Source organism: Ciceribacter ferrooxidans, from assembly GCF_004137355.1.
Classification (GTDB): Bacteria; Pseudomonadota; Alphaproteobacteria; order Rhizobiales; family Rhizobiaceae; genus Allorhizobium; species Allorhizobium ferrooxidans.
On record NZ_SDVB01000425.1, the window covers coordinates 1 to 54240 of the forward strand.

Sequence of the window (54240 nt, forward strand, 5' to 3'; positions counted from 1 at the left end):
GCCGCCGGTCTTCCGGGGCGCGCCCCGGAAGACCGGCGGCCGCAGCACCTGGGGAAGATTCAAACGGCACTATTGGGGAGTATTGCTCCGGTACTGACAGAGTTGGCCAAAAACCCTACTGACGGTGGTCACCTTCAGGGAGGTGTCAAACAAGACCGAGATGCGTCTCGAATGGACGCCGCATGACGTAAGTACAGCGGAGATCACCTACTTTGAAAATGCGATGGAGAACATGAGCAAGGGTCGGGGCGCTGGTATGGAACTGCTGGTCGAAATGGCGGTGGTCTGATTTTCTCCATTGGAAGCCCCTCCGCGCCGCATCATGCGGTCGGAGGGGCCAGTCTATTGCGGAGCCCCGCAATTTTCCGTGCCAGATAGTCGGCCTCTTGGCTTGTGGGTGAGCAGTCAAGCGCCGCTTCGAGTGCATCAATCGCTGCTCTTGCGGCCCCTATCTCCTCCAGGAGTGCGGCCCGTACGGCGTGATAAGGCCGGTAGCGGCCAGCCGTTTCATTAATTCCCGGACGGTATCACGGGATCGACTTTCGACCGCCTGGTTGACGTCAGCGGCTATTGATTTCGTCGTTTTGGGTCGCGGTCAAGAGCGTCCGTGCTTTTGGCTTTCGCATGCTGTCGCCTTCGAGGGCAACTCGATGGGCGTTGTGAATGATGCGATCTAGAATGGCGTCGGCGATCGTCGGCTCGCCGATCATCTCATGCCATCGAGCGACCGGCAGTTGCGCGGTGATGAGGGTCGATTTCCTGCGTTAGCGCACTTCGAAGATTTCGAGGAGATCAAGCCTCTGCTGATCGGAGGGGCATGAGTGCCCCAATCGTCGAGGATCAGCAGTTGGACACGGGCGAGCTTCTCGACCAGTCGCGGGAAGTGGCCGTCAAGACGGGCGAGCGCCAGATCCTCGAAGAGCCTGGGCATACGGACATAGAGAACGGAATAGTCGAGACGCGCGGCCTGTCGTCCGATAGCGCAGGCGAGCCAGGTTTCGCCTGTTCCGTTTGTCCGCTGAGGATCAGATGTTCATAGGCTTTGGCCGAACTGAACACACCGACAATCGAGGAGGAAAAACCACTTCAAATTACACCGAAAGCCGCCTGATCATGACGGCCCGGTTCCACACCCGAAATTACACCATCTTGCCGGACGCTATCCTGAAAGCTGCAGGTGGCCACCTGTCGATCTCGACCAGAGAGGTACTGACTTCGGCCAGATTGATCTCTCCTCCGTCTCGGCCATGCTGACCAACTCATCACCTCAGAAATTTAAAATTTCCACAGGCGTCCCACGCGATGGGCAGGCAAACTCCGTCGTTCACGCCAGCGGTGCATCGTGTCTCTTGCGACCCAAGGTGATGCGCCACCTGCTCGGCGGAAACCCACGGGTCTGGCCCTATCAGGGCAGATTCAACCGGTCGCCGCAACACCTTCGATCATATCCGGTTTAAGCAGGCCGTCGAGCGCTTCTGCTGGTGTGCGATAACCCAGCGTCCTGCGAGGCCTGCTATTAAGGGCATGCGCCACAGCGCTGAGTTCATCGGCTCCGTGCTGGCTCAGATCTGTACCCTTGGGAAAGTACTGACGTAGCAAACCGTTGGTGTTTTCGTTGCTTCCGCGCTGCCACGGGCATTGAGGGTCACAGAAGTAGATATCCAGGCCAGTGTCGATCCTAAGCTGTGCGTGCTGAGACATTTCTGTGCCCTGGTCCCAGGTCAGGGATCGGCGTAGATGCGCCGGAAGTTCCATGATCGTCTCAGCGATCGCATCACGAACCGCTTCAGCGCCGTGTCCAGCGAGTGCAGGACCGTTCTTGACGGATTTTTTGATTCCGTGACCTTCCATGCGTGGCAGGTGCAGGAGCATTGTGAATCGTGTCGTGCGTTCGACCAGAGTGCCGATCGCGGAGCTGCCGAGACCGAGGATGAGATCACCTTCCCAGTGACCGGGCACCGCTCTATCGCCTATCTCCGCGGGACGGTCGCTGATCATCAGTGCATCACCAAGAAAGGACTTACCACGGCTACGAGCCCGTTCGCGAGGCAACCTAAGCGCTCGACCGGAACGCAAGCAGGCCGATAGTTCACGCTTCAGAGCGCCCCGACCTTGAATATATAGCGCCTGATAGATGGCTTCGTGGCTGATGCGCATGGTCGCGTCCTCGGGGAAGTCCAGTCTCAGACGCCGCGCAATCTGTTCCGGGCTCCAGGCTTTGGACCAGCGTCGGCTTTGCCGATGAACGGCCCGGCGTCCTTTCCATACCACGATCGGGCCATCGAAGGCGATGCCGTCGGGTGTGGCAATGAGGCCCGCGAGTCGGTCCTGGACGTAGTCACGAAGGGCAATATTAGCTGCAAGTTTCGCCACCTTCGGCCGTCGAGCCGATCGATCAGCATGCCACTGTGCAGTGATCGCACGATAGTCGAAGTCGCCGCCGCGTGTCGCTGAATTGCGCCTAATCTCGCGCGAGATTGTGCTCGGTGATCTTCCCAGTTTACGTGCGATAGCACGGATTCCTGTACCTCGGGCGCTTTCCAAAGCAATTTCTTCTCGCTCGCGGAACGTCAGGCTGCGATTCCTGAGTGGTATTGCCGAGGGTGAAAGATGTGTGGGAGGCATACCGCCTGAACTCCGAAACCACCGGTTCCCAACGGGGGCAGAGACGCCGGCTTCCACAGCGGCATCCTCGCTGGACAAGCCTGCCGCTATTTCTCGCCAGAACCGGCACAGGTTCTCACGCTGCCATACCGGTGGTCGCCCCCTGGCGAGGATAATTTCTGCCGCGTTGACCGCTCCGATTTCCGTCTTCCCGTCACGATAAACACCTCCATGTTGGGGGTGTTGCGGCGACCGGTTGAATCTGCCCAGTACGCCTCTACACGATTGAAATCGACGCGAATCATTCACCTACGCTCATAGTGGGAACAAGTTCACTTGCTCGCGCAAGTGTCGGCAGGCAAGCTCCGGATACGCGCTCTTGACGTTGTGGAAGAAAGAAACCTCTCGCGCGCCAACCGGTGGAGACTGAAAACCCCGCCGAATTTCTCCGGCGGGGTCGTCATTCCCTCAAGCCTCAAGCCTCAAGCCCTCAATCGGCTCAGAACTCCACGGCCCTATCACCATCCTCGTCCTGAATCCGCGTCGGCAGGCCGATCTTGTTCAGGAGGTTGATGAAGGGCTTGGGCGGCAGTTCTTCGACGTTCGCCATCTGCTTCACGTCCCATTCGCCGGTCGCAACCAGCATCGCGGCGGCGACGGGCGGGACGCCCGCGGTGTAGCTGATGCCCTGCGAGCCCACTTCGTTATAGGCTTCCTTGTGGTCGGCGACGTTGTAGATGAAGACGGTCTTTTCCTTGCCGTCCTTGAAGCCCTTCACATAGTCGCCGATGCAGGTCTTGCCTTCGTAGTCGGCTGCGAGCGAGGCCGGGTCGGGAAGGCAGGCCTTGACCACCTTCAGCGGGACGACCTCGGAACCGTCGGCGAGCTTGACCGGCTGTTCGGAGAGGAGGCCGATCGACTTCAGCACGGTGAAGACGTTGATATAGTGGTCACCGAAGCCCATCCAGAAGCGAACGTCGGCGCCGTCCATGTTCTTCGCCAGCGAGTGCACCTCGTCATGGCCGCAGAGATAGGCGCGGCGCGTGCCGACGACCGGCAGGTCGTAGTCCTTGCCGATCTCGAACATCTTGTTGACCTTCCATTCGCCGCCCTGCCAGGAATAGACGACGCCGGTGAACTCACGGAAGTTGATTTCCGGGTCGAAGTTGGTGGCGAAATACTTGCCGTGGCTGCCGGCATTGATGTCGACGATGTCGACATCGGTCACCTTGTCGAGATACTCGTCCTTGGCGAGCCGCGCATAGGCGTTGACGACGCCCGGATCGAAGCCGGCGCCGAGGATGGCGGTGACGCCCTTTTCCTTGCACTCGTCCGCGCGCTTCCACTCGTAGTTCCCGTACCACGGCGGGGTTTCGCAGATCTTGTTCGGCTCTTCGTGGATCGCAGTGTCGATATAGGCCACACCGGTGTCCATGCAGGCGCGCAGAACCGACATGTTGAGGAAGGCCGTGCCGACATTGATGACGATCTCGGACTTGGTCGAGCGGATGAGCGCCCTGGTGGCCTCGATATCGAGCGCGTCGAGCGCATGGGCTTCCAGAACGCCCGGCTGTTTCATCGCCTTCTTCTCGTGAACCGAGGCGATGATCGCGTCGCACTTCGCCTTGGTGCGCGAGGCAATGTGGATGTCGCCGAGCACGTCGTTGTTCTGGGCGCATTTGTGCGCGACCACCTGGGCGACGCCGCCGGCGCCGATGATGAGCACGTTCTTCTTCATAATGGGACCAACTCCTATGTCCAATCGTCAGAACCCGTTCCTGAGGGAGTTCAGGACAGGCTTTGTTCGTAGTCCGTGTAGGAAAACTCGCGGACCGTTCTGATGCTGCCATCCAGTTCCCGGATGGCGATTGCCGGCATTTTCACGCCGTTAAACCAGTTCTTCTTGACCATCGTGTAACCGGCTGCGTCCTGGATCGAAATCCGGTCACCGACCTTCAGTTCGTCCGGGAAATCGAACTCGCCGAAAATATCGCCGGCGAGGCACGACTTGCCGCAGACCATGTACCGATGTGGTCCCTGGTTGGGGGAGACCTTTGCGCTTTCACGATAGATCAGAAGATCCAGCATGTGCGCTTCGATGGACGAATCCACCACGACTAGGTCCTTGCCGTTGTAGAGCTTGTCGAGCACGGTCACTTCGAGCGTGGTCGATTTCGTGATGGAGGCTTCGCCGGGCTCCAGGTAGACCTGGACGTCGTACTCGCCGGAAAAGCGCTTCAGCCGTTCGGCGAAACGGTCGATCGGATAGTCCTCGCCGGTGAAATGAATGCCGCCGCCGAGGCTCACCCAGTCGGCCTTCTTCAGCAGCGGACCGAACTTCTCTTCGATGTCGCCGAGCATCCGGTCGAAGAGGTCGAAATCTTTGTTCTCGCAGTTGTTGTGGATCATGAAGCCGGAGATGAGGTCCATGACCGGCTCGACCTTGGCGAGGTCCCATTCACCCAGCCGCGAGAAGGGACGGGCCGGGTCGGCGAGATCGAAGGAAGAAGAGGAGACGCCGGGATTGAGGCGAAGCCCGCGGATGATGCCGGCCGACGGCTTCTCGAAGCGCCGCAACTGGCCGATCGTGTTGAAGATGATCTTGTCGGCGTGGGAAACGACTTCGTCGATTTCGTAGTCGGCATAGGCGACGGAATAGGCGTGCGTCTCCTTGCCGAAACGCTCATGGCCGAGGCGCGCTTCGTTGAGCGATGACGAGGTGGTGCCGTCCATGTAGTCCCGCATGAGGTCGAACACCGACCAGGTCGCGAAGCACTTGAGCGCCAGAAGAGCCTTCGCACCGGATGTCTCGCGCAGATACGCAATCTTCTCCATGTTGCGGAGGAGCTTCGTCTTGTCGATCAGGTAGTACGGAGTCTGGATCAAGGTTTGCCACGCCTCTCTGGTGAAAACGGGTGCGGTCCTTCGAAGCCTCGTCCGTGCAGGCGCCGTGACGGCGCCCGATGGGAAGAACGATCCACCGCGCTAGCTGGGGTCCTAGGGAATTTGGGGCAAATAGGCAAGCCAAGTCCGACATATCGGGCGTTTTTGGCGGAGATGCGGAGCGGGCAGGCGGGTAGCGGGGCCGGAGAAAACGCGCGCGCCGCGCCGACGCTTGAAGCAAGCGATCGGCGCGGCGCTCTCTCGGGAGCCTTCGTCGAGGGTCAGGCGGTGAGTGCCGCCTGCTTGATCCGCCTTTTGGCGCGGCGTGACAGATACCACGGAAGGATCGCGACCGCGGCGGCCATGACCCAGAGGACGATCGAGATTGTGCTCTGGAAGAGGATCGACGGATCGCCGCCGCTGATCGCCAGTGCGTTGCGAAGGTTCACTTCCATCACGCGGCCGAGCACGAAGCCCAGGATCAGCGGCGCCATGTCGAAGCCCGCCTTGCGCAGCAGCCAGCCGATCAGGCCGATGCCGAGCATCAGGAAGATCGAGAAGACCGAGGCGTGGGTCGAATAGACGCCGACGATCGACAGCACGAGGATGCCGGGAACGAGCAGCCAGTTCGGCACCGTCAGCACGCGGGCGAAGATGTTGACGAGCGGCAGGTTGAGGGCAAGCAGGATGAAGTTGCCGACGAAGAGCGAGGCGACGAGACCGCCGACGATCTCCGGTCGTTCGACGAGCAGCATCGGACCCGGCTGGATATTGTAGAGCATCAGCGCACCGAGCATGACGGCGGTGGTGCCTGAACCGGGAACACCGAGGGTGAGCATCGGAACGAAGGCGCCGCAGGCGGTCGCATTGTTGGCCGCTTCCGGGGCCGCAAGCCCGCGGACGTCACCCTTGCCGAAGGTTCCTTCGGTGTCGGAAAAGCGCTTTTCGGTGGTATAGGAGATTGCACTCGACACCGAGGCGCCGGTTCCCGGCAGGACGCCGACGATGAAGCCGATGAGCGAGCTTCTGAGCGTTGCGCCGGTGCACTTGACGATGTCGGCCCAGCGGGCGGTCATCCGGCCGAGATCGCGGATCATGGTGAATCCGCGGCCCTGGTGTTCGAGGATGATGAGGGCTTCGGAGATCGAGAAGAGACCGATGACCAGCACGACGAACTCGATGCCGTCGCCGAGTTCCGGCTCGTCGAAGGTGAAGCGGTAGGCGCCGGAGGTCGCGTCGATGCCGACAGTCGCGAGCATCAGGCCGAGGGTGCAGCCGATCAGCGTCTTGACAGGCTGGTCGCCGACCATAGAGCCGAGGGTGGCGAAGGCGAAGACCATCAGAACGAAATATTCCGCCGGACCGAAGCCGATAGCAAGGCCGGAAAGGAGGGGTGCGAAAAGGGCAAGCCCGATCGAGCCGAGAATGCCGCCGACGAAGGAGGAGAGGCCGGAAAGTGCCAGCGCCTCGCCGGCGCGGCCCTGCTTGGCCATCGGGTAGCCGTCCATCGCCGTCATCACGGCGCCGGCGTCGCCGGGGACGTTGAGGAGGATCGAGGAGATGCGGCCGCCGTACTCGGCACCGCAATAGACGGCGGCCAGCAGGATCATCGTGCTTTCGGGCGGCAGCCCCATGGTGTAGGCGATCGGCAGCAGGAGCGCGATGCCGTTGATCGGGCCGATGGCGGGCAGCGCACCGACCATGGTGCCGATGAAGCAGCCGACGAAGCCGATCAGCAGGTTCTGCCAGGTCAGCGCGACGGCGAAGCCGTGGGCGAGATATTCGAAGTTCATGACTATGACCTTTCCCGGTTAGGGGAGATGTGTTCCGTGGTGCCGTCGGTTCAGCTGAAGAGGGCGCCGACCGGCAGGTAGACCTCGAGCAACCAGGCGAAGATGACCCACCAGAGTGCAGCGTGACCGGCCGCGCCGATCAGGGCCTTTACCGGTGGAGCGCCGAAGATCAGGCCGGTGCCGAAGGTCAGGAGGAAGATCGAGGCGGCAAAGCCTGCGGGTTCGAAGACCGCAACGCAGGCGATCAGGATCACGGGTACGGCCAGTACGCGCAGCAGCAGCGCACCGGAGGGAAAGCCCTCGGCACTTCCCGGCGAACGCATGTAGAAGAGCGCGAGCACGCCGAGGATGCCGGCAAGCATCAGGGGCACGACTCTCGGGCCGAGCGGATCGGAGGAGAAGGAATAGTCGATGCGGCTCGCGCCGATGCCGTAGACGACGGCGAAGGCGAGCACGCAGATCGCACCGATGCGTCCGGTGAGGAGGGATGTTCTGCTATGGTCTGACATGGTCTGGTCTCCACCCTTCGAGAGGGAACTTTGCACGAGCGGTCAGCATATGCGGGCGACGGCTCTGCTGCGCGGCACGGGCGGGACCTCCGGGGTCGCGGGCATGTCGAGCGCGAGGCTCGTGCGGCGACCGGGATGCGGCCCGGAACCGACCTTCCGGGATGTCTCCCGGAAGGTCCCGTCGTGCGGGTTCAGGCGGCAATTACATGCCGGCTTCCTTGGCGAGGATCTTGAAGCGGGCGACGTCGTCCTTCACACGCTTGTCGAAATCCTTGCCGAGCAGGGTGAATTCGAACAGGCCGCGGGCCTCGCGCTCCTTGGCGAATTCCGGCGTCTTGCTCATCTTTTCGAAGGCGGAGACCCACCAGTCGTAATCGGCATCGGAAACGTCCTTGCCGACATAGTAGCCACGCCAGACCGGCCAGTCGATATCGAAGCCCTGTTCGCGGGCAGTCGGGACGCCGGAGAGCTCGCCGGACAAGCGTTCCGGCGCCATGACGGCGAGGATACGGACCTTGCCGGCGACATGGTGCTTGCCCATTTCGGCGGCGTCACCGGAGCCGACCTTGATGTGGCCGCCTTCGAGCGCCGTCAGAACCGCACCGCCGCCTTCGAGCGCGACGTAGCGCATGCTCTTCGGCTCCTGGCCGGCAGCCTTGGCGAGCAGCGAACCCTTCATCCAGTCCTGCGAGCCGACGGCACCGCCGCCGCCGATGGCGAAGCTGTTCGGGTCGGCCTTGTAGGCTTCGACGAGTTCGCCGAGCGTCTTGTACGGGGACTCGGCGGAGACGACGAGGACGCCGTAGTCGGCGCCCAGCGCGCCGAGCCAGCGGACGGCGTTTTCGTCATACTTGCCGAACTTGCCCTGCGCGATGAGCAATGCCGAACCGGAGGACGCGGCGGTGATCAGGTTGCCGTCGGTCCCGCGCTTGCCGATCACGTGGTTGTAGGCGACCGCACCGACGCCACCTTCCATGTAGGTCACGGCCATCGGTGTGGAAATCTCTTTGGTTTCGAGCAGCGCATTGGCGGCCAGCCGGCAGGTGAGGTCGAAACCGCCGCCCGGCTTGGCGCCGGCGAGGCATTCCGGCTTCGCCGGTTCGGCGAAAGCGGCCGTACCGGCGGCGAGCGTCACCAGCGCGGCTCCCGCCAGGGTCTTGGTCAGAAAACGGATCATCATCTCTCTCCCATGTGATCTTCGGCGCCCGGCGATCCCGTTCTTGTCTCTCGGGACCGTCTTGCGCGGTTCGTCTTGCGGCGCGTCCCTCGTCGCGTGAAGAAGGGGCTCCATGATCGGGGAAGAGAGACCATTTGCCTTTGGCCGGCCCGCCCAAAGGGCGTCGCCGCGACGTGGCTCCGCCACAGTCGCATTCGGCAGTCGATCTTTTGAGTGCTCCTCCCCACGCCTGTCCGACACTCTCTCCCGGATCAGGCAAGTCTGTTTTAGGACGCAAACCTGTCACAATGCTGTCACGGGCGTTAAGAAGCGTTAGGCATGTGGCCGCGCAACCCCGTGCTTGATCGCCGGGGCCATCCGTGCCACGCTCAACTCATGCGCATTCTGCTGGTGGAAGATACTCACGATGTCGGTGAAGCGATTGTCCGTCGCTTCGAGACGATCGGGCATACGGTCGACTGGGAGACCGACGGGCGGGCCGCGTCCGACATCCTCGATTTCACCGAATACGACCTGGTCATCCTCGACGTGATGCTGCCGGGCCTGGACGGGTTCGCGATTCTGAAGCGGTTGCGCCAGAGCCGCAACGCCGTTCCCGTCCTGGTGCTGACGGCGCGCTCGGAGATCGACGACCGGGTGAGTGCACTCGACCTCGGCGCCGACGACTATCTCGTCAAGCCCTTCGACTTCCGCGAACTCGAGGCGCGCGCCCGCGTGCTGATGCGCCGGCGCGGCGGCGGCGAGGCGACCAACATCATCGCCTGCGGCGACATCGTACTCGATCGTGCCAACAGAAGCGTGCGCGTCGGCAAGCGGGAGGTGCAGCTGAAGCGCCGGGAGATGACGCTGCTCGAAATCCTGGCGACGCGGCCGGGGCGGGTCTTCAGCAAGGACCAGCTTCTCGACCAGCTCTTCGGCTTCGACGAGCCGGCCGGCCCCAACGCGATCGAGCTTTACGTCGGTCGGCTGCGCAAGAAGCTCGAAGGTGCCCAGGCGCGGATCGTCACGGTCCGCGGCCTCGGTTATCAACTGGTTGCCGATGTACAGGCCTGAATCCTCGCTCTTCTCCCGTCTTCTCCTGCGCGTCGCGATCGTTCTGGCGGTCGGCGCGGCGATCCTGATGAGCGCGGCCTGGCTCTATGTGCGAGCCGCCGCGGATGAGGCCTACGACCGTCTCCTGCAGGGCGCCGCCCTGCAGATGCTCGAAGGGCTGACCGTCGAGGACGGCAAGCTCGTCGTCAACCTGCCGTCGTCCGCCTTCGAGCTGCTCGGGCTCGCCGGTCGCGATCGCATCTTCTACCGGGTGATCGACCCCGGCGGGCAGACGATGACCGGCTACGAGGACCTGACCCCAGATGTCGATTTGTCACGCACGAGGCCCGGTCCGGTCCTCCTCAACATGCGCTATCGCGGCGAGCCGTTGCGGGTCATCGTGGCGGGCAAGGCGATTTCCGATCCCACCACCTCTGGCTGGGCGCACGTCGTGATCGCCCAGACGATCCAGGCACGCCGGGCGCTCGCCTCCGAGCTCAGCGCGCGCGCGCTCGCACTCGTGGCGGCAATGAGCGGGCTTGCGCTCGCCGGTACGGCGCTCGCGATCCGCTATTCGCTGCGGCCGGTTTCCGCACTCGGCGAGACCCTCGTCGCCCGCGATCCTCAGGACCTGACGCCGCTCACCGTCGACGTGCCGCGGGAGCTCTCGCCGTTCGTCTCTTCGATCAACCACTTCGTGCGGCGGCTCGACGAGCGCGTGAAGCTCCTCCAGCGGTTCATCGCCGACAGTGCCCACCAGATCCGCACGCCGCTCACCGCGCTTTCGGCGCAGGTCAGCCTGATCGACGAGAGCAACCTGCCCGAAAGCGACCGCCGGCATCTCGAGCGGGTCCGCGACCGCGCCGGTGAGCTCGCCCGCTTCACCAACCAGCTCTTGAACCACGCGATGGTCATTCATCGGTTCGATTCCGCCCAGCTCGTGCCGCTCGACCTGACGCGGGTGGCGCGCAAGGCGTTCCGGGCCGCCATCCCGATCACGATCGATCCCGATATCGTCGTCTCCTTCGAGGCGCCGGACGAGGATGTCGTGGTACTCGGAGACGAACTCAGCCTGCGGGAAGCGATCGTCAACGTGATCGACAACTCGCTTCGCCACGGCACGGTCTCGCGGCTCGAGGTGCGGGTGGTCCATACGCCGGACTTCGGGCTGGTCGAGGTCGAGGACGACGGTCCCGGCATTCCGGAAGCGGACTGGGGTCAGGTGACGCAGCGGTTCGTCACCTCGAAATCGGGCGAGGGGAGTGCAGGTCTCGGCTTTGCCATTTCCTCGGAGGTGGCCGCAGCCCTCGGCGGCGAGCTCACCTTCCGGTCGCGGAACGAGGAGCACGGTTTCACCGTGGTGTTGAAATTGCCGCTGCGCGGCCAGGGGAAGTCATGAACCGTTTCGCCGCCGCCTTCATGGCCGCAATCCTCGCCTGCCTCCCGAATGCCGCGGCCTTCGCCATCGAAGGCGAGCGCGCCGTCTTTCCCGCACCCAATGGCGAATGGGCGAAGCTCGTCATCCATGGCGCAACCGACCTCAACGCGATCCGCCCGCTGATCCTCGATTTCCAGGAGACGATGCCGGAGGTCACCGTCGAATTCACCGATTATGTGACGAACGACCTGTTCCGCGAGGCGGAAGAGGCCTGCCGCGACGGACGCGTCCACGGTGACCTCTGGCTTTCCTCGTCGGTCGACCAGCTGGTCAAGCTTGCCAATGACGGCTGCGCCCGGCCGCACCGCTCCTTCGTGACGGCGCAGGCTCCCGACTGGGCGAACTGGCGGGAGGAAGTTTACGGTTTCACCTTCGAGCCTGCGGTCATCGTTTACGACAGCTCACGCGTGCCGACGGAGGATGTCCCGCACACCCACGAAGAGCTCTCCGACCTCCTGCGGCGCAAGCCGGATCTCTATCGCGGCCGTATCGGCACCTACGATGTGCAGGCCTCCGGCATCGGCTATCTTCTCGCCGTCAACGACGCCCGTCAGGCGCCGACCGTCTACGGTCGCCTGCTGGAGAGCTTCAGTCGTGCGGAGGCCGTCACCCGCTGCTGCAACAACGAGGTGCTCGGCGAAATCGCGAGCGGCAGGATCCGCATTGCCTACAACATTCTCGGGTCCTATGCCTATGCGGCCTATCTGCAGAACCCGAACCTCCGGATCGTCGTGCCGCGTGACTACGCGCTGGTGCTGTCGCGCGGCGTGATGATCCCGCAGAAGTCTGCCCGTCCTGATCTTGCCGCCCGCTTCCTCGACTATCTGCTGTCCGGCCGGGGCCAGCGCGTTGCCCGCGACAAGGCCTTCTTCTTTTCCGAGAAGGGGCCTTTGCCCGATGGCGTCGAAGGGCCGCCCGCCCTGATGGAATCGGGCATCGGGCGGCCGATCCGCATAGGACCGGCGCTTCTCGCCGCGCAGGACAAGGCGCAGCGCGAACGCTTCATCGCCGGCTGGACGAACCTCTTCACCCGACCGGTACACTGAGCTTGTCTCTGAAAGGAAGATGCCGGCAGGGCGCCGGCATCATCTATCGTATGTCGGCAAGAACCCGCGTCAGAGCTCGACGCGCACCACCTTGTTTTCTTTCGCCGACTTCAGCGCCGCGTCGGCGAGCGCCAGCGCGATCAGCCCGTCTTCGGCCGACGGCGAGGGGGCGGTGCCCTTTTCGAGGCTGTCGATGAAGGCGGAGATTTCCGCCGCATAGGCAGCCGTGTAGCGGGTCATGAAGAAGTCGTGCAGCGGCGGGCGGGTATAGCCGTCCTTGGTCGCGACCTCGATCGACACCGGACGCTGGTTCTCCGCCGAGACGGCGCCGAGCGAGCCGTGAACCTCGATGCGCTGGTCGTAACCGTAGGATGCGCGGCGGGAATTGGAGATGACCGCCTGGCGGCCGCTCTTCGTGGTCAGGATCAGCGAGGCGCTGTCGTAGTCGCCGAGTTCGCCGATCTTCGGATCGACCAGGACCGAGCCGGTCGCGACCACCGTCTCGATCTCTTCGCCGAGCAGGAAGCGGGCCATGTCGAAGTCGTGGATCGTCATGTCGCGGAAGATGCCGCCAGACACCTTGATGTATTCGGCCGGCGGGGCGCCCGGATCGCGGCTGGTGATCGTCACCATCTCGACCTTGCCGATCGTGCCGGCGTCGATCTCCCGGCGCACCGCCTGGAAATGCGGGTCGAAGCGGCGGTTGAAGCCGAGCATCACCTTGGCGCCGGTCTGCCGCACGGTTTCGAGGCATGCCCGGGCGCGGGCGACGTCGAGATCGATCGGCTTTTCGCAGAAGATCGCCTTGCCGGCCTTCGCGAAGCGCTCGATGAGGTCGGCATGGGTGTTCGTCGGCGTGCAGATGACGACCGCGTCGATGTCCTTGTCGGCCTCGATCTCGTCGATCGTCCTGACGGCGCAGCCGGCAGCGGAGGCGATGGCATTCGCCGCTTCGGGGAAGGCATCGGCGACAGCCACCAGCTTCGCCCGCTTGTCCTCGGCGATCGCCTTTGCGTGCACCTTGCCGATTCGTCCCGCGCCAAGAAGCGCCAGTCTCGTTACCATCTTGCTTTCCTCCCTGCGCCGCGTCCTATAGGCGGGCGGCATCGCTGACCTGCGGAGAGATTCCGGGGCGTTCGGGTGCCGCCGAAATCTTCATTTGGAATATACGTTCCATTTTGCTAGATTGCGACATCGTTTATGTCAATAGGCTTATGGGAAGGATGACGATGGCAGAGATCGGCGCGCCGACGAGCATCAAGGGCTTCGAGGAGAGGCTCCTGCAGGTCTCCGAAAAATTGCCGAAGCGGTTGCGGCAATGTGCCGATTACGTCGCCTCCAACAAGGACCGCATCGCCGTTTCGACGGTTGCCGAGATGGCAGAAGGCGCCGGCGTGCAGCCGTCGGCCTTCATGCGCTTCTGCCAGATCCTCGGCTTTTCCGGCTTCTCCGAGATGCAGAAGCTCTTCCGCGAGTCCTATGTCGGCGGCTGGCCGGACTATTCGACCAGGCTTCACCACCTGCGTGAGAAGGCCGAAGGCAGCCCCTCGGCGCTGCTCGCCGAATTCGTCGAGGCGGGCCGCACCTCGCTCGAAGGCCTGCTGAAGACGGTCGATCCTGTGGCCCTCGAAGAGGCGGTGAAGACGCTCGCCGCCGCCGAGATGGTTCATATCATCGGCATGCGCCGCTCCTTCCCGGTCGCGAGCTACATGGCCTATGCCTTCGAGAAGATGGGCGTCCCGGCCATGCTCCACAGCGCCGTCGGCAAACTCGACAACCGCCACGCGGTCCGCCCTGGCGACGCCCTGCTCGCCGTGACCTTCGCACCTTATTCCGCCGAAACGCTAGACATTGTCGAAGCGGTTTCGGCGCGGGGCATTCCGGTGGTGGCGATCACCGACACTATCGTCAGCCCACTGCGGAAATTCAATGCCCAGACCCTGCTCGTCTCCGAAGTCGACTTCGGCGCCTTCCGCTCGCTTTCGGCCACGCTCTGCCTTGCCATCACGCTCTCGGTCGCGGTTGGAACGGCTCGGCAAGAAAATTGAATATCTGTGTTGAAATTTCCAAAAATGGAATATAAAGTTCAAAACCTGTAAGGCAGCGGACTGGCGGGGAGCGCTGCGAGAACGACAGGCGATCCGCATCGCCTGCAAACAGGGAGGCAGGCTTTTGACATCACTCGATCTGATCACGATCGGCCGTTCGTCGGTCGATCTCTACGGGGTGCAGGTCGGCGGCCGGCTCGAGGACATGGCCTCCTTCAACAAGTATATCGGTGGCTCGCCGACCAACATCGCCGCCGGTACGGCAAGGCTCGGCCTCAAGTCGGCGCTTCTGACCCGCGTCGGCGACGAGCACATGGGCCGCTTCATCCGCGAGCAACTGGTCCGCGAAGGCGTCGACGTGCGCGGCGTGAAGACCGATCCCGAGCGTCTCACGGCGCTCGTCATCCTCGGCATCCGCGACCAGGACCAGTTTCCGCTGATCTTCTACCGCGAGAACTGCGCCGACATGGCGCTTTGCGAGGACGACGTCGACCCGGCCTTCATCGCCGACGCGCGCTGCGTCTGCGCGACCGGCACGCATCTCTCCCATCCGAACACCGAGAAGGCGGTCCTCAAGGCGCTCGGGCTCGCACGCGAGAACGGCGCGAGGACCGCGATCGATATCGACTACCGGCCGAACCTGTGGGGCCTTGCCGGCCACGGCGCCGGCGAGAGCCGCTACATCGAATCGGGAGCCGTCACCGCCAAGCTGCAGTCGACGCTGCCGCTCTTCGACCTGATCGTCGGCACGGAAGAGGAATTCCATATCGCCGGCGGCTCGACCGACACACTGGAGGCTCTGCGGGCCGTGCGTCGCATCACGCCGGCGACGCTCGTCTGCAAGCGCGGCCCGATGGGGGCGGTGGTTTTCGAGGGCGAGATTCCCGACAGTCTCGACGCCGGCCAGAAGGGGCCCGGCTTCCCGATCGAGGTCTTCAACGTGCTCGGCGCCGGCGACGGCTTCATGTCGGGCCTCCTGAAGGGCTGGCTGACCGGCGAGGACTGGCCGACGAGCCTCAAATACGCCAATGCCTGCGGCGCCTTCGCCGTCTCCCGCCACGGCTGCACGCCGGCCTATCCGAGCTGGGAGGAACTCCAGTATTTCTTCGAGCAGGGCATCCGCAACAAAGCGCTGCGCAAGGATGCCGCCCTCGAGCAGGTGCACTGGTCGACGAACCGCAAGACGGACTGGCCGGTCATGCGCGTCTTCGCCTTCGACCACCGCATGCAGCTCGAAGCCATGGCCGAAGAAGCGAGTGCGGCGCCGGAACGCATCGGCGCCTTCAAGGAACTCTGCCTGAAGGCGGCTCAGCAGGTTGCGGGAGGCGGCAGCGGCTACGGCATTCTCTGCGACGGCCGGCTCGGTCGCGACACGCTCTACCGCGCCGCCGGCTCTGGCCTCTGGATCGGCCGCCCCGTCGAATGGCCGGGCTCCCGGCCCCTGACGCTGGAGCCGGAGATCGGTCCCGATTTCGGCGGCCTTTGCGAATGGCCGGTCGAGCACGTCGTCAAGGTGCTCTGTTTCTACCATCCCGACGACCCACCGGAGCTCAGGGCGAACCAGGAAGAGACGGTGGCAAGGCTCTTCGCCGCGGCCCGACGCAACCGGCTCGAAATGCTGCTCGAGGTCATCCCCTCCAAGGTCGGCCCGACGGATGACGATACGGTCGCCAAGATCATCGATCGCTTCTATGAGATCGGCATCTATCCCGACTGGTGGAAGCTGGAGCCGATGAAGACCGAAGCCTCCTGGGCCAATGCCTGCGAGGCGGTGCGGCGCAACGACCCCTATGCCCGCGGCATCGTGGTGCTTGGGCTCGATGCTCCGGCCGCCGAGCTGGAGGAGAGCTTCGCGCTTGCCGCCGGCTTCGATCTGGTCAAGGGTTTTGCCGTCGGGCGTACGATCTTCGGCGATGCCGCCCGCAACTGGCTTTCCGGCGCGATCACCGACGCCGAAGCGGTCGAGGAGATGGCGGGACGTTACAGCAGTCTTTGCGCGGTCTGGGACAAGGCGCGCGCCAAGGGAGGAAAGGCATGAAAACGGTGAGACTGACGGCCGCACAGGCTATGGTGCGCTACCTCGCCAATCAGATGAACGAGCATGGCGAGACCTATATCGCCGGTGTGTGGGCGATCTTCGGCCACGGCAACGTCGCCGGCATCGGGGAAGCGCTCTACGGGGTCCGCGACCAGCTTCCGACCTATCGCGGCCAGAACGAGCAGTCGATGGCCCATGCGGCGATCGCCTATTCGAAGCAACTTCGTCGCCGTCGCGCGATGGCGGTCACCTCCTCGATCGGACCGGGTGCGGCGAACATGGTGACGGCCGCGGCGCTCGCCCACGTCAACCGGCTGCCGGTCCTCTTGATCCCAGGCGACGTCTTCGCCAATCGCGGTCCCGATCCGGTTCTCCAGCAGCTCGAGGATTTCGGCGACGGCACGATGTCGGTCAACGACTGCTTCAAGCCGGTGAGCCGCTATTTCGATCGCATCACCCGGCCGGAACAATTGCTGACCGCCCTGCCGCGCGCGATGCGCACGATGACCGATCCGGCCGATTGCGGCCCGGTGACGCTCGCCTTCTGTCAGGACGTCCAGGCAGAAGCCTATGACTATCCCGAAAGCTTCTTCGAAAAGCGGGTCTGGCGCCAGCGTCGCCCGGAACCGGATGCGGCGGAATTCGAAGCGGCGATCGCGGCGCTGAAGGCGGCGAAAAACCCGGTCATCGTCGCCGGCGGCGGCGTGCACTTCTCCGGCGCGACGGAAACGCTGAAGGCCTTCTCGGAAAAGCACGGCATCCCCGTCGTCGAGACGCAGGCCGGCAAGTCTGTGCTCGCCTGGGACCACCCCCTCAATTTCGGTGCCGTCGGCGTGACCGGAACGGGCTGCGCCAACATCGTCGCCGAGAATGCCGATCTCGTCTTCGGCGTCGGCACGCGCTTCCAGGACTTCACCACCGGCTCCTGGGCGCTCTTCAAGAACCCGGCGCGCAAGATCCTCGCCCTCAACGTCCAGCCCTACGACAGCGCCAAGCATGACGCGATCGCACTGACCGCGGACGCGAAGGTCGGGCTCGAACGCCTGTCGGCGGCACTCGGCGACACGGTTTTCCCCGCACCCGACACCGACCTCAAGAACGCCTGGTTCGCCAGGGCGGATGCCGTCACCGCCGCGCCGAAGGACGGCAATGCGCTGCCGACGGACATGCAGGTGATCGGCGCCGTCCAGCGCGCCTCGCGCGACAACACGGTCGTCATGTGCGCGGCCGGCACCATGCCGGGCGAACTGCACCAGCTGTGGAAAGCGAAGCTGCCGCTCTCCTATCACATGGAATACGGCTTCTCCTGCATGGGCTACGAGATTGCAGGCGGCCTCGGCATCAAGATGGCCGAACCGGACCGCGACGTCGTCGTCATGGTCGGCGACGGCTCCTACATGATGATGAATTCGGAGCTGGCGACCGCCGTCGCGATGGGGGTCAAGATCACCGTCGTGATCACCGACAATCGCGGCTACGGCTGCATCAACCGGCTGCAGATGGGAACCGGCGGCGCGGAGTTCAACAATCTCTATGCGCATACCAACGTAAACCCGATCGCCATCGATTTTGCCGCGCACGCGGCGTCGATGGGCGCCGACGCCCGCAAGGTCTCGTCGATCGCCGAGCTCGAAGAAGCGCTGGAGGCCGCGCGCGAGGCCACGGCGCCGACCGTCATCGTGATCGATACCGATCCCTATCCCACGCCGGAGGCCGGCGGCTTCTGGTGGGACGTCGCGGTCCCCGAAGTCTCCGCCCGCCGGGAAGTCAACGAAGCCCGCACCCGTTATGAAGCAGCGCTGAAGGAAAGACGCTAGACATGATCCTCTACGGAACCAATCCGATCGCATGGTCGAACGACGACGACCGCACGCTCGGCGCCCATATCAGCCTCGACCAGTGCCTGGACGAGACGGCGAAGATCGGCTTCGACGGCATCGAGAAAGGCCACAAGTTCCCGACGGACCCGGCAGGTCTCAAGGCGGTGCTCGAGCCGCGCGGTCTGCGCTTCGTCTCCGGCTGGCATTCGCTGAACCTGCTGACCAACTCTGTCGAGGACGAAAAGGCGGCGATGCAGCCGGCGCTCGACCTTCTGAAGGCGATGGGCTCTAAGGTCATCATCGTCTGCGAGACCTCGAACGCCATCCACGGCAATGACGCGGTGGCCGTCAATGCCCGGCCGAAGCTCTCCGACGCCGACTGGAAGACCTTCGGCTCCGGGGTCGAGGCACTCGCGGAATATGCCGCGGGGCTGGGCATCACCCTCGTCTACCACCATCACATGGGGACGATCGTCGAGAGCGAGGAAGAGATCGACCGGCTGATGGAGAACACCGGGCCGCACGCCCATCTCCTCCTCGACACCGGTCACTGCCTGTTCGGCGGCGGCAACCCGGAACGGGTCGCGAAGAAGTACATGCACCGCGTCGGCCACATCCACGCGAAGAACGTCCGTCCGGTCGTTGCGAAAGCGGTCCGTGACGAGAACCTCTCCTTTCTCGAAGGCGTGCGCCGCGGCGTCTTCACCGTCCCGGGCGATGCCGAAGGCGGCGTCGACTTCCCGCCGGTCTTGCGGATTGCGGCCGAGCATGGTTACGACGGATGGCTGGTCATCGAAGCCGAGCAGGACCCGGACGTCCGCAATCCCTTCGAATACCAGAGCCTCGGACTGAAATCGCTGAAGGCCATGGCGAAGGACGCCGGCCTGGACAAGGAGACGGCGTGAAATTTCTCGACCCGCAGCATCCCTTCTTCCGGCCGCTCTGGCTGCGCATCCTGACGGTCGTCCTTCCGGCGATCTGGGCCGTGGTCGAATGGTCGAACGGAGCGACGGGCTGGGCGATCATCTTTCTGGCCGCGGCCGGCTATGCCGGCTGGCAGCTGTTCCTGTCGCCGGACGCAAAGGCCCCGTCGACTGACGAAAAGCCTGCCGAAAGCCGGGAAACCGACAAGGGAGACGAGGCATGAGCGATCTTCTGCGCAAGCCGCAGGGCACGAGCGGCAAGGTTCACGACATCACGCCGGAAAGTGCGGGCTGGGGCTATGTCGGTTTCGGGCTCTATCGCCTGAAGCCCGGCGAAAAGGCAGCCGAGAAGACCGGCGAGACGGAAGTGATCCTCGTCCTCGTCGAGGGCAAGGCGGAGATTTCGGGCGGCAGCAAGGATTTCGGCGAACTCGGCGATCGCATGAACGTCTTTGAACGCAAGCCACCGCATTGCGTCTACGTGCCGGCCGGCAGCGACTGGTCGGCGACCGCGACGACGGACTGCACGCTCGCCGTCTGCACCGCACCCGCCATGCCGGGCCGCGCGGCACAGGTGATCGGGCCGGAAGGCATCGCGCTCACCGAACGCGGCAAGGGCACGAACACCCGCTATATCTATCCGATCGCCATGGAAGATCGGGACGTCGCCGACAGCCTGCTCGTCACCGAGGTCTTTACGCCGTCCGGCAACTGGTCGTCCTATCCGCCGCACCGGCACGACGAGGACAACTATCCCGAGATGACCTATCTCGAGGAGACCTATTATCACCGCCTGAACCCGGCCCAGGGCTTCGGCTTCCAGCGCGTCTTCACCGAGGACGGCTCGCTCGACGAAACGATGGCGGTCTCCGACGGCGATGTCGTCCTGGTGCCGAAGGGGCACCACCCTTGCGGTTCGCCCTATGGCTACGAGATGTATTACCTGAACGTCATGGCGGGACCGCTCCGCAAGTGGCGGTTCAAGAACCATCCGGACCACGACTGGATCTTCAGGCGGGACAACCCGCAAGCCTGACTTGCATTCACTGAAATCCTGCTTCTGGGAGGAAGGCATGAGAGGTCTCGGAATCGGTCTCATCGGCACCGGTTACATGGGCAAATGCCACGCGCTCGCGTGGAACAATGTCGCGAGCGTCTTCGGCGACGTGGCCCGGCCGCGGCTGGTCGCGCTCGCCGAGGTGAACGCCGAGCTTGCCGCGAAAAAGGCCGCCGAGTTCGGGTTCGAGACCGCGACCGGCAACTGGCGCGACCTGCTTGCCAATCCGGAAATCGACGTGATCTCGGTGACGACGCCCAACGCCTTCCACCCGGAAATGGCGATCGCCGCCCTCGACGCCGGCAAGCATGTCTGGTGCGAGAAGCCGATGGCGCCCGCCTATGCCGACGCGGTCCGCATGAAGGACGCGGCGGCGAGGAGCGGCCGCACCGCCGTCATGGGCTACAACTACATCCAGAACCCGATGATCCGCCATATTCGCCGGCTGATCGACGAGGGCGCGATCGGCACCGTCAACCACGTCCGCGTCGAGATGGATGAGGATTTCATGGCCGATCCCTTCGTGCCCTTCTACTGGAAGAGCGAGGCCGCCTCCGGCTACGGCGCCCTCGACGATTTCGCCGTCCATCCGCTTTCGCTGCTCTTCACGCTCTTCGGCCATGTCGGGACGGTCGTCGCCGATCTCGTGAAACCCTATGCGGAGCGGCCCCTGAAGGAGGGCGGAAACCGGGCGGTGGAGAACCACGACGTCGCAAGCGTCCTGATGACGCTCGAGGGCGGCATCTCGGCGGTTCTGATGGCGAACCGTTCCGCCTGGGGCCGCAAGGGGCGCATAGCCCTTCAGATCTTCGGCTCGGCGGGCACGATCCTCTTCGACCAGGAACGGATGAACGAGTTCCAGATCTACGAGGCGGGCGGCCGGGCGGAGGAGCAGGGGTTCCGCACAGTGCTCGCCGCACCCCACCATCCGCCCTACGACCGCTTCATTCCCGCGCCCGGCCACGGCCTCGGCTTCAACGATTTGAAGGTGATCGAATGCCGCGAACTGATCGCCGCGATCGGCGGCGACAAGGCCCATGTCATCGACTTCGAGGACGGGCTGAGGATCGAGCAGTCCGTCCATGCCATGGCACGCTCCTTCGCCGAGCGGCGATGGGTCGCCGTCTGACGGCCGCAGCAGAAAGACATCCTCGAGCGCAGGTTCACCCCTTGATGCAGACGAGCGGGGAAAGCTTCGCCACCCGGCGGGCAAGTCCCGCCTTCTCGGCGGCCACCACCACGGCGCCCACGTCCTTGTAGGCGCCGGGCGCTTCTTCCGCGACCCCGCGCATCGACGGGCTGCAAATGATGATGCCGCGGCGGGCCAGTTCTTCGACCACCTGGCGGCCACCCCACTGTTTGGCCGCCGCATGGCGCGACAAGGCCCGACCGGCACCATGGCAGGCGGAGGAGAAGGACTTCTCCTCGCTCGTCGCAAGGCCGGCCAGCACGTAGGAATTGGTCCCCATGCTGCCGCCGATCAGCACCGGCTGACCCACCGCCTTCAGCGCATCGGGCAGATCGGGATGGCCCGGGCCGAGGGCGCGTGTCGCCCCCTTGCGGTGGACATGCAGGCTGCGGAGCCTGCCGTCGACCTCGTGCTCTTCCACCTTGCAGGTGTTGTGCGACACGTCGAAAAGCAGCATGAGTTCGTTGCCGGGGAAGAAGTGCCGGAAAATCCGCCGCGTGAAATGGCCGAGGATCTCGCGATTGGCGAGCGCGCAGTTGATGCCGGCGCGCATGGCCCCGATGTAGCGCCGACCCGCGTCGGAGTTGATCGGCGCGCAGGCGAGCTCCTTGTCCGGCAGGATAATGCCGGCCTCCTTCGCCGCGCCGACCATTTCGAGCAGGAAGTCGCTGCCGATCTGATGACCGAGGCCGCGCGAACCGCAATGGATCGTGACGACGACCTCACCGACCTGCAGTCCGAAGATGCGTGCCGCTTCCGGGTCGTAGATCTCGTCGATCGCCTGCACTTCGAGATAGTGGTTGCCGGAGCCCAGCGTTCCCATCTCGCGGCGCTGTCGTTCCTTGGCACGGTTGGAGACGAATTCCGGCCGCGCGCCGGCCATGCGGCCGTTTTCCTCGATACGTTCGAGATCGCGTTCCTCGCCCCAGCCCCTGTCGACCGCCCAGCGCGCACCGCCCCGCAGCATGTCGTCCATCTCGATGTCGTCGAGGCTGATCGTGCTTTCACTGCCGACACCGGCCGGGATGTCGCGGTAGAGCGCCTGGGCAAGGCCATGCGCGACCCGTTTCAGGTCTTCGACGGGAATGCCGGTCAGCATGGTGCGCACGCCGCAGGAGATATCGAACCCGACGCCGCCCGCCGAAACGATGCCGCCGTGATCGGCGTCGAAGGCGGCGACCCCGCCGATCGGGAAGCCGTAGCCCCAATGGGCATCCGGCATGGCGTAGGAGGCTCCGACGATGCCCGGCAGCGATGCGACGTTGGAGGCTTGCAGATGGACCTTCTCGTCCATCCCCTGGATCAGCGCCTCGTCGGCATAGATGATCGCCGGAACGCGCATGGCGCCCGTCGGCTCGATGCGCCATGTGAACGGGTCAACTTGGGTGAAACGTGCCGGATCCATTGCCACCTCCCTCAGACGTCGACAATGCAGGCGGCGGACCAGCTGCCGTCAGCGGCCTGTTCCACCTGTAACTCGCCATAGGTCGCCCCCTTGGGTTCCGCCGCCGGCGCATGCCGCAGCACGTCAACCGGTTCGCCCCAGAGCGTGCCGTTCAGGAGGTCTCCGTCGATCCTGACCTCGAAGCGGCTGAAGAGCATTCGACGGACCGCCATTTCGTAGATGACGGCGTTGAGCCACTCCACCAAGAGCAGGTCGAGGGCCGGCGCCCTGCATTCGACCTCAACCGAGGTTCTGGCTTCGACCGGTTCGTCTGTCACCGCCGCCGTCAGCGCAAGGGCGGCCTGTTCGAAGGCGTCTGCCGGGGTCGTGCCGAAGCCGCGCACGCCGACATCCGCGTCATGCGGGAAGAGCTCCCACATGCGGGCCGGCCCGGTCTTCTGCCCATGCCCTTCCATCGCCGCCTCCGGGCCGGATCGACACCCGACCCCGTGTCCTGCACATTCCTTCTATTAGCTCTATCAAAAATAGACGACGGTTCCTACCTTCGCGCATTGATGTCCGTCAAACGTCGACCTCTGCCAAACGCACGCAAAAACAAAAGGCGGCGCCGGGGCGCCGCCAGTCGGTCTGACGGGGAGGAGAGCGTCAGACCTTACGCTTCTTCTGGCGATAAACGTCGGCGACGACGGCGGCAACGATGATCATGCCCTTGATGATTTCCTGGTAATAGGCGTCGACGCGCAGGAAGGTGAAGCCGGAGGTCATCACCCCGAGGATGATCGTGCCGATCACCGTTCCGGTGATGCGGCCGGCGCCGCCCGAGAGCGAGGTGCCGCCGATGACGGCCGCCGCGATCGCGTCGAGCTCGTACATCACGCCCATGCCGGCCTGCGCGGTCTGGGCGCGTGCCGCGGTGACGACGCCCGCGAGACCCGCCAGCATGCCGGCGATCGCATAGACCTTGATCAGGTGCTTTTCGACGTTGATACCGGAGACGCGGGCGGCCTGCACGTTGGCGCCGATCGCATAGGTGAACTTGCCGTAGCGGGTGTAGCGCAGCGCGATGTGGAAGATCAGCGCGACGACGAGGAAGACGATCACCGGCCAGACACCCGTACCGATGAAGTTGAACTGGTCGGTGAGGCCCGAAACCGGCTGGCCCTTGGTGTACCACTTCGAAATGCCGCGCGCCGTCACCATCATGCCGAGGGTGGCGATGAAGGGCGGGATCTTCGTCCTTGCGATCAGTTGTCCGTTGATGAAGCCGGCGAGGAGGCCGATCAGGATGCCGGCGCCGATCGGAATGAAGAAGGGCAGGTCGGTGAGGTTCGGATAGAGCGCCCGCGACCAGGTCGATGCCTGGGCAAGGCTCGCGGTGAACATCGCCGTCATGCCGACGACGGAGCCCGACGACAGATCGATGCCGCCGGTGATGATGACCTGCGTCACGCCGACGGAGATGATGCCGATCACCGATACCTGCAGGATCATGATGGTCAGGCGCTGCGGATTCATCAGGAAGCTCTGGCCGACGAACAGCCAGCCGAGCAGTTCGAACACGAGCGCGATGCCGATCAGCACGAGGAAGATATTCGCCTCGGGCGGCATACGGCGCGTGCGCGGCTGCCCCGTCTTCAGGTCCACATCGCCCTTGGTCGCGGTCTGTTGGTTCATTCTAACCTCCCTGTCGGTCCCGAACGGCGTCAGCGCGACGCCAGGTCCATGACCTTGATCTGTGTGGCTTCCGCCCGGTCGAGGAAGCCGGTGACGCGTCCCTCGTGCATCACCATGATGCGGTCGCTCATGCCGAGAACCTCGGGCATTTCCGATGAAATCATGATGACCGCGACGCCCTTCCGGGTCATCTCGGTGACCAAGCGATGGATCTCGGCCTTGGCGCCGACGTCGATCCCGCGGGTCGGCTCGTCGAGGATCAGGATGCGTGGATCGGTCAGCATCCAGCGGCCGATCAGCACTTTCTGTTGGTTGCCGCCTGAAAGATTTTCGATGCGCTCATCGAGGCTCGGGGTCTTGACTCTGAGCTTGCGGCACATCTCTTCGCAATCGGCCGAAAGCTCGGCCTGCTGGACAAAGCCGTTCCGGACATAGCGGTCCTGGAGGACCGCGAGCTGCATGTTTTCGAGCACGCTGAGGATCAGCAGGCAGCCGGTATCCTTGCGGTCTTCGGTCAGGAACGCCATGCGGTGGCGGATTGCTTCCGTAGGGCTGTCGATCGCGACGTGCTTGCCGTCGATCGCGATCTCGCCGGAGGAGGCGGGCGTCACGCCGAAGAGCGTCTCGGCGACATTCGACCGGCCCGAGCCGACGAGGCCGGCGACGCCGAGAATCTCGCCGGCGCGCACGTCGAAGGAAACGTCCTTGAACACGCCGTCGAGCGTCAGGTTCTTGACCGACAGCACGACCTCGCCGAGCGGAACGTCTTCCTTCGGGAACATCTGGGTGATCTCGCGGCCGACCATCATGCGGATGATGTCGTCGCGGGTGACGTCGGTCGATGCGTGCGTGCCGATATACTTGCCGTCACGGAAGACGGAGAACTCGTCGGCGATCTCGAAGAGCTCGTTCATCTTGTGGGTGATGTAGACGATGCCGATGCCTTGCGCGCGCAGGTCGCGGATGATCCGGAAGAGGTGCTCCACTTCGCGCTCGGTCAGCGCGGAGGTCGGCTCGTCCATGATGAGGACGTCGGATTCATAGGAGACCGCCTTGGCGATCTCGACCATCTGGCGGTTGGCGACGGAAAGCTCGCCGACCGGCGTCTCCGGATGGATCGATATGTTGAGGCGGTCGAAGAGTGCCGCCGTCCGGCGGTGCATCTCGGCATGGTCGATGAAGCCGAAGCGGTTCAGCGGCTCGCGGCGGATCCAGATATTCTCCGCAACCGTCATGTAGGACATCAGGTTCAGTTCCTGATGGATCATGGCGATGCCGTTTTCCAGTGCGTCGAGCGGCGAATTGAGCTCGATTTCGGCACCTTTCAGCCGCACCGTTCCCTGGTCGGGCTGGTAGATGCCGGCGAGGATCTTCATGAGCGTCGACTTGCCGGCGCCGTTTTCGCCCATCAGCGCATGCACGCTGCCGCGTTTCAGGCGGAAGGACACGTCGTCCAGGGCGACGACACCCGGGAATTCCTTGCGCACACCTTCGGCGACCAGAAGATATTCGGCGTTCGGAACGGCACCGCTCTTGCGGACGGCGGCCATGGTGGACGGACTGACCATCGCGACTTCTCCTCCCAAAGTATCGGGAATGCGGGCGAACCCGCATTCCCGGAGTCTCGCTGGCGAGATCAGTTCTTCGCCTGATAGTCCTTGAGGTTTTCCGGGGTGACGAGCTCGAAGGGAATATAGACCTTCTTCTCGACTGCTTCACCCTTGGCGAGCTTGAGGGCGGCATCGACCGAGCCCTTGCCCTGGCCGGCGGCGTTCTGGAATACGGTGACGTCGAGGTCGCCGGCTTCCATGGCTGCGAGCGCGTCCTGCGTGGCGTCGACACCGGCGACCACGTAGTCCTTCATGTCCTTGCCGGCGGCCTTGAGCGCCTGGATCGCGCCGATCGCCATTTCGTCGTTATTGGCGATGACGGCATTGAACTCGAGACCGGCGGAAAGCCAGTTGGTCACGAGGTCGGCGCCCTGGGTACGCGACCAGTTGGCCGTCTGCTCTTCGACGATCTCGATTCCCTTGCACTCGTCGGTCGCGACGACGTCCTTCACGTCCTGGGTCCGCATGCGGGCGGCCTGGTTGGAGAGCTCGCCCATCATCACCACGGCCTTGCCCTTGCCGCCGAGCAGACGGCAGACTTCCTTGGTTTCGAGCGTGCCGGACTCGGCTTCGTTCGAGGCGACGAAGGCCTGCTTTTCCGGGAGTTCGTTGACGTTGACCGGCTCGCGGTTGACGTAGACGAGCGCAACACCGGCATCGGCGGCGATCTTCGACATCGCGGCGGTGGCGTCGGTATCGACCGGGTTGACGATGATCGCGTCGACGCCGGCGGCGATGAAGTTCTGGATCTGGCTCTGCTGCTTGGCGACGTCGTTCTGGGCGTCTTCGATCTGCAGGGTCACGCCGTCGAGCGTCTTGGCGTAGTCGGACATGCCGTTGCGCAGGACGGTCAGGAAGTTGTCGTCGAACAGCGCCATGGAGACGCCGATGGTTTCCGCGTGGGCGGCCGTACCCATCAGGACGGACAGCGCAGCGCCAAGAATGTACTTCTTCATTTCTTTCCTCCTCAGTGGTGCCCGGCTGCACCTTGTTCCTGCCGGAAGCCGGATTTTCCGGCCCTGTGCATTCGGCCCGCGCTCCCCACGCGATGTGCAAAACGGAATAAACAGACCGTGCGCGTCAAAATGCAGATAATTTATTCCATTTTTTGCGGAGGCCGTCAACGGGCGAATGGGGGACTGCGGCAAAGAATCCGGAGAATCGTGGAAAGGAGCGTGATGGGTGCCGGGAGTGCCTGGAATTCCTGTTCCATTTTCAGGGGATGACACCGCGGGGAAGGTAGCCGCCGCAGCGGTCCCACGCGATCAGGCACGGCAAAAAGCCCCGCGACCGGGTCGCGGGGCTGTATCATTCTTCGGCGTCGGCCGGGCTTCGGGCCGCGATCAGCCCTGATGGAGTGCCAGCAGTTCAGAATAGGCGGAGAGATTGCTCGCCAGGACCGGATGCCCCCCCAGCAGGGCTTCGCCTTCGACGGGGAAGGGCAGATAGTCGCCGCCGGCTTCCTTCACGAGGCAGTAGCCCGCCATGCAGTCCCAGGCGCGCATGAAGGGCTCGTAGTAGCCGACGAGGCGGCCCGCGGCGACATAGGCGAGCATGAGGGCGCCGGATCCGTTGCGGATGAAGTTGCCGCCGATGCCGAGCAGGCCGGCGATGATCTGTCCGACCCGTTCGGGAGCCACATAGGTATTACAGCCGATGCCGGTCATCGCGTTCTGGATCGTGCGGGTGGGATCGAGCGTGAGCGGCTTGCCGTTGAGGCTTGCTCCGCGGCCGGCCGCTGCGGCATAGAGTTCGTCGTCGCAGGGTACGTGCACGACGCCGACGACCGGGACGCCACCGCGAAGGACGGCGATCGAGACGCACCAGGTCGGCATGCCGTTGACGAAAGGCGCCGTTCCGTCGATCGGGTCGACGACCCAGGTGAAGCCGGAGGACCCTTCGACGTGGCCGAATTCCTCACCGAGGAAGCCATCCCGTGGGAAGGTCGCCGCCACCCGGTCCCGGATCAGCGTCTCGACATTGCGGTCGGCGATGGAGACGACGTCCTGGAGATCGCGCTTCGTCTCGATCACGAGACTACCGCGGTTCTCGAAATAGTCGAGGGCAAGCCTGCCGGCCTCCTCAGCTATGGACCGCGCCAGCGAAAACCGTTGATCGATATCGGTATCTTGCATGCTCATGCTTCTTTCCTTCGGGTGGAGATGTCAGGCCGTGATCAGTGCAATGCCACGGTTCTTGAAAGCCAGTGTGACGTCGGCGGCAGGAGCGAAACTGCGCTCGACGGAATGGTCGACGACGAAGAAGGCGCCGACGTCTGTTTCGATCTCATATTCGATGTGGTCGCCGAGATAGGCCGAGTGCAGCACCCGGCCCTTCAGCCCGGGCTCGTCACCATCGCCGAGACGGATCGCACCCGGCCGGACCGCGAGCTTCGCGGCTCCGGGCCTCGCACTGTTTCCCGGCAGGTGGTGTTCGAGTCCGCCGACCTTCACGAGTGCGCGGCCGGCATCGACGGAGAGAACCTCGCAGGCAACGACGTTCGCTTCGCCCATGAAATCCGCGATGAAGGGCGAGGCGGGCGCCTCGTAGAGCTCGCGTGGTGCGCCGGACTGGGCGATCTCCCCATCCTTCATGACGATGATCCGGTCAGACACGGCGAGCGCCTCGTCCTGGTCGTGGGTCACGTAGACGGCGGTAAAGCCCAGCCGCTGCTGAAGGTCGCGGATATCGGTGCGCACCTTGCGGCGCAGGCGCGCGTCGAGGTTGGAAAGCGGCTCGTCGAGAAGCAGCACCTGCGGCTCCAGCACCAGTGCGCGCGCGACGGCGACGCGTTGCTGCTGGCCGCCGGAGAGTTCGGCCGGCAGGCGCCCGCCCATTCCGGCAAGTCCGACGAGCTCCAGTCCGTGCTCCGCCTTCTCCCGCGCGACCTTCTTGCCGAGGCGGGAGGACTCGAGACCATAGGCGACGTTGTCGAGGGCGGTCATGTGCGGAAAGAGGGCATAGGACTGGAACACCATCGACACGTCGCGGGCGTTCGCCGGCAGCATGGTGACGTCCTTGCCGCCGATCAGGATGCGGCCGGAGGTCGGGTGCTCGAGGCCGGCCAGCATGCGCAAAGTCGTCGTCTTGCCGCAGCCGGAAGGGCCGAGCAGGGTCACCAGCGTACCGGGCTCGATGGTGAGCGAAAGATCGGGAACTGCGGTAAAGGCGCCGAAGCACTTGCGAACGTTTTCGAAGACGACGGAGCCGGGCTTGTGGCTGGTCATGCGGTTTTCTCCTGACCGATGGCGACAGAGGGAGTGCGGGGGCCGCCCGCGACACGATTTTCGCGGCGCAGGCGGCGCTCTCCGACGAGGAACTGGAAACCTGTGATGACGGCGAGCATCACGACGATCAGCATCGAGGAATAGGCGATGGCCACACCGTATTCGCCGTTTTCAACGAGGCCGACGATGTAGGACGTCGCCATGTTGTACTGGGCGCTGACGAGAAAGATGACGGCGCTGATCGAGGTGATTGCCCGCACGAACGAATAGACGAGCGCGGCGTTGATCGCCGGCCTCATCAGCGGCAGGATCACCTTGCGGATGGTGCGGAAGCTGTCTGCTCTCAGTGTCAGCGACGCCTCATCCAGGCTCTTGTCGAGCTGGCTCATTGCCGCGATGCCGCCGCGCACGCCGACCGGCATGTTGCGGAAGACGAAACAGGCGATCAGGATGAGCGCCGTACCCGTCATTTCCACCGGCGGGAGGTTGAAGGCCATGATGTAGCTGACGCCGATCACCGTGCCCGGAATCGCGAAGCTCATCATCAGCGCAAATTCGAAGAGGTTCCGGCCGGCGAATTTTTGTCGAACGATGATATAGGCCGTGAGCAGCCCGACCGCGGCGGTGAGCGGCGCCGAGACGAGCGCGATCTCCATCGTCGTCCAGAAGGAGTTCCACGCGACGCCGGTCCAGGCGATTCCGCCGTTCTCGAAGCCGATCGAGAAGGCCCGCGCGTAGTGGTCGAAGGTCAGCGAATTGTCGAGGCCCCAGGTCTTCACGAAACCGCCGAACAGGATCATGCCGTAGACGACCACCGTAAAGATCATCCACGGGATCGCCACCGCGTGCACGGCGACGGAGAGGCCGCGCGGCAGGGCGATGTGAACGCCGTTGTCGCCCTTGCCGGTGACGGTCGCGAAATTCTTGCCGGAGAGCCAAAGGCGCTGCGCGAGGAATGCGGAAAGCGTGAAGCAGAGGAGTACGATTGCGAGCACGGCGGCGCGGGATGGATCGTTTTGTGATCCGACGACCGCGAAGAAGATCTCCGTCGACAGTACGCCATGGCTTCCCCCCAGCACTAGCGGGTTGCCGAAATCGGCCATGCTCTCGATGAAGCCGATCAGGAAGGCGTTGGCGAGGCCGGGTTTCATCAGCGGCAGCGACACGCGAACGAACGTCCGCCAGCGGTCGGCGCGCAAGGTTTGCGAGGCTTCCTCCATCGAAGGGCTGACGCCTTCGACGACGCCGATCAGTACCAGGAAGGAGATCGGCGTGAACGAGAGAACCTGTGCGATCCAGATGCCGGTCAGACCGTAGAGCCACCGGCCGGGCTCAAGACCGATGAGGCCGGATATTGCTTCGGTGACGACGCCGGCGCGTCCGAAGAGCAGCGTCAGGGCCAGCCCGATGACGAAAGGCGGTGTGATGATCGGCAGGACGGTCAGCAGCCTCAATCCCTTCTTGTAGGGAAAGCGCGTGCGGGTCGACAGAAGCGCGAAGGCGAGCCCGAGCAGGGTCGAGCCGAGCGCCGTCATGATCGCGAGGAGTAGGGTGCGCCAGGCGACACCGCAACGTTCGCCGCCGGACACGCAGCCGAGGCTCCAGATACCCGGATCCTGGGCGTTGCGAATGAAACTGTCGGGATTGAAGGAGCCGTCGAAATCCTGCACCGCGCCGACAAACATGCTGCCGATCGGATAGAAGACGAAGACGGTCACCAGAAAGACGAGCATGGCGATGGAGCCGACGATGAAGGCGTCGCCCTTCATCGCCCCCCGTTCGGCGAGGCCGAAGGCGACAAGAAGCACGAAGACCATCGACATCAGGATGGCGCCGGCACCCATGGAGGGCTGGCCGTCTGCAAGCATGCCGAACAGGTTCTCGCTGATCGTCCAGGTCCAGCCGGTGAAGCCGATCGCAAGGCCCTGAAGCGAGAGAAACAGGAGCCCGAGGGCCCCGGCGAGAACCAAGCCGCGGCCACGCAGTGCCGGATCGCGGAGGCTGCGGCCGAGGCCTGCGAGGGCGAGGAACAGCACCACGCCGATGAGCCAGATCTTGCCGTGGTTCGTTATCTGCAGCAGCCCCGGAGCCGTCGCGGCGGTGGAGGGAAAGTCGGCGATCCAGCCGAAGCCGAAGAAGCCGCCTTCGATCCGGTACCAGGGCACGAGCGTCAGCGCCGCTGCCCCCAGCGCAAGGACGATGTCCAGTTTGCGATTGCCATTCGTCACGGCGAACCTCGCTCTCGTCACGTTGGATAATTTCGGGAATGGGCCGCATCCGGGCGAGTGTTCTTCCGGATGCGGCAAGTCGTCTCGTCAGTTGGCGACCGCGCCGATCTCGCGATCCCAGCGCTCCAGCAGCGCTTTGCGCTTGGCCGAGTCGCCATAGGTCTTGAAGTCGTAGTCGATGAGCTTGATGTTCTCGAACTTCGGCGCCTGCTCAGGGACCTCGGCGGTCTTGTTGGACGGCAGCTGGAAGGACTTCGCATCCTTCATCCGCGACTGGACTTCAGGCGAAAGAGCCCAGTCGTACCAGACCTTGGCGTTGTCGAGATTGCGCGCGCCCTTGACGATCGACATCGAGCCGATCTCGTAGCCGGTGCCCTCACATGGGGCCGTGACCTTGACCGGGAAGCCTTCCACCGCCTGGGCGACCGCATCATGCATGAAGACGATGCCGATGCCGGTTTCTCCGCGCGCGGCGGCCTTGACCGGTGCCGAGCCGGACTTGGTGTACTGCGAGACGTTGGCGTTGAGCTTCTTCAGGTAGTCGAAGGCCTGGTCCTCGCCCATGATCTGCACGAGGGTGGCGAGCGCCGTGTAGGCGGTGCCGGACGAGTTCGGATTGGCGATCTGGATTTCGCCCTTCATCTCCGGCGCGAGCAGATCGGCCCAGCAGGCCGGTTCCTTGTAGCCCTTCGTCTTGAAGATCTCGGAATTATAGCCCCAGCCGAGCGCGCCGGCATAGACGCCGACGGTGCGGTAGCCCGAGCTTTCCGCCTGCTTCTGCGCCCAGTCCTGCAGCTGGTCGAGCGCCGGGGACCTGTATTCGAGCGTCAGGTTCTCGGAAGCCGCCTGCAGGTGCGGGTCACCCGTGCCGGCCCACCAGATGTCGGTCTTCGGGTTGCGGGCCTCGGCGCGGATCTTGGCATAGGTTTCGCCCGACGACAGGCGGACCATGTTCACCTTGATGTCGTGGCTCTTTTCGAAGTCACCCTTCATCTGTTCGCAGATGACGACATCGGCCGAGCAGATGAGATTGAGTTCGCCTGCAGCACGGGCCTCGACGGCACCGAGTGCGGTGCCGGCGAAGAGCAGGATCGAGAGGGATTTCAGTCGCATGGCTTTCCTCCTGTTGCGTTGCGTCTGACTTATGTTCGGGACGGAGCCGTGATCCTTGCGGGCACGGCCGGGCCCATCGGTGCCGCGCTGTCGCGGTCCGTTTCTTGGAACTTGGATCGGGTCTGGGTTTCTGCGGGCCGTCAGTGGACGGCGAGTATGTCCGTGTCGAAGCGTCTCAATAGCCGACTTCGCTCGTCCGGGGAGCCGAAGGTGGCGAAGTCGTAGTCCACCATCTTGATCATCGAGATATCGGGTGCCGTCGCGGGCAGGGCCGCCTTCGCGTTCGACGGAACCTGGTTCTGGCCGGCCGCAATCCCCGTCGCTTGACCCTCGGGACTGAGGGCGAAATCGACGAAGGCGCGCGCCGCGTCGAGGTTGTGGGCGCCTTTGACGATGCTGACGGCGCCGATCTCGTAGCCCGTTCCCTCGCAGGGTGCGACGATCACCAGCGGCGACCCGGCTTCCTTGAGCGTCACCGCATCATGCATGAACGATATCCCGATCAGGGTCTCGCCGCGGGCGGCCGCCTTGACCGGCGCCGCGCCGGCCTTGGTGTAGTCGGCGACATTGCGGTCGAGCGTCGCCATGAAGCGGAATGCTTCCTCCTCGCCGAAGAGCTGAACGAAGGTCGCAAGGGTCGTGAACGCCGTTCCCGAAGAGTTCGGATTGCCCGACTGAATCAGTCCGCGATAGGCCTCGTTCGTGAGGTCTCTCCAGCAGGTCGGGGCCGGCATCTTGTACCGGGCCAGAAGCTCGGAATTGTAGGCAAAACCCAGCGCCCCGGCATAGACGCCGGCCGAGCGGCCGCCGGACATGGCATTGAAATTCTGCGCCCATGGCAGGAGATCCCGCTCCTCGGACGAAGTGTAGGCAAGAAGAAGGTCTTCGGACGCGGCCTGCAAATGTGTGTCGCCGGTGCCGCCCCACCAGACGTCCACCGTCGGCCGGTCGCGTTCGGCGCGGACCTGGTCGAGGATTTCGCCGGTGCTCTTGCGCACCATCGTGATCTCGGTGCCGGTCTTCGCCTGGAAGGCAGCCTTCATCACCGAACACCAGCTCTCGTCGACGCCGCAGAGGACGTTGAGGGTCGCCGCCGCGCCCGGCTGCATGGAGCAGAGCCAAAGGGCCATTCCCAGACTGATGACGGCGATTGTTTGCACCTTGACGTTCCTCCCCGGAACCTCCCCGTTCCGATCCTGGAAGACAGCATGCCAGATCCGGCGCAAGCTGCAATTTGAGAATGGTTACCGATGTTTCGCCGCAGTGCCGAAGGGTGTTGCAGGCATTACAAAAATTACAAATGTGACGGGCGACCATAACCAGCGATCCTTTGAACATTGCTCTCCGTCCGCCTATGATGGCGCCGGGAGGACTGACGCATGCTACAGGAGAAGGTGAGGATTCTGATCGTCGAGGACGATCCGGACATGGCGGAGCTCATCTCCGATCTCGTCGAGGCCGAAGGCTGGCAGCCGGTCACCGCAGGCTCGGCGGAGGAGGCGGCCAGGCTGCTGGAGCACGGGACCGTTCATCTCGTTCTGGTCGATCACAATCTGCCGGGCACCTCCGGGCGCGCCTTCGCCCAGCGCCTGCGCGCGCAGACCAGCATGGGCATCGTTATGGTGACGGCCGCGGGAAGTGCGACCGACCGCGTGCTCGGGCTCGAAACCGCCGCGGACGACTACGTCGTCAAGCCTTTCGAGCCGATCGAACTCACCGCCCGCATCAAGGCGGTGCTTCGACGGACCGTCCCGTCGCTGAAACAGGAAAGGGAAGGCGACCGCGAGCAGCAGCCGTCATCGTCGCTCCGCCTCGGCGACTGGGCGGTCGACCTCAAGGGCCGCCACGCGGTCTGCCTCGTCGACCGCAGCCGCACGCTGACGACGGCGGAATTTGCGCTGCTCGAGATCCTGGCGGAGCGTCCGAACGTGCCGGTGAGCCGCGCCCAGATCCTCGATCGCCTCGGGGCGGAGAGCGATCGCTACATCGACCGCAACGTCGACGTGCTGATCCTGCGGCTGCGGCGCAAGATCGAACGCAACCCGGATCTGCCGCGTCATATCCAGACGCGCCGGGGCAAGGGCTATGTCCTCCACACCGACGATGCCGAGCCGGTGCTGTGATCAGTCGTCCGTTCCTGTCCTCCATCGCATTCCGACTGCCCTTTGCCATTCTGTTCATCTGCTGCCTGGCGCTCAGCCTGGCGGTTACGGCGATCTACGGCCTTCAGAAGGCACGCGACGAGATGGCGGCCTACGGGCTTCAGGCATTTTCCGGTCTCGCCAAGGCTTCCCTCGTCTCGCGGCAGGTGTCCGACCTCGTCTCAAGCGCGCCGTTCCTCATGAATGCGACATCGCCGTATCGCGTCTCCAGCGAGAGCCGCGCTGTGGTGATCCAGGTCGACAATCTGTTGAGGACCATAGAGAGCCAGTCGCGCGAGAACGCGCAGAAGAGTTTCGCGAGCCGGGAGGTCCTGGTGCTTCTGCAGACGATCCGCACGCAGACCGTGCACCTGGTGGACGACGCCGAAGCCGCCCAGAGGCACAAGGCAGATGCGGCGGCAGCACTCGGGGAAATCGCAACCGGACAAATCATCGTCGACCCTGGCCTGCGGCGACGCCTCAACGGGATCGTTCAGGCGGCATCCAATTCGGACAGCCTCTTCCAGCTGGGGGAGCTACTGCGCCGCTACGTCGCGGAAACCGCAGCACCTCCGGTCGCCGTCGCGGCCAGGGATCTCGCCCCCTACGAGCGCGTGTTCGACGCGCAGACACGCTATCTGCTCGAAATGTTCGCGATCCGGGGAGCTGTGACCCGCCTCCATTCCGTCTCCCGCCAGCTCTCCCACGCGACGGAAACCCAGAGCGAGGCGATAACCCGCAGCCTCAACGAGGATCTGGCGGCGACGTCGGCGGCGCTGAGCCGCCTGCTGGTGATCGTCGCCGTGGCCTCGCTCCTGGTTCTCGTCGTCGCGGTGGTTTCGATCCGCTCCGTCATGCGCGTCTCGCGCGGCATCGTCGCGCTCTCGCACGGCATGAACGCCCTCGCCAAGGGTGAAAGCGATGTCGGGCTGCCGGACTATGACGGCGACGAGACGGAGCTGGTGCGGTTGCTGGTCGCCTTCCGGGCCTTCAAGGAGAGCGTCGATCGCGTTTCGCGCTTGCGGCGCACCGCCGAGGCCGCCGCGCGAACCATCCGATCGACGTTCCGCAACATGAACGAAGGCATCGCGCTCTTCGATGCGGCGGGGCGGCCGATCACGATGAACCGCCGCGTGATCGAACTCGTCGGGCAATCGGGCTCCGCGCGCAAGTTTCCATTGCGCCGGTTCGTCGAACATATCCCGGAGGTCGACCCCGCTCTTCTGCCGCAGGCGGACGATGCCGGCACACTCGCGGAGCGCGCCGTGCTGCGTCATCGTCCGGTCGCGGGGCGGGTCATCGAGATCTCGTTGTCTCGCCAGCCGGACGGCGGCATTGTGCTGCTGGCCCGCGACGTGACCGAAACGGACCGCCAGGAGGCGGAAGCCGCCAAGGCCCAGCGCCTCGACGGGATCATGCGCATGACCCATCAGGTGAGCCACGAAGTCGGCAACATGATCGGAATCATTACCGGCAGTCTCGGACTCCTGGAACGGGAGCAGGGGTTCAACGACCGCCAGAAACGTCACATTGCCCGGATCCGGAAGGCGGCCGATCGTGGCCGGGCACTTGCCGCGAGCATGCTGTCGGTCGGCAGCCAGCATCCGATCAGCCCGAGCGCGGTCGATCTTTCGGCTCTTCTGCGCGGCATGGCCGACATCCTGGAGATCGCCGTCGGCCCGAAATGTCATATCCGGCTCGACCTGGCGAGCGACCTTCCGACGATCGACGTCGACCCGGCGCTCTTCGAGCAGTCGGTCCTCAATCTCTGCCTGAATGCCGCTGCGGCGATGCCGGAAGGCGGCACCATCGAGGTCGGGGCGCGGACGGATGGCGACGTCGTTTCCGTATCGGTGAAGGACACCGGCGTCGGCATGTCGCCGGAAGCCGTCGACAAGGCCTTCGAACCGTATTTCACCACGCGAAGCGAAGACGGCGGAGCCGGTCTGGGACTCGCCATGGTCTACGGCTTCGTCCGCCAGAGCGGCGGCGACGCGAAGATCGAGTCCAGGGTGGGCGTGGGGACCACCGTGACGCTGGAACTTCCGACCGGCCTTACCGCCGGTCAGCCGAGTTCGAGCGTCGTCGTCCCATAGATGCCGTCCATCGCAAGCCTCGGCGCGGGACCCCGGTACATCCGCTTGGTGGCGAACCCTTCCGAAAAACCGAGTGCCCAGAGATGTTCGGCAAAGGCTTCCTGGCCGACGGGGACGTCGATATGGAGCGTGCCGCCGCCCGACGCCGCCGCGCAAGCCGCGACCAGCGCCTTGGCGTCTTCGAGGCCGTCGGCGAAGAGCGGCCCGATCTTGAAACCCTCGTGACACTCCCGGACGACAGCGTAGCCGTGTACGCTTCCGTCCCTTAGCACCGCGCGGGCGTGGCGGGGCTCATCCAGCCATGCTCGCAAGAAGCCGTCCCGTTCGGCTGGAAAGTGGGGGCGGTCATAGGCGAGGATCTGGGGAACAAGCTCCGGCGTCACGGCGACGATATTCCCGCCCGCTTGCGGATGCGTGGGGCGCCCGCTCCAGCGCAGCGTGTCATAGGTCGCGACGAAGCCCATGCGGGCATAGTTCGCCTGCTGTGCCGGGACCCCGTCGAGCCCGATCGTGCGGTCGCCGAGTCGGGTCAAGCCGGCATCCCAGACCAGCTTGCCGTAGCCTCTGCCGCGATGATCGGGGTGGCAGATGTAGAGCCCGATGAAACCGAAGTCCTGGCCGTAGGCGACGGCAGATATGCCGGCGATGAGTTCGTCGCCGAGAAAGCAGCCGAGGAAGCCGTCGGGGTCGGCCACGCGGAAGGCCGCGGCGTCGGCAAGTCCGGGGTTCCAGCCTTCGTCTTTCGCCCAGCCGATGAGGCGTTCGACCCCGGTTCCGTCGAGTACGCGGATTTCCGGCTTCGGCTGCTCCATCACACCCCCATGGCTGACGGCGCGAAGGCCTCCATCGCCCCGTCATATCGCTTGTCGACCGGCCGAGCATAAGCGCTTCGCTTGGCCGTGGACAAGCCCATGGCCACCAGCGCCTCGGCCTGCTTGACGGCGGCGGCGACGCCGTCGACCACGGGTACGGAAAATTCGCGCCGGAGATCGAGGGCGAGATCGGCCATGCCGGCACAGCCGAGCACGATCGCCTCCGCCCGGTCGTCCTTCAGCGCCGCAGCGATTTCGCTGCGCAGACGGTCGCGGGCGTTCGATTGCGGGTCTTCGAGCGAGAGGACGGGAATGTCAGCAGCGCGCACCGTGCAGCGCCCCGCCATGCCGTAGCGACGCACGAGGTGCTCGACCGGCAGGCGCGAGCGTTCCATGGTCGTGACGACGGAGAAGCGCTGGGCGATGAAGCTGGTGGCCGCCAACGCCGCCTCGCAGATCCCGATGACCGGAATGGAAGCGAGCGCGCGGGCGGCGTCGAGGCCGGTATCGTCGAAACAGGCGATGATCGCAGCCGCGGCGCCCTGTTTCTCCGCCCTGGCGATTTCGACGAGCAGCCCCGGCACCGCGAGCGCCTCGTCATAATAGCCCTCGATCGAGGCCGGCCCCATCGATGACGTGATCGCATCGATGACGGTCGAGGGATTGGCGACCCGACGGGCGGCATCGCCGATGGTCGCGGTCATGCTGGCGGTGGTGTTCGGATTGATGACGGCGATGCGCATGAACGGGCAACCTCAACCGTCGCGACGACGGCGATTGATGAAGGAGATCAGCGCCAGCGTCCCGCCGATCACGAGGAACGAGAAGAGGGTGGTCACCGTGCCGAGCGCGTAGAGGACAGGCGTGGTGACGTTGGTGGTCATGCCGTAGATCTCGAGCGGCAGCGTGTTGTAGGTGCCGGACGTCATCAGAGAGCGAGCGAACTCGTCATAGGAAAGGCTGAAACCGAAGAGGCCGATGCCGACGAGGGAGGGCGCGATCATCGGCAGCACGACATGGCGGAAGGTCTGCCAGGCGTTTGCCCCGAGGTCGCGGGCGGCCTCCTCGTAAGCGGGCGAGAAGCGGTTGAAGACGGCGAACATGATCAGGACGCCGAAGGGAAGCGTCCAGGTGAGGTGCGCGCCGAAGGCGGACGAATACCAGGCCGGCTGCAATCCGAGCTGGCTGAAGAGCACGCCGATCCCGAGCGAGATGATGATCGAGGGGACGACGAGGCTTGCGACGGAAAGATAGAAGAGCGCCGACGCCCCGACGAAGCGGCGGCGGAAGGCGAGCCCCGCAAGCAGCGACACGAGGACGGTGACCACCATCACCATCAGGCCGAGCGCGAAGGAGCGGCGGAAGGAACCGCCGAAATCGCCGACGGCCTGCTGCTCGAAGAGATTGGCGAACCAGTGCAGCGACACGCCGTTCAGCGGGAAGGTGAGGCCGCCGTTCGGACCCTGGAACGAGAGGATGAGGATCGCCGAGAGCGGACCGTAGAGGAACAGCACGAAGAGCCCGAAGAAGGCGGCGAGGAGGTAGAATTCGCGCGAACGCTTTTCCCGGTACATGTCAGAGCTCCTTGCGGATGTCGACGACGCGCAGGATGGCTGCGACCATCAGGAGGACGAGGACGAGCAGCACGACGGCGTTCGCCGCCGCCGCCGGATACTGCAGCAGCGACATCTGGTTCTTCATCATCAGCGCGACCGAGGCGCTCTGGCCGCCGGACATCACCTGCACCGTCGAGAAATCGGCCATCACCAGCGTGACGACGAAGATCGTGCCGATCGCCATGCCGGGTTTCGCGAGCGGGATGACCACGTTTGCCAGCGTCTGCCAGCCGGATGCGCCGGCGTCACGCGCCGCCTCCAGGAGGGAGCGGTCGATACGCATCATGGTGTTGAAGATCGGCGTCACCATGAACAGCGTGTACAGATGGACCATGGCGAGCACGACCGCGAAGTCGGAATAGAGAAGCCATTCCACCGGTTCGGCCACGATTCCGGAGGAAACGAGGGCACTGTTGATGAGGCCGTTGCGTCCGAGAACCGGGATCCACGAGATCATGCGGATGATGTTCGAGGTGAGGAACGGTACCGTGCAGACAAGGAAGAGCACGGTCTGCATTGCGGCGCTGCGGATGTGGAAGGCGAGGAAATAGGCGACCCAGAATCCGATGAAGAGCGTGATCGCCCAGACGATCGCCGCGAACTTGATCGTGTTGAGATAGGTCTTCCAGGTCACCCAGGAACCGAGCGTTTCCGAATAATTGAAGGTGACGAAATCCGGATACATCTGGGCGAAGTCGTAGTCCCAGAAGCTGACGACGCCGATCATGACGATCGGAACGAGAAGGAAGGCGCCGAGGATGAGCGCGAGCGGCGCGGCCTGCAGATAGGAGGCGAGCCAGCCCGGCAAGCGGATGGAGCGCTTGGGTCGGTCCTCGCCGACGCCCAGGAATCGCACTGTGGTCATGGTTCTCGCACCCTCGGTTAGCCGCATTGAATGCCCCCTCTGGCCTGCCGGCCATCTCCCCCACAAGGGGGGAGAGACCGTGCTGAGACCTTTCGCCTGCTCCTCAACGGGGCGGCGGAGGTCAAAGCCCCTCCCCCTTGTGGGGAGGGGTTGGGGAGGGGTGTTCCCTTTAGGCCGCGATGAACTCGTTCCAGCGGCGGACCATGTAGCGGTCCTCGTCCATCACCGAGTTCCAGCAGGCGACCTTGCCCATGCGTTCCTCGAAGGAACCGCCGTCGCGCACAGCGCCGGCCTTTTCCATGACCTTGCCTTCAGGGGAGAGAATGTCGCCTGCCGCCGGCTTGCCCTCGATCCAGTAGCCCCATTCGTCGGCCGACATGAATTCCTTGGCGGTCTCCATGCAGGCGGAATAGTAGCCCTGGCGGTTGAGATAGCCGCCGACCCAGCCGGACGTGTACCAGTTGATGTATTCGTAGGCCGCGTCGAGCTGCGCGCCCGAAAGGTGCGAGGCGAGGCCGAGACCGCCGCCCCACGAGCGGTAGCCTTCCTTGAGCGGCTGATACTTGCAGGCGATGCCCTTCGAGCGGACGGCGGCCACGGCCGGCGACCACATCGACTGGATGACGACTTCGCCCGATGCCATCAGGTTGACGGACTCGTCGAACGATTTCCAGAAGGCGCGGAACTGGCCCGCCTGCTTGGCTTCGATCAGGAAGTCGATCGTCTTGTCGATCTCTTCCTTGGTCATGTTGCCCTTGTCGACATACTTGATCTTGCCCATGGCTTCGCAGATCATCGCCGCGTCCATGATGCCGATCGACGGGATGTTGAGGATCGAGGTCTTGCCCTTGAAGGCCGGGTCCATGATGTCGGCCCAGGTGGTGATCTCGCGGCCGACGAGGTCCGGACGGATGCCGAGCGTATCGGCATTGTAGATCGTCGGCATCATCGTGAAGAATTCGGTTTCGCCCTTGGCAAAGGTCTTGGCGTCCTTGCTTTCGACATAGCCGACGGTGTGCGGCGCGGTTCCTTGCGCGATCACGCTGTCGGGCAGGAGCTTGCCGGTTTTGAAGAGCGGCACGACCTTGTCGTAGTATTTGAGCTTCTTCGTCTCCATCGGCTGGATCACGCCGGTCGGGTAGACCTTCTTCAGGATCCAGTATTCGATGTCGGCGATGTCGTAGGAGTTCGGCTGGGTGACGGCGCGCTGGGCGGCGGCGTCGCTGTCAGTCGCCGTCATTTCGAGCGTGATGCCGAGGTCGGCCTTGCACTTCTCGGCGATGGCATTGATGTTCGACACGCCCGTGCCGAACTGGCGCAGCGTGATCGGGTTCTGTGCCCAGATCGTCGGGAAGCCGGTGATGGCGCCGGAGCCGGCGGCGAGGCCGGCAGCCGCGGAGGCGGTCTTGAGCAGGTTGCGGCGGGTGATGCCCGTCTTCTTCGTATTGGTCTCGGTCATGCGCAGTTCTCCTCTGTGGTTCTTCTTGGTTGCTCAGGGATTGCGGTGTTGCGGGCGGCCGAGGACGATCACGTCGCCCGGGTCCCAGGAGAGCGGAACGGCCTCGCCGATCTTCGGCTGGCGGGTGAAGAAATCGGTATCCCGCGCCACCACGGTGAATTCGTCGAGGCCGGCCCCGGTGATCGAAAGCCGTACGGTCGCGCCGAGATATTCGATGTTGCCGACGATCCCCTGGAAGCCGTAGCCCTCCGCGATCGGATCGCCGAGGCGGATACGGTCGGTGCGGACAGCGATGTCGGCCGGCGCGCCGGTGTCTGCCGCCGGTCCATTTGCGTGGAAGCGGCCGCCGTTCGGTACCTCGATCGTCTGCCCCGACGCATCCGATGCGAGGACGCGGCCGGAAATCACGTTGTGATCGCCCATGAAGCGGGCGACGAAGGCAGTCGCGGGCTGCTCGAAGACGGTGCGCGGCGGCGCGGCCTGCTCGATCCTGCCTTCGTTCATCACCACGATCAGGTCGGCGAGCGCCATCGCCTCCTCCTGGCTGTGGGTGACGTGGACGAAGGTGATGCCGAGCGAGGTCTGCAGCTTCTTCAGTTCCGCGCGCATGCGCACCTTGAGGAAGGGGTCCAGCGCCGAGAGCGGCTCATCGAGGAGCAGCACCGCCGGATCGGTAATCAGCGCGCGGGCAAGCGCCACGCGCTGCTGCTGGCCGCCCGAGAGCTGCGCCGGCCGTCGCGTCGCATAGGGTTCGAGCTGCATGAGCGTCAGCATCTCGAGCGCCTTGGCACGACGCTCCTCCCGCCCCATGCCCTTCATCTTGAGGCTGAAGGCGACGTTGTCGACGAGATCGAGATGGGGAAAGAGCGCATAAGACTGGAACATCATCGCCGTCCCGCGCCGGGCGGGCGGCAGGTCGGTCACCATCGTGGTCCCGAGCAGGATGTCGCCGCTGCTGACCGTCTCGTGGCCGGCGATCATCCTGAGCGTCGAAGTCTTGCCGCAGCCCGACGGGCCGAGGAGGCAGCAATAGGTGCCGGCGCGGATCTTCAGGCTGACGGCATCTACGGCGGTCGTGGTGCCGTAGATCTTGGTGATCGATGCGATGTCTATGTCTGCGGCTTTGCTCATGCGCGCCCTCTCCAGGTCCGCAGAAGAGCATGCATCGCCCGTGCCAGTTCCGGTCATTAGGCATCAACCGATTGAAACGGAATGACTATTCCGCGACGACTGTCGCGCTTCGAACCGCGGCAGGTCCGCCGTGCACAGATTCTGGACGGCTGGTGGCGATCTTATGGGCAGATTGTACACAATCTCGCACCGTCTTTGCATTCATCACGGGATCGGCTAGTCTGGGGCGAAATGCGAAGTGGGGCACAGGTCATGGATGCGACGGAAAAGGCGGGCACGACGGAGAGTGCCCCGGACGACCGGTCGGCGGCGATCCGGGAGTCGCTGAGGAGCGCCATCGTCGACAGGCGCCTCGCCCCCGGCACCAAGCTGACCGAGAGCGAGGTCGGCGCATTGTTCGACGCGAGCCGGACGGTCGCACGGGCCGCGTTGCAGATGCTCGCGTTCGAGGGGCTGGTGAAGATGGAGCGTAACCGCGGCGCTTTCGTCTCCAGCCCGTCGCCGGAAGAGGCCCGGCAGGTCTTCGCCTCGCGCCGGCTCATCGAACCGGGGATCGCAATCGCCGCCGCAGCGCGCATTACGCCCGCGGATGTCGAGCATTTCCGCCGGCATCTTGAGAACGAAACCGCCCATATGAACGAGCGTGGCCCCGCCGCCCGCCGGGCGGAGATCAAGGCCTCCGGAGACTTCCATCTGATGGTCGCGTCGATTTCCGGCAACCAGATCCTCAGGCGCTTCATGGAGGAACTGATCGCGCGCTCCTCTCTGGTCATCGCCCTTTACGGACGCACCGGCGTTTCGAGCTGTGGGCACAACGAACATGCGGACATCCTCGATGCCCTGGAACGGCGCGACGGGGAGAAGGCGGCGCATCTGATGCTGCACCACATCGACCATATCGAGGCCGACATCGACTTCCGCACACCCGAAGGGCTCGCCCTGCGCGACGCGCTCGGCATATGACCGCACCGATATTTCCGTTGTCGCCCCTCATTTTTTCGGAATGACGCTGATCCAGCCGCTCGCCTCGAGGATCGCGAAGCGGATCTGGTCGAGGCTGGTGATGCCCTGCTGCTGGCCTGGGGAACCCTTGCCCGTTCCAGCCGTTGTCGCCCTGAGGAGACACGCCAATGCAGCGTTTGATCCCATTCGTCCTCGTCAATCTTGCAACCGGCTTCCTGATCGGCGTCGCCGTGGGTGTGTTCGTTGTCTTGCGGGCAGGTATGTTGCCCGGCGGCGACTTCACGACCGATCCCCTCGGCGTCGTTCTGTTGCTTTACGCCTTCGGAGCACCGTTCAGCCTCGGCTATCTTTCGACGGCGCTCTTTCTCGGCGACCGCGATTGACGCGGCGGGAACAAAAGCGAAGGCCGGAGAATTGAGGTGCGGTCTCGATCCGCACAAGGGGATATCCATGGACAATCGCAGCGCCGGCCTCGAGATCGTCGCCGGCTACGGGCACGCCCTCGGCGCCACCTCCGACGGCGAGGGGACGAACTTCGCGCTCTTCTCGTCCCATGCGGAGAAAGTGGAGCTCTGCCTCTTCGACGAAACCGGCCAGCTGGAGGTCGCCCGGCTACCGCTCCCGGAATACACCAACGAAGTCTGGCACGGCTATGTGCCCGGCATTAAGCCGGGCGCACTCTACGGCTTCCGGGTGCACGGGCCCTATGATCCGGAGAACGGTCACCGGTTCAATCCGAACAAGCTGCTTCTCGATCCCTATGCCCGCGAACTCGTGGGCGAGATCAGGCCCTCGAAGGCCAATTTCGGCTATGACATCGACAGTCCGGAGAAGGACCTTTCTTTCAGCACCCTCGACAATGCCGCCTTCGTGCCGAAATGCCGGGTGCTCGGTCGGGGTCGGAAGGGAGAGGCCGGGCGCCGGGATTTCCGGGTGCCGTGGGCCGATACCATCGTCTACGAGACCCATGTCCGCGGCTTCACCAAGCTCAATCCGGCCATTCCGGAGGAGTTACGGGGCACGTTCGACGGACTCGGGCACCCTGCGTCGGTCGATTATATCCGCAGCCTCGGCGTGACATCCGTCGAACTGATGCCGATCCAGGCCTTCTTCGACGACAACCACCTGCTCGACAAGGGGCTGCACAACTACTGGGGCTACAACACCATAGGGTTCTTCGCGCCCGCCGCCCGTTATTTCGGGCCGCGGGGCGCAGACGGTCTGAAGGCGATGATCCGCGCCTTCCATGACGCCGGCATCGAGGTCATCCTCGACGTGGTCTACAACCACACCGCCGAGGGCAACGAACTCGGTCCGACGCTCTCCATGAAGGGCATCGACAATTTCGCCTACTATCGCACCATGGCGGACTCCCACCGCTACTACGTCAACGACACCGGCACCGGCAACACGGTGAATACATCCCACCCGCGGGTGCTGCAGATGGTGATGGATTCCCTTCGCTACTGGGCCGAGGAATTCGAGGTCGACGGTTTCCGTTTCGATCTCGGCACCATCCTCGGGCGCGAGCCGCAGGGCTTCGACCGGCGCGGCGGCTTCTTCGACGCCGTCACCCAGGACCCCGTGCTTGCAACGAGAAAGCTCATCGGCGAACCGTGGGACATCGGGCCGGGCGGCTACCAGGTCGGCGGCTTTCCGCCGGGCTGGGCGGAATGGAACGACAAGTATCGCGATTCCTGCCGCGACTACTGGCTCGACGCGGACAATTGCGCCCCCGACTTTGCAGCACGCCTCCTCGGCTCCGGCGATATCTTCGACTTCTCCGGTCGCCGCCCGTGGACGAGCGTCAATTTCATCACCGCCCATGACGGCTTCACGCTCAACGATCTGGTCTCCTACGACCACAAGCACAACGAGGCCAACCAGGAAGGCAACAACGACGGCCACAATCATAACCGCAGCCACAATTACGGCGCCGAGGGCCCGACCGGCGACCCGGCAATCAACGCGGTTCGCGAGCGGCAGCGGCGGAACTTCCTCGCCACACTGTTCTTCTCCCACGGCACGCCGATGCTGGTGGCCGGCGACGAGTTCGGCCGCTCCCAGATGGGCAACAACAACGCCTATTGCCAGGACAACGAGGTAAGCTGGCTGCATTGGGAGAACCTGCCGGAAGGCTGTCACCAGCTGCGCGAGTTCGCCCGGAGAGTGATTGCTCTTCGCCGTGCTCAGCCGCTCCTGCGCCGTGCAAACTGGCGCGACGGCTTGCTGATCGACTGGTTCAACCACAAGGGCGGACCGCAGCGTCCCGAGCACTGGCTCGGTGGCAATGCCCTGACCCTCCGGCTGCACCGGCCCGATCGCGAACAGCCGGCAGGTGTCTGGAGCGATATCCTGCTGATCTTCAATCCGGAGAACCGCGACCTTCAGTGCCGGCTGCCGAAGACCGGCGGCGCCGGGTGGGTGCTCGAACTCGCCACCAGCGACGGCCAGACCCGGGAGACTACGAAGGAAGGACAGACGCGGGTGATTCTCGCACGCTCGATGGCGCTGTTTCGCCGGCCGTGATCCGTTCCGCGGCACGGTCGCGAGGGCGCGGCGGCGGAACAAAGGCCGGCGGCGGATGTTTGGTCCCGCAACCGTCTTCCGCAGGAGGCTATCCATGACCGCCACGGCAAGCCGCGTCCGCGAAAGGACCGCTCCGGAGATCAACCGCAGGATCGACGACGAACTGCGCGAGCGGATACGCTTCTTCGCCAACATGCCGCAATATATCGACGCGCGCCTCAAGACCCTCGACGAGGAATGGGACGTCGAACGGGTGCTCGAAGCGAACGCCGCGACATTCTCGCTCCTGGGGCTGGTGCTCGGGTCCCGGGTGGACCGCCGCTTCTACGGGTTCTCGGCGCTGGTTGCGGCCTTCCTCCTCCAGCACGCGGTCCACGGCTGGTGTCCGCCCCTTCCGGTCCTGAGGCGGCTCGGTTTCCGGACCGCGGCCGAGATCGAGAGGGAGCGTTACGCGCTGAAGGCACTCCGCGGCGACTTCGTCATGTCGGGGAGCATGAAGCGGGATCTCGCGACGATCCTGCGGGCCGTCGGGCTTGAATAAACAGACATTGCGGCCAGCCGAACCGCCTACGAAATCCTTCCCCGTTCCGCGAGAAAGTCGAGGAGGGCGCGCACGCGCGAGGGGAGGGGCCCGCCCTGGCCGATGTGGATGGCGTGAAAGGCCTCCCGGTCACCGGGATTGAGATCCTCCAGCACCGGCACAAGCCGACCCTGGGCTATGTCCTCGCGCACCGTGAATTCTGCAAGCCGTGCAAGCCCGTTGCCTTCGAGTGCGAGCCGACGCAGGGCCTCGCCGTCGCTCGCCTGGATGCGACCGACCGCTGGAACGATGACGGTCTCACCGTCCTTCAGCATCGGCCAGCCGTCGACCGTCCGCACATAGCCGAAGCCGAGCCGGTTGTGCCGGTCGAGGTCTCCGATCCCCTGCGGCATGCCGAAACGTGCGAGATAGGCCGGTGACGCGACGACCACCATTCTCGTCTCCCCGAGCTTGCGGGCGACGAGGCTGGAGCTCCGCATCGGGCCAGCACGCACGGCGACGTCGGTCCGCTCTGCGAGCAGGTCGACGATCATGTCGGTCTGCACGAGATCGAGCGTGATCTCGGGATAGCGGTCCAGGAATTCCGGCAGGATGGGTGCCAGGATATGGGTCGCGTAAGACGCGCTGGTGTTGAGCCGGATGCGCCCGACCGGCTGCTCGCCCGCACCTGCGGCACGCTCGGCCTCCTCGATGTCGGCGAGGATGCGCGTTGCCCGCTCATAGAAGGCGCAGCCCTCCGGGGTGAGCTGGAAGGCGCGGGTCGAACGATTGACGAGGCGCGTGCCGAGCCTCGCCTCGAGCCGGGCGACAAGCTTGCTCACCGCCGACGGCGTCATGCGGCAGGCGCGCGCCGCAGCCGAGAATCCTCCTTGCTCGACGATCCTGACGAACACTTCCATTTCGCCGGAACGATTGATCTCCGTTCGCGACATTGTTCCTCTAATTCATAAATGATGTGCCAAACGGCATACTATATCATCTCTCTCGCGAGATCTATCTCCTGTTCCGGAGACCCTCGGCCATAATCGCTCCTGGCGTTCGTCCCTTTTTCCGGGCGTCCCGACGCGGTTGCCGCGGCATCGCTTTCCCTCCATCCTCTGAAAGGACAATGCCATGGACTATCGCTTTCTCGGACGCTCCGGCCTGAAGGTTCCGGTCTTGAGTTTCGGCGCCGGCACCTTCGGCGGTTCGGGCCCACTTTTCGGGGCTTGGGGCAATACCGACGACAAGGAGGCCCGCCGTCTCGTCGACATCTGCCTCGAGGCCGGCGTCAATCTCTTCGACACGGCAGACGTCTATTCCGGTGGCGCTTCCGAGACCGTGCTCGGCGCCGCGCTCAGGGGCCGCCGCGACCAGGCTCTGATTTCGACAAAGACCGGCCTGCCGATGGGCGAGGGGCCGAGCGACGCCGGCACGTCGCGCTTCCGGCTGATCCGCGCCGTGGAGGACGCGCTGAGACGGCTCGACACCGACTACATCGATATCCTGCAGCTTCATGCCTTCGATGCGGCGACGCCCGTCGAGGAGGTGCTCTCGACCCTCGATACCCTCGTGCGCGCCGGCAAGGTCCGCTACGTCGGCGTGTCGAACTTTTCCGGCTGGCAGGTCATGAAGGCGCTCGCCGTCGCCGACCGGTATGGCTGGCCGCGCTATGTGGCAAATCAGGTCTACTATTCGCTGATCGGCCGTGATTACGAGTGGGACCTGATGCCGCTCGGAGCGGACCAGGGGCTCGGCGCGCTCGTGTGGAGCCCGCTCGGCTGGGGACGCCTGACGGGCAAGATCCGCCGCGGCACTCCGTTGCCCGAGGGTAGCCGGTTGCATGAGACGGCAAGTTTCGGCCCGCCCGTGGAGGACGAGCACCTTTACCGCGTCGTCGATGCGCTGGAGGCGATCGCCGAGGAGACCGAAAGGACCGTGCCGCAGGTGGCGCTCAACTGGCTGACCCGCCGGCCGACCGTCGCCTCCGTCATCATCGGCGCCCGCAACGAGCAACAGCTTCGCCAGAACCTCGGCGCGGTCGGCTGGTCGCTCACGGACGACCAGGTCGCAAGGCTCGACGCGGCCAGCGCCGTGACGGCACCCTATCCGCATTTCCCGTACAGACGCCAGGAAGCGTTCGCCCGCCTCGCCCCGTCGATTGCGGGGTGATGCAGAGGAGTGCGCAAGGAGATCTCGCCGTCGTATCCCAACGGGTGCGACGGCAACCTCCAAACCGAGGGAGATATCGTCACATCAGATCGTTTACGAGTCGTCAGAGGTCGTTTCGTTCGTCCGGGCTCTGTTCGCTCTGGATTCCCGCATGCGGCCAGATGCGTATAACTTCCAATCGCAGGTTCGAAACGGCCGAAATCGCAGCATCGTCACTCATGTCGAGTTCGCGTGCGACCGTCTCGACCAGTCCTCGGTTCAGCAGGAGGTTCAGCACACCCGACATCTTGCGGGCAATGTCAGCACCGTAGGCTCTCTCGGCTTTTTCCACTGCTGCTGCCGGAATGTGGTGGTGCGCCTCGACCAGCCGACCAAGATCGATGGCATCACGATAGCATACTGCCCGGTCGAAACACCTGTCGGAGTTCGCGAGCAGTTTCTCAGCAAACATGTCTTCAACGCTCAGGACGGGCACGAGTAGAACGGGGTCGATATCCCCGTTCAGTTCGATGCGGGCTTCTCGTACGATCTCGAACCTAATGCGCTGTCCCTTGTACTCGAGTAGGGTCCGGATTCCGTAGCCGTCTGCCTGGATCTCCCGAAGAGGTTTCGCTTCCACCGGAAAGATTGCACCTATGCCCTGTTCCTGGAGCGCATTGCGGAGTTTTCGATATCCATCGGTGTCGGCGCAGAGGAAGTCGAGATCGAGCGACTGGCGGTATTCGCCGTTCTTCAGGACGATTGCAGTTCCCCCGCCGAAGAAGCACCTGCTGCCCATCAAGAGGTCACGGTTCGCCGAGCGGAGGAGCTCTGCGATGTTCTCATGTTGGGGACGATAGAAGGTCATGAAATTCCTTACCGTGGTCACAGCAGAACGCGTTCATTTCGGTGCCGCGTGCAAGACCTGCGCGATCAGGCGGTCAGCATCCGGCCGTTGCCGAACTCTTCGGTAAGTTCCTCGATGAGAAGGCGTTCCTTGTCGGTAAGGTGTTCACGGTCCACAAAGCGCCAGTTGCGTTCATAGAGAAAGAATACATCTCGCGCAGGTATCGGACGCGCAGGATCGCGGTTCCAAACGAGAGCGCTAAGCTCCGGGAACTCGGCTGGCACGATCATGGCTCCGAAATGCATCGTCATGATCGTATTTCCTACCAGAAAGACCAGTGTCAATCAAACAGTTCGGCAAATTCGCATCTGCCGCTAGCCGTCCACCGGTCACTCCGAGATGCGCGGAAACCTTTGTCTTTCCTCGAGCACGTTGAGGTCCATGTGGTTTCGCATGTAGCGCTCCGAGGCCTTCTGCAGCGGCTGGTAATCCCAGGGGTAGTAGGAGCCGTTGCGCAGGGCGGTGTAGACGACCCAGCGCCGCGCCTGGCTTTCCCGGACTGCGGCGTCGAAGGCCTGAAGGTTCCAGCGCTTCTCGCATTCGGTAGCCAGACGGGTGAGCGTTTCCGCGTGACGCGGGTCTCCGGCGAGATTCTGCAACTCGTCGGGATCAGCCTCGACGTCGTAGAGAAGCGGAGGGTCCTTCTCGCAGAGCGTCAGCTTGTACGGTCCGGCCCTGAGACCGACGAGCGGCGCTTCTGAGCCCTCGGCCGCATATTCCATCGGCACGAACCCACGTTTGCCTTCGCCCCGGGCGACGGGATCGAGGTCTTCGCCGTCGGTCCAGGGGCGTACCGAAGCGATGTCGATGCCGGCCATCGCCGCGATCGTCGGTGTGACGTCGAGCGTGGAGACGGGCGTTTCGACGAGAGCGGGCTCCCAGTCCGCGGCCGATATCATCAAGGGCACGCGCGCCGACCCCTCGAAGAAGCTCATCTTGAACCAGAGGCCGCGTTCCCCCAGCATGTCGCCGTGATCGGAGACGAACAGGACGACAGTATCCCGATCCATGCCGGTCCGTTCCAGCACGTCGATGATCTCGCCGATCTTCTCGTCGACATAGGAGATGTTGGCGAAATAGCCGCGCCGCGCGCGCCGCACGTCCTCTTGCGTGATCTCGAAAGCGTCATGGTCGCAGGCGACGAGAAGGCGTTGTGAGTGGGGGTCCTGCTTCGCGAAGGGGATATCGCCGATCTTCGGGGCGAGTGCCGGGCAATCCTCATAGAGATCCCAGAAGCGCTTGCGGGCGACATAAGGGTCGTGCGGGTGAGTGAAGCTGACGGTCAGGCACCACGGCCGCTCGTCGTTCCCGCGCGCGAGATCGTAGAGCTTGCGCGTCGCGTGGTAGGCGACCTCGTCGTCATATTCCATCTGGTTGGTGATCTCGGCCGTGCCGGCGCCCGTCACGGAGCCGAGATTGTGATACCACCAGTCGATCCGCTCGCCGGGCTTGCGATAGTCCGGCGTCCAGCCGAAGTCGGCGGGGTAGATGTCCGTTGTCAGCCTTTCCTCGAAGCCGTGAAGCTGGTCGGGTCCGACGAAGTGCATCTTCCCCGAGAGGCAGGTCTGGTAGCCGGCCGCGCGAAGGTGGTGGGCAAAGGTCGGTATGTCCGAAGCGAACTCGGCGGCATTGTCGTAGACGCGCGTCCGGCTCGGAAGCTGGCCCGACATGAATGAGGCTCTCGCCGGCGCGCAGAGGGGACTTGCCGTATAGGTGTTGGCGAAGCGTACGGAGCGCTCCGCCAGCGCCTTCAGGTTCGGCGCGTGCAGGAACTCGGCAGGTCCGTCGGGAAACAGCGTTCCGTTCAGCTGATCCACCATCAGGACGAGGATATTGGGTCGCGCCATGACGTCTTTCCTGCTCAGAGCCCGAGGGATGCCTTGACGGCCTCGGTGCCCGGAGCGCCGTCGAAGGTCGTCACGCCCTCGAGCCATGGCCCGAGCGACTGCGGGTTTTCCTTCAGCCAGGCGGTGGCCGCCGCCTTCGGTTCCTCGCCCTCGAGGATCTTCCCCATCAGCGTGTTCTCCATGGCGATGTCGAAGGTGAGCTGTTTGAACAGACGCGCGGCGTTGGGGCACATCGCCGTCCAGCCGGTCCGGGCGAGCGTATAGACCTCGGCGCCTCCGTAGTTCGGTCCGAAATAGGCGTCCCCGCCGGAGAGATAGGTGAGCTCGAACCGGTTGTTCATCGGATGCGGCGCCCAGGCGAGGAAGACGATCGCCGCCTTCTTCTCGGCCGCCCGCTCCACCTGGGCCAGCATCGCCTGCTCGCTCGACTCGACGAGCTTCCAGTCAGCGAGGCCGAACTCGCCCGCATCGATCATCTTCTGGATGCTGCCGTTGGCGGGTGCGCCGGGCTCGATCCCGTAGATCGAATGGTCAAATTCGTCGGCGTGTTTTTGAAGGTCGGAAAAGTCCTTTACACCCTCGGCGGCGACATAGGACGGCACCGCCAGCGTGAACTTCGCGCCTTCGAGGTTCCGGCCGACGATCTCGATGGCCTCGGCCTTCTTCAGATCCTCGATGAAGGCGTTCTGCGCCGGCATCCAGTTGCCGAGGAAGACGTCGATCTCCTTGTTCTTCATCGCCTCGTAGCCGATCGGCACCGAAAGCGTCTTGACCTCGGCTTCGTAGCCGAGGGCCGAGAGCAGGACGCCGGCGACGCCGTTCGTCGCGGTGATGTCGGTCCAGCCGGGATCGGACATCCGGATGGTCTTGCAGGCCGCGTCTTCACCGGCATGGACGGTCCCGGCGACCGAAACGGAGAGAAGGATCGCCAGCGTGGTGCCGGCGGCAACAGAAGTCTTCTTCATTTTCATTCCCCTTGTTATTTGATTTCCGTATTCGTCGATCTATTTTCCTTCCCTGTGAAGACGGGTTTTCTCGATGCTTGCCATAAGGATTTTCGATGCGAGAGCGACCGGTTGACCTCGGCTGGATGCGCGTCTTCGTCGAGGCGACGAGACAGGGCAGTCTGACTGCCGCGGCAAACGTGCTGAACATGTCGCAGCCGGCGATCAGCTATCACATCCGGCGGGCCGAGGAGGAGGTCGGGGTCGCGCTCTTCGAGCGCGTCCACCGTGGCGTCGAGCTCACCCCGGCGGGGCGGCAGCTGTTCGAGATCGCCCGGCGGGCGGTCGGGGACGTCGACGACGCCGTGCGCGGGTTCCATGCCGAGCGCGACCGCGGGACGATCCGGCTGTTGACGGACTATGCCTTCTCCGCGCTCTGGCTGATGCCGAGAATGCATGCGGTCCGGCAACTCCATCCCGAACTGGACATCCAGATCGTCGCGACACAGCGCTTCCAGCAGACCCGTCTCGGCGAAAACGAGATTGCCGTCGTCTTCGGTGCGAAGAGCGACGTGAAGGCGGACGCCCTCCTGCTCGTACCGGAGGTCGTCACGCCGGTGTGCACGCCCGCATTCGCCGAGAGGAACGGACCGTTCGACGACCCGTCCTCGCTCGCCCGATCGACGCTGATCCACCTCGACAGCCCCTCGCAGGCGCCGTGGTTCGAATGGACGACCTATCTGTCGCACTTCGGCGCGAAGAGGGAGGCGCAGGCCGGGCATGTCGACCTGACCTTCAACACCTATTCGCTCGTCGTGCAGGCCGCGCTGACAGGGCAGGGGATAGCGATCGGATGGGAGGGGCTCGTCGACGCATCCATGGCGTCGGGCGTTCTCCGTGCCGTTGGCCCGACACTTGAGGCGAAGGGACGCGGCTACTGGCTGGTGGCGCCCGACCAACCGGGCGGCCACGTCGAATGGCTGGCAAAGTGGCTGGTGAGCGAGGCAAAGGACAACGGCTGGTCTGCGGGCGTCTGACATTGGTCGCAATTGCATGCTCACCTCCTGCGTTCGGCCGCCGTCCAGCTTTTGGAGCGATCCCGCCCGGTCGCCGATACCGCGGGATCGCCAAAAGAACGCTCAAGCTCCGCCGCCGGTCGGGATCGCTCCCTCCGGGTCGGGTCACTTCAGTCTCGGACGCGGCGCCGCAGGGGGCCTGTCAGAGTATGAATATGTGGCTCCTTGCGGCGCCCCGTTCGGCGTTCTTTCCCGCTGCATGCGTCTCTCTGGCATGGCGGCGCCTCTGCCGAAACGTGACGTCTCGGCATCGGCCGGCGCGGATCGGCGTCGAGCGCTCATCCGTCCGGTGACGGACCTTCGCTGACGCCTGGCCGGTGGCCCGGGAAGATCCCGCCGGATGGTACCGTCCGGCCTGACCCTCGCCGG

49 protein-coding genes and 1 pseudogene are annotated in these 54240 nt (G+C 64.3%); 19 read left to right on the top strand and 31 right to left on the bottom strand.

Translation table 11 applies throughout. From position 1 onward, the window contains the following. Positions 1-160: 160 nt before the first annotated feature. The gene (locus EUU22_RS26010) at positions 161-289 is read left to right on the top strand and encodes a hypothetical protein (protein ID WP_280956515.1); all 129 of its coding nucleotides are present in this window, start codon (positions 161-163) and stop codon (positions 287-289) included. A 271-nt stretch (positions 290-560) separates the two neighbouring features. Here EUU22_RS26010 and EUU22_RS26015 read toward each other — a convergent pair whose 3' ends face one another. The 8 genes and pseudogenes from EUU22_RS26015 to EUU22_RS24865 all read right to left on the bottom strand — a co-directional run bounded on the left by EUU22_RS26015 (position 561) and on the right by EUU22_RS24865 (position 8966). Then, positions 561-710: an ATP-binding protein gene (locus tag EUU22_RS26015; protein WP_280956516.1), complete on the bottom strand. Its 150-nt coding sequence runs from the start codon at positions 708-710 to the stop codon at positions 561-563. Beyond that, positions 707-979, bottom strand: a complete 273-nt coding sequence (locus EUU22_RS26020; RefSeq protein WP_280956517.1) for an ATP-binding protein — start codon at positions 977-979, stop codon at positions 707-709. The genes EUU22_RS26015 and EUU22_RS26020 overlap by 4 nt, the downstream gene beginning before the upstream one ends. A 437-nt stretch (positions 980-1416) precedes the next feature. Then, positions 1417-2822, bottom strand: a pseudogene (locus EUU22_RS24840) (IS30 family transposase). Positions 2823-3103: 281 nt separating this feature from the next. After that, a complete protein-coding gene (locus EUU22_RS24845) occupies positions 3104-4342 on the bottom strand; it encodes a saccharopine dehydrogenase family protein (protein ID WP_129334636.1) in 1239 nt (412 codons plus the stop codon). Between the two features lie 50 nt (positions 4343-4392). Beyond that, a complete protein-coding gene (locus tag EUU22_RS24850) occupies positions 4393-5490 on the bottom strand; it encodes a carboxynorspermidine decarboxylase (RefSeq protein ID WP_129334637.1) in 1098 nt (365 codons plus the stop codon). 278 nt (positions 5491-5768) lie between these two features. Then, entirely contained in the window at positions 5769-7280 is a 1512-nt protein-coding gene (locus EUU22_RS24855; protein WP_129334638.1) for a tripartite tricarboxylate transporter permease, read from the bottom strand. A 50-nt stretch (positions 7281-7330) separates the two neighbouring features. Then, positions 7331-7789: a tripartite tricarboxylate transporter TctB family protein gene (locus EUU22_RS24860; protein ID WP_129334639.1), complete on the bottom strand. Its 459-nt coding sequence runs from the start codon at positions 7787-7789 to the stop codon at positions 7331-7333. Positions 7790-7991: 202 nt separating this feature from the next. Beyond that, positions 7992-8966, bottom strand: a complete 975-nt coding sequence (locus tag EUU22_RS24865; protein ID WP_129334640.1) for a Bug family tripartite tricarboxylate transporter substrate binding protein — start codon at positions 8964-8966, stop codon at positions 7992-7994. Positions 8967-9341: 375 nt separating this feature from the next. On the opposite strand from EUU22_RS24865, the gene EUU22_RS24870 reads away from it, so the two are divergent. From EUU22_RS24870 to EUU22_RS24880, 3 genes are read left to right on the top strand one after another with little or no spacing between them, the layout of a single operon-like run. After that, positions 9342-10019: a response regulator transcription factor gene (locus EUU22_RS24870; RefSeq protein WP_129334641.1), complete on the top strand. Its 678-nt coding sequence runs from the start codon at positions 9342-9344 to the stop codon at positions 10017-10019. Beyond that, complete coding sequence (locus EUU22_RS24875) at positions 10006-11397, top strand: sensor histidine kinase (RefSeq protein WP_129334642.1); 1392 nt, start codon at positions 10006-10008, stop codon at positions 11395-11397. The genes EUU22_RS24870 and EUU22_RS24875 overlap by 14 nt, the downstream gene beginning before the upstream one ends. Then, positions 11394-12482, top strand: a complete 1089-nt coding sequence (locus tag EUU22_RS24880; RefSeq protein WP_129334643.1) for an ABC transporter substrate-binding protein — start codon at positions 11394-11396, stop codon at positions 12480-12482. Before EUU22_RS24875 ends, EUU22_RS24880 begins: the two co-directional genes overlap by 4 nt. Before the next feature lie 69 nt (positions 12483-12551). On the opposite strand, the gene iolG is transcribed toward EUU22_RS24880, so the two are convergent. Then, positions 12552-13547 (bottom strand): inositol 2-dehydrogenase, encoded by a 996-nt coding sequence (iolG, locus tag EUU22_RS24885; RefSeq protein WP_129334644.1) that lies wholly within the window; start codon positions 13545-13547, stop codon positions 12552-12554. Positions 13548-13711: 164 nt separating this feature from the next. On the opposite strand from iolG, the gene EUU22_RS24890 reads away from it, so the two are divergent. The 7 genes from EUU22_RS24890 to EUU22_RS24920 all read left to right on the top strand — a co-directional run bounded on the left by EUU22_RS24890 (position 13712) and on the right by EUU22_RS24920 (position 21497). Continuing rightward, entirely contained in the window at positions 13712-14530 is an 819-nt protein-coding gene (locus tag EUU22_RS24890; protein ID WP_129334677.1) for a MurR/RpiR family transcriptional regulator, read from the top strand. Positions 14531-14654: 124 nt separating this feature from the next. After that, positions 14655-16568, top strand: a complete 1914-nt coding sequence (locus EUU22_RS24895; RefSeq protein ID WP_129334645.1) for a bifunctional 5-dehydro-2-deoxygluconokinase/5-dehydro-2-deoxyphosphogluconate aldolase — start codon at positions 14655-14657, stop codon at positions 16566-16568. After that, positions 16565-18385: a 3D-(3,5/4)-trihydroxycyclohexane-1,2-dione acylhydrolase (decyclizing) gene (gene iolD, locus EUU22_RS24900; protein ID WP_129334646.1), complete on the top strand. Its 1821-nt coding sequence runs from the start codon at positions 16565-16567 to the stop codon at positions 18383-18385. The genes EUU22_RS24895 and iolD overlap by 4 nt, the downstream gene beginning before the upstream one ends. A 2-nt stretch (positions 18386-18387) precedes the next feature. Beyond that, complete coding sequence (gene iolE / locus EUU22_RS24905) at positions 18388-19293, top strand: myo-inosose-2 dehydratase (protein WP_129334647.1); 906 nt, start codon at positions 18388-18390, stop codon at positions 19291-19293. Then, entirely contained in the window at positions 19290-19535 is a 246-nt protein-coding gene (locus EUU22_RS24910; RefSeq protein WP_129334648.1) for a hypothetical protein, read from the top strand. Before iolE ends, EUU22_RS24910 begins: the two co-directional genes overlap by 4 nt. Next, on the top strand, positions 19532-20347 hold the full coding sequence (gene iolB, locus EUU22_RS24915) for a 5-deoxy-glucuronate isomerase (RefSeq protein ID WP_129334649.1): 816 nt from the start codon (positions 19532-19534) through the stop codon (positions 20345-20347). Before EUU22_RS24910 ends, iolB begins: the two co-directional genes overlap by 4 nt. A 37-nt stretch (positions 20348-20384) precedes the next feature. Next, positions 20385-21497 carry a Gfo/Idh/MocA family protein gene (locus tag EUU22_RS24920; RefSeq protein ID WP_129334650.1) on the top strand — a complete coding sequence of 371 codons (1113 nt, stop codon included), beginning with the start codon at positions 20385-20387 and terminating at the stop codon, positions 21495-21497. Positions 21498-21531: 34 nt separating this feature from the next. On the opposite strand, the gene EUU22_RS24925 is transcribed toward EUU22_RS24920, so the two are convergent. The 10 genes from EUU22_RS24925 to EUU22_RS24970 form a co-directional block, all read right to left on the bottom strand. Beyond that, positions 21532-22962 carry an RtcB family protein gene (locus tag EUU22_RS24925; protein ID WP_129334651.1) on the bottom strand — a complete coding sequence of 477 codons (1431 nt, stop codon included), beginning with the start codon at positions 22960-22962 and terminating at the stop codon, positions 21532-21534. 11 nt (positions 22963-22973) lie between these two features. Further along, the gene (locus EUU22_RS24930) at positions 22974-23417 is read right to left on the bottom strand and encodes an archease (protein WP_205687977.1); all 444 of its coding nucleotides are present in this window, start codon (positions 23415-23417) and stop codon (positions 22974-22976) included. Positions 23418-23607: 190 nt separating this feature from the next. Then, the gene (locus EUU22_RS24935) at positions 23608-24636 is read right to left on the bottom strand and encodes an ABC transporter permease (protein ID WP_129334652.1); all 1029 of its coding nucleotides are present in this window, start codon (positions 24634-24636) and stop codon (positions 23608-23610) included. Positions 24637-24665: 29 nt separating this feature from the next. Beyond that, entirely contained in the window at positions 24666-26204 is a 1539-nt protein-coding gene (locus tag EUU22_RS24940) for a sugar ABC transporter ATP-binding protein (protein ID WP_129334653.1), read from the bottom strand. A gap of 68 nt (positions 26205-26272) precedes the next feature. Then, positions 26273-27202: a sugar ABC transporter substrate-binding protein gene (locus EUU22_RS24945; protein WP_129334654.1), complete on the bottom strand. Its 930-nt coding sequence runs from the start codon at positions 27200-27202 to the stop codon at positions 26273-26275. Between the two features lie 387 nt (positions 27203-27589). Next, complete coding sequence (locus EUU22_RS24950; RefSeq protein WP_129334655.1) at positions 27590-28387, bottom strand: inositol monophosphatase family protein; 798 nt, start codon at positions 28385-28387, stop codon at positions 27590-27592. Positions 28388-28411: 24 nt separating this feature from the next. Beyond that, positions 28412-29473: an ABC transporter ATP-binding protein gene (locus EUU22_RS24955; RefSeq protein WP_129334656.1), complete on the bottom strand. Its 1062-nt coding sequence runs from the start codon at positions 29471-29473 to the stop codon at positions 28412-28414. Further along, complete coding sequence (locus tag EUU22_RS24960; RefSeq protein WP_129334679.1) at positions 29470-31701, bottom strand: ABC transporter permease; 2232 nt, start codon at positions 31699-31701, stop codon at positions 29470-29472. Before EUU22_RS24960 ends, EUU22_RS24955 begins: the two co-directional genes overlap by 4 nt. A gap of 87 nt (positions 31702-31788) precedes the next feature. After that, complete coding sequence (locus EUU22_RS24965) at positions 31789-32814, bottom strand: ABC transporter substrate-binding protein (protein WP_129334657.1); 1026 nt, start codon at positions 32812-32814, stop codon at positions 31789-31791. Between the two features lie 140 nt (positions 32815-32954). After that, positions 32955-33944 carry an ABC transporter substrate-binding protein gene (locus EUU22_RS24970; protein WP_129334680.1) on the bottom strand — a complete coding sequence of 330 codons (990 nt, stop codon included), beginning with the start codon at positions 33942-33944 and terminating at the stop codon, positions 32955-32957. Positions 33945-34193: 249 nt separating this feature from the next. Here EUU22_RS24970 and EUU22_RS24975 point away from each other — a divergent pair, with 249 nt between their 5' ends. Together EUU22_RS24975 and EUU22_RS24980 are read left to right on the top strand one after the other, a co-directional pair. Next, complete coding sequence (locus tag EUU22_RS24975; protein ID WP_129334658.1) at positions 34194-34937, top strand: response regulator transcription factor; 744 nt, start codon at positions 34194-34196, stop codon at positions 34935-34937. Further along, positions 34934-37051, top strand: a complete 2118-nt coding sequence (locus EUU22_RS24980) for an ATP-binding protein (protein WP_129334659.1) — start codon at positions 34934-34936, stop codon at positions 37049-37051. Before EUU22_RS24975 ends, EUU22_RS24980 begins: the two co-directional genes overlap by 4 nt. Here EUU22_RS24980 and EUU22_RS24985 read toward each other — a convergent pair. The 6 genes from EUU22_RS24985 to EUU22_RS25010 form a co-directional block, all read right to left on the bottom strand. Next, entirely contained in the window at positions 37021-37863 is an 843-nt protein-coding gene (locus EUU22_RS24985) for a GNAT family N-acetyltransferase (protein ID WP_129334660.1), read from the bottom strand. The two genes, EUU22_RS24980 and EUU22_RS24985, sit on opposite strands and share 31 nt — an antisense overlap. After that, positions 37863-38606 (bottom strand): aspartate/glutamate racemase family protein, encoded by a 744-nt coding sequence (locus EUU22_RS24990; protein WP_129334661.1) that lies wholly within the window; start codon positions 38604-38606, stop codon positions 37863-37865. Before EUU22_RS24990 ends, EUU22_RS24985 begins: the two co-directional genes overlap by 1 nt. A 12-nt stretch (positions 38607-38618) precedes the next feature. Then, positions 38619-39437, bottom strand: coding sequence for an ABC transporter permease (locus EUU22_RS24995; RefSeq protein ID WP_129334662.1), 819 nt, complete (start codon positions 39435-39437; stop codon positions 38619-38621). Between the two features lies 1 nt (position 39438). Then, positions 39439-40344 (bottom strand): ABC transporter permease, encoded by a 906-nt coding sequence (locus EUU22_RS25000; protein WP_129334663.1) that lies wholly within the window; start codon positions 40342-40344, stop codon positions 39439-39441. Positions 40345-40513: 169 nt separating this feature from the next. Further along, the gene (locus tag EUU22_RS25005) at positions 40514-41803 is read right to left on the bottom strand and encodes an ABC transporter substrate-binding protein (protein WP_129334664.1); all 1290 of its coding nucleotides are present in this window, start codon (positions 41801-41803) and stop codon (positions 40514-40516) included. A 33-nt stretch (positions 41804-41836) separates the two neighbouring features. Beyond that, positions 41837-42934, bottom strand: coding sequence for an ABC transporter ATP-binding protein (locus EUU22_RS25010; RefSeq protein ID WP_129334665.1), 1098 nt, complete (start codon positions 42932-42934; stop codon positions 41837-41839). A gap of 252 nt (positions 42935-43186) precedes the next feature. Between EUU22_RS25010 and EUU22_RS25015 the strand changes: the two genes are divergently transcribed. After that, positions 43187-43897, top strand: a complete 711-nt coding sequence (locus EUU22_RS25015) for a GntR family transcriptional regulator (RefSeq protein ID WP_129334666.1) — start codon at positions 43187-43189, stop codon at positions 43895-43897. A 27-nt stretch (positions 43898-43924) separates the two neighbouring features. Here EUU22_RS25015 and EUU22_RS25445 read toward each other — a convergent pair whose 3' ends face one another. After that, on the bottom strand, positions 43925-44065 hold the full coding sequence (locus EUU22_RS25445) for a DUF421 domain-containing protein (RefSeq protein ID WP_165351306.1): 141 nt from the start codon (positions 44063-44065) through the stop codon (positions 43925-43927). Here EUU22_RS25445 and EUU22_RS25020 point away from each other — a divergent pair. From EUU22_RS25020 to EUU22_RS25030, 3 genes are all read left to right on the top strand, one after another. After that, the gene (locus EUU22_RS25020; protein ID WP_129334667.1) at positions 44065-44280 is read left to right on the top strand and encodes a hypothetical protein; all 216 of its coding nucleotides are present in this window, start codon (positions 44065-44067) and stop codon (positions 44278-44280) included. The two genes, EUU22_RS25445 and EUU22_RS25020, sit on opposite strands and share 1 nt — an antisense overlap. 67 nt (positions 44281-44347) lie before the next feature. Beyond that, positions 44348-46426 carry a glycogen debranching protein GlgX gene (gene glgX, locus EUU22_RS25025; RefSeq protein ID WP_129334668.1) on the top strand — a complete coding sequence of 693 codons (2079 nt, stop codon included), beginning with the start codon at positions 44348-44350 and terminating at the stop codon, positions 46424-46426. A gap of 94 nt (positions 46427-46520) precedes the next feature. Next, entirely contained in the window at positions 46521-46967 is a 447-nt protein-coding gene (locus EUU22_RS25030; RefSeq protein ID WP_205687978.1) for a hypothetical protein, read from the top strand. Between the two features lie 26 nt (positions 46968-46993). Here EUU22_RS25030 and EUU22_RS25035 read toward each other — a convergent pair whose 3' ends face one another. After that, the gene (locus tag EUU22_RS25035; RefSeq protein ID WP_129334670.1) at positions 46994-47899 is read right to left on the bottom strand and encodes a LysR family transcriptional regulator; all 906 of its coding nucleotides are present in this window, start codon (positions 47897-47899) and stop codon (positions 46994-46996) included. A 181-nt stretch (positions 47900-48080) separates the two neighbouring features. Between EUU22_RS25035 and EUU22_RS25040 the strand changes: the two genes are divergently transcribed. Further along, the gene (locus EUU22_RS25040; protein ID WP_129334671.1) at positions 48081-49118 is read left to right on the top strand and encodes an aldo/keto reductase; all 1038 of its coding nucleotides are present in this window, start codon (positions 48081-48083) and stop codon (positions 49116-49118) included. A gap of 103 nt (positions 49119-49221) precedes the next feature. Here EUU22_RS25040 and EUU22_RS25045 read toward each other — a convergent pair whose 3' ends face one another. The 4 genes from EUU22_RS25045 to EUU22_RS25060 all read right to left on the bottom strand — a co-directional run bounded on the left by EUU22_RS25045 (position 49222) and on the right by EUU22_RS25060 (position 52816). Continuing rightward, on the bottom strand, positions 49222-49965 hold the full coding sequence (locus EUU22_RS25045) for a nucleotidyl transferase AbiEii/AbiGii toxin family protein (protein WP_129334672.1): 744 nt from the start codon (positions 49963-49965) through the stop codon (positions 49222-49224). A 65-nt stretch (positions 49966-50030) separates the two neighbouring features. Then, on the bottom strand, positions 50031-50255 hold the full coding sequence (locus tag EUU22_RS25050; RefSeq protein WP_245485302.1) for a hypothetical protein: 225 nt from the start codon (positions 50253-50255) through the stop codon (positions 50031-50033). Positions 50256-50333: 78 nt separating this feature from the next. Further along, complete coding sequence (betC, locus tag EUU22_RS25055) at positions 50334-51851, bottom strand: choline-sulfatase (RefSeq protein ID WP_129334673.1); 1518 nt, start codon at positions 51849-51851, stop codon at positions 50334-50336. Between the two features lie 14 nt (positions 51852-51865). Next, positions 51866-52816, bottom strand: a complete 951-nt coding sequence (locus tag EUU22_RS25060) for a choline ABC transporter substrate-binding protein (RefSeq protein ID WP_129334674.1) — start codon at positions 52814-52816, stop codon at positions 51866-51868. A 95-nt stretch (positions 52817-52911) separates the two neighbouring features. On the opposite strand from EUU22_RS25060, the gene EUU22_RS25065 reads away from it, so the two are divergent. After that, positions 52912-53832, top strand: coding sequence for a choline sulfate utilization transcriptional regulator (locus EUU22_RS25065; protein ID WP_129334675.1), 921 nt, complete (start codon positions 52912-52914; stop codon positions 53830-53832). Positions 53833-54240 lie beyond the last annotated feature (408 nt).

What these genes read in the sequence shown, in the direction of transcription:
- EUU22_RS26010 (WP_280956515.1), top strand. Translation starts at nt 161, where the DNA reads ATGCGTCTCGAATGGACGCCGCATGACGTAAGTACAGCGGAGATCACC.
- EUU22_RS26015 (WP_280956516.1), bottom strand. Translation starts at nt 710, where the DNA reads ATGATCGGCGAGCCGACGATCGCCGACGCCATTCTAGATCGCATCATT.
- EUU22_RS24845 (WP_129334636.1), bottom strand. Translation starts at nt 4,342, where the DNA reads ATGAAGAAGAACGTGCTCATCATCGGCGCCGGCGGCGTCGCCCAGGTG.
- EUU22_RS24855 (WP_129334638.1), bottom strand. Translation starts at nt 7,280, where the DNA reads ATGAACTTCGAATATCTCGCCCACGGCTTCGCCGTCGCGCTGACCTGG.
- EUU22_RS24860 (WP_129334639.1), bottom strand. Translation starts at nt 7,789, where the DNA reads ATGTCAGACCATAGCAGAACATCCCTCCTCACCGGACGCATCGGTGCG.
- EUU22_RS24865 (WP_129334640.1), bottom strand. Translation starts at nt 8,966, where the DNA reads ATGATCCGTTTTCTGACCAAGACCCTGGCGGGAGCCGCGCTGGTGACG.
- EUU22_RS24870 (WP_129334641.1), top strand. Translation starts at nt 9,342, where the DNA reads ATGCGCATTCTGCTGGTGGAAGATACTCACGATGTCGGTGAAGCGATT.
- EUU22_RS24875 (WP_129334642.1), top strand. Translation starts at nt 10,006, where the DNA reads ATGTACAGGCCTGAATCCTCGCTCTTCTCCCGTCTTCTCCTGCGCGTC.
- EUU22_RS24880 (WP_129334643.1), top strand. Translation starts at nt 11,394, where the DNA reads ATGAACCGTTTCGCCGCCGCCTTCATGGCCGCAATCCTCGCCTGCCTC.
- iolG (WP_129334644.1), bottom strand. Translation starts at nt 13,547, where the DNA reads ATGGTAACGAGACTGGCGCTTCTTGGCGCGGGACGAATCGGCAAGGTG.
- EUU22_RS24890 (WP_129334677.1), top strand. Translation starts at nt 13,712, where the DNA reads ATGGCAGAGATCGGCGCGCCGACGAGCATCAAGGGCTTCGAGGAGAGG.
- iolD (WP_129334646.1), top strand. Translation starts at nt 16,565, where the DNA reads ATGAAAACGGTGAGACTGACGGCCGCACAGGCTATGGTGCGCTACCTC.
- iolE (WP_129334647.1), top strand. Translation starts at nt 18,388, where the DNA reads ATGATCCTCTACGGAACCAATCCGATCGCATGGTCGAACGACGACGAC.
- iolB (WP_129334649.1), top strand. Translation starts at nt 19,532, where the DNA reads ATGAGCGATCTTCTGCGCAAGCCGCAGGGCACGAGCGGCAAGGTTCAC.
- EUU22_RS24920 (WP_129334650.1), top strand. Translation starts at nt 20,385, where the DNA reads ATGAGAGGTCTCGGAATCGGTCTCATCGGCACCGGTTACATGGGCAAA.
- EUU22_RS24925 (WP_129334651.1), bottom strand. Translation starts at nt 22,962, where the DNA reads ATGGATCCGGCACGTTTCACCCAAGTTGACCCGTTCACATGGCGCATC.
- EUU22_RS24930 (WP_205687977.1), bottom strand. Translation starts at nt 23,417, where the DNA reads ATGGAAGGGCATGGGCAGAAGACCGGGCCGGCCCGCATGTGGGAGCTC.
- EUU22_RS24935 (WP_129334652.1), bottom strand. Translation starts at nt 24,636, where the DNA reads ATGAACCAACAGACCGCGACCAAGGGCGATGTGGACCTGAAGACGGGG.
- EUU22_RS24940 (WP_129334653.1), bottom strand. Translation starts at nt 26,204, where the DNA reads ATGGTCAGTCCGTCCACCATGGCCGCCGTCCGCAAGAGCGGTGCCGTT.
- EUU22_RS24945 (WP_129334654.1), bottom strand. Translation starts at nt 27,202, where the DNA reads ATGAAGAAGTACATTCTTGGCGCTGCGCTGTCCGTCCTGATGGGTACG.
- EUU22_RS24950 (WP_129334655.1), bottom strand. Translation starts at nt 28,387, where the DNA reads ATGAGCATGCAAGATACCGATATCGATCAACGGTTTTCGCTGGCGCGG.
- EUU22_RS24955 (WP_129334656.1), bottom strand. Translation starts at nt 29,473, where the DNA reads ATGACCAGCCACAAGCCCGGCTCCGTCGTCTTCGAAAACGTTCGCAAG.
- EUU22_RS24965 (WP_129334657.1), bottom strand. Translation starts at nt 32,814, where the DNA reads ATGCGACTGAAATCCCTCTCGATCCTGCTCTTCGCCGGCACCGCACTC.
- EUU22_RS24970 (WP_129334680.1), bottom strand. Translation starts at nt 33,944, where the DNA reads ATGGCCCTTTGGCTCTGCTCCATGCAGCCGGGCGCGGCGGCGACCCTC.
- EUU22_RS24975 (WP_129334658.1), top strand. Translation starts at nt 34,194, where the DNA reads ATGCTACAGGAGAAGGTGAGGATTCTGATCGTCGAGGACGATCCGGAC.
- EUU22_RS24985 (WP_129334660.1), bottom strand. Translation starts at nt 37,863, where the DNA reads ATGGAGCAGCCGAAGCCGGAAATCCGCGTACTCGACGGAACCGGGGTC.
- EUU22_RS24990 (WP_129334661.1), bottom strand. Translation starts at nt 38,606, where the DNA reads ATGCGCATCGCCGTCATCAATCCGAACACCACCGCCAGCATGACCGCG.
- EUU22_RS24995 (WP_129334662.1), bottom strand. Translation starts at nt 39,437, where the DNA reads ATGTACCGGGAAAAGCGTTCGCGCGAATTCTACCTCCTCGCCGCCTTC.
- EUU22_RS25000 (WP_129334663.1), bottom strand. Translation starts at nt 40,344, where the DNA reads ATGACCACAGTGCGATTCCTGGGCGTCGGCGAGGACCGACCCAAGCGC.
- EUU22_RS25005 (WP_129334664.1), bottom strand. Translation starts at nt 41,803, where the DNA reads ATGACCGAGACCAATACGAAGAAGACGGGCATCACCCGCCGCAACCTG.
- EUU22_RS25010 (WP_129334665.1), bottom strand. Translation starts at nt 42,934, where the DNA reads ATGAGCAAAGCCGCAGACATAGACATCGCATCGATCACCAAGATCTAC.
- EUU22_RS25015 (WP_129334666.1), top strand. Translation starts at nt 43,187, where the DNA reads ATGGATGCGACGGAAAAGGCGGGCACGACGGAGAGTGCCCCGGACGAC.
- EUU22_RS25020 (WP_129334667.1), top strand. Translation starts at nt 44,065, where the DNA reads ATGCAGCGTTTGATCCCATTCGTCCTCGTCAATCTTGCAACCGGCTTC.
- glgX (WP_129334668.1), top strand. Translation starts at nt 44,348, where the DNA reads ATGGACAATCGCAGCGCCGGCCTCGAGATCGTCGCCGGCTACGGGCAC.
- EUU22_RS25030 (WP_205687978.1), top strand. Translation starts at nt 46,521, where the DNA reads ATGACCGCCACGGCAAGCCGCGTCCGCGAAAGGACCGCTCCGGAGATC.
- EUU22_RS25035 (WP_129334670.1), bottom strand. Translation starts at nt 47,899, where the DNA reads ATGTCGCGAACGGAGATCAATCGTTCCGGCGAAATGGAAGTGTTCGTC.
- EUU22_RS25040 (WP_129334671.1), top strand. Translation starts at nt 48,081, where the DNA reads ATGGACTATCGCTTTCTCGGACGCTCCGGCCTGAAGGTTCCGGTCTTG.
- EUU22_RS25045 (WP_129334672.1), bottom strand. Translation starts at nt 49,965, where the DNA reads ATGACCTTCTATCGTCCCCAACATGAGAACATCGCAGAGCTCCTCCGC.
- EUU22_RS25050 (WP_245485302.1), bottom strand. Translation starts at nt 50,255, where the DNA reads ATGACGATGCATTTCGGAGCCATGATCGTGCCAGCCGAGTTCCCGGAG.
- betC (WP_129334673.1), bottom strand. Translation starts at nt 51,851, where the DNA reads ATGGCGCGACCCAATATCCTCGTCCTGATGGTGGATCAGCTGAACGGA.
- EUU22_RS25060 (WP_129334674.1), bottom strand. Translation starts at nt 52,816, where the DNA reads ATGAAGAAGACTTCTGTTGCCGCCGGCACCACGCTGGCGATCCTTCTC.
- EUU22_RS25065 (WP_129334675.1), top strand. Translation starts at nt 52,912, where the DNA reads ATGCGAGAGCGACCGGTTGACCTCGGCTGGATGCGCGTCTTCGTCGAG.